The 57,671-nt window shown below is 52.9% G+C and carries 49 protein-coding genes and 1 tRNA gene (1 of these 50 only partly in view); 26 read left to right on the forward strand and 24 right to left on the reverse strand.

Annotation, left to right across the window (positions count from 1 at the left end):
- Positions 1–310: IS3 family transposase (locus ACFSX3_RS30700; RefSeq protein WP_379313690.1), on the forward strand; the 310-nt coding region annotated here is incomplete at its 5' end.
- A 181-nt stretch (positions 311–491) separates the two neighbouring features.
- On the opposite strand, the gene ACFSX3_RS30705 is transcribed toward ACFSX3_RS30700, so the two are convergent.
- From ACFSX3_RS30705 to ACFSX3_RS30725, 5 genes are all read right to left on the reverse strand, one after another.
- Positions 492–1,139 (reverse strand): transcriptional regulator, encoded by a 648-nt coding sequence (locus ACFSX3_RS30705; RefSeq protein ID WP_209874685.1) that lies wholly within the window; start codon positions 1,137–1,139, stop codon positions 492–494.
- Positions 1,140–1,326: 187 nt separating this feature from the next.
- Positions 1,327–2,124 carry a GNAT family N-acetyltransferase gene (locus ACFSX3_RS30710; RefSeq protein WP_209994292.1) on the reverse strand — a complete coding sequence of 266 codons (798 nt, stop codon included), beginning with the start codon at positions 2,122–2,124 and terminating at the stop codon, positions 1,327–1,329.
- A gap of 69 nt (positions 2,125–2,193) precedes the next feature.
- Positions 2,194–2,973 (reverse strand): MurR/RpiR family transcriptional regulator, encoded by a 780-nt coding sequence (locus tag ACFSX3_RS30715; protein ID WP_209994291.1) that lies wholly within the window; start codon positions 2,971–2,973, stop codon positions 2,194–2,196.
- 129 nt (positions 2,974–3,102) lie between these two features.
- The gene (locus ACFSX3_RS30720) at positions 3,103–5,142 is read right to left on the reverse strand and encodes an FAD-dependent oxidoreductase (RefSeq protein WP_209994290.1); all 2,040 of its coding nucleotides are present in this window, start codon (positions 5,140–5,142) and stop codon (positions 3,103–3,105) included.
- Positions 5,143–5,297: 155 nt separating this feature from the next.
- Positions 5,298–6,179 carry a LysR family transcriptional regulator gene (locus tag ACFSX3_RS30725; RefSeq protein ID WP_209994289.1) on the reverse strand — a complete coding sequence of 294 codons (882 nt, stop codon included), beginning with the start codon at positions 6,177–6,179 and terminating at the stop codon, positions 5,298–5,300.
- A gap of 109 nt (positions 6,180–6,288) precedes the next feature.
- On the opposite strand from ACFSX3_RS30725, the gene ACFSX3_RS30730 reads away from it, so the two are divergent.
- The 3 genes from ACFSX3_RS30730 to ACFSX3_RS30740 all read left to right on the forward strand — a co-directional run bounded on the left by ACFSX3_RS30730 (position 6,289) and on the right by ACFSX3_RS30740 (position 12,058).
- A complete protein-coding gene (locus tag ACFSX3_RS30730; protein WP_209994288.1) occupies positions 6,289–6,675 on the forward strand; it encodes a tautomerase family protein in 387 nt (128 codons plus the stop codon).
- Positions 6,676–6,705: 30 nt separating this feature from the next.
- Positions 6,706–7,032 (forward strand): carboxymuconolactone decarboxylase family protein, encoded by a 327-nt coding sequence (locus ACFSX3_RS30735; RefSeq protein ID WP_209994287.1) that lies wholly within the window; start codon positions 6,706–6,708, stop codon positions 7,030–7,032.
- 253 nt (positions 7,033–7,285) lie between these two features.
- Positions 7,286–12,058 (forward strand): Ig-like domain-containing protein, encoded by a 4,773-nt coding sequence (locus tag ACFSX3_RS30740; RefSeq protein WP_209994286.1) that lies wholly within the window; start codon positions 7,286–7,288, stop codon positions 12,056–12,058.
- Between the two features lie 420 nt (positions 12,059–12,478).
- Here ACFSX3_RS30740 and ACFSX3_RS30745 read toward each other — a convergent pair whose 3' ends face one another.
- The 4 genes from ACFSX3_RS30745 to ACFSX3_RS30760 all read right to left on the reverse strand — a co-directional run bounded on the left by ACFSX3_RS30745 (position 12,479) and on the right by ACFSX3_RS30760 (position 16,631).
- A complete protein-coding gene (locus ACFSX3_RS30745; RefSeq protein WP_209994285.1) occupies positions 12,479–13,786 on the reverse strand; it encodes a TerD family protein in 1,308 nt (435 codons plus the stop codon).
- A 55-nt stretch (positions 13,787–13,841) separates the two neighbouring features.
- Complete coding sequence (locus tag ACFSX3_RS30750; protein ID WP_209994284.1) at positions 13,842–14,405, reverse strand: hypothetical protein; 564 nt, start codon at positions 14,403–14,405, stop codon at positions 13,842–13,844.
- A gap of 139 nt (positions 14,406–14,544) precedes the next feature.
- The gene (locus ACFSX3_RS30755; protein WP_209994283.1) at positions 14,545–15,927 is read right to left on the reverse strand and encodes a sensor histidine kinase; all 1,383 of its coding nucleotides are present in this window, start codon (positions 15,925–15,927) and stop codon (positions 14,545–14,547) included.
- Positions 15,927–16,631, reverse strand: coding sequence for a response regulator transcription factor (locus ACFSX3_RS30760; protein ID WP_379258869.1), 705 nt, complete (start codon positions 16,629–16,631; stop codon positions 15,927–15,929). The genes ACFSX3_RS30755 and ACFSX3_RS30760 overlap by 1 nt, the downstream gene beginning before the upstream one ends.
- A gap of 172 nt (positions 16,632–16,803) precedes the next feature.
- Here ACFSX3_RS30760 and ACFSX3_RS30765 point away from each other — a divergent pair, with 172 nt between their 5' ends.
- From ACFSX3_RS30765 to ACFSX3_RS30775, 3 genes are read left to right on the forward strand one after another with little or no spacing between them, the layout of a single operon-like run.
- Positions 16,804–17,721, forward strand: a complete 918-nt coding sequence (locus ACFSX3_RS30765; RefSeq protein WP_209994281.1) for an ABC transporter ATP-binding protein — start codon at positions 16,804–16,806, stop codon at positions 17,719–17,721.
- Positions 17,718–18,470 carry an ABC transporter permease gene (locus ACFSX3_RS30770; RefSeq protein ID WP_209994280.1) on the forward strand — a complete coding sequence of 251 codons (753 nt, stop codon included), beginning with the start codon at positions 17,718–17,720 and terminating at the stop codon, positions 18,468–18,470. Before ACFSX3_RS30765 ends, ACFSX3_RS30770 begins: the two co-directional genes overlap by 4 nt.
- Positions 18,471–18,482: 12 nt before the next feature.
- Positions 18,483–19,208, forward strand: coding sequence for an ABC transporter permease (locus ACFSX3_RS30775; protein ID WP_209994279.1), 726 nt, complete (start codon positions 18,483–18,485; stop codon positions 19,206–19,208).
- A 142-nt stretch (positions 19,209–19,350) separates the two neighbouring features.
- Here the strand turns inward: ACFSX3_RS30775 and ACFSX3_RS30780 are convergent, their stop codons facing one another.
- The 3 genes from ACFSX3_RS30780 to ACFSX3_RS30790 form a co-directional block, all read right to left on the reverse strand.
- The gene (locus ACFSX3_RS30780; RefSeq protein ID WP_209994278.1) at positions 19,351–20,493 is read right to left on the reverse strand and encodes an asparaginase; all 1,143 of its coding nucleotides are present in this window, start codon (positions 20,491–20,493) and stop codon (positions 19,351–19,353) included.
- A 288-nt stretch (positions 20,494–20,781) separates the two neighbouring features.
- Positions 20,782–21,549: an ABC transporter ATP-binding protein gene (locus ACFSX3_RS30785; protein WP_209994277.1), complete on the reverse strand. Its 768-nt coding sequence runs from the start codon at positions 21,547–21,549 to the stop codon at positions 20,782–20,784.
- Entirely contained in the window at positions 21,549–22,655 is a 1,107-nt protein-coding gene (locus ACFSX3_RS30790) for a FecCD family ABC transporter permease (RefSeq protein ID WP_209994276.1), read from the reverse strand. The genes ACFSX3_RS30785 and ACFSX3_RS30790 overlap by 1 nt, the downstream gene beginning before the upstream one ends.
- A gap of 248 nt (positions 22,656–22,903) precedes the next feature.
- Here ACFSX3_RS30790 and ACFSX3_RS30795 point away from each other — a divergent pair, with 248 nt between their 5' ends.
- Positions 22,904–23,971, forward strand: a complete 1,068-nt coding sequence (locus tag ACFSX3_RS30795) for an ABC transporter substrate-binding protein (RefSeq protein ID WP_209994275.1) — start codon at positions 22,904–22,906, stop codon at positions 23,969–23,971.
- Positions 23,972–24,008: 37 nt separating this feature from the next.
- Here the strand turns inward: ACFSX3_RS30795 and ACFSX3_RS30800 are convergent, their stop codons facing one another.
- From ACFSX3_RS30800 to ACFSX3_RS30815, 4 genes are read right to left on the reverse strand one after another with little or no spacing between them, the layout of a single operon-like run.
- Positions 24,009–25,025: an ABC transporter ATP-binding protein gene (locus ACFSX3_RS30800; protein ID WP_379313695.1), complete on the reverse strand. Its 1,017-nt coding sequence runs from the start codon at positions 25,023–25,025 to the stop codon at positions 24,009–24,011.
- Positions 25,025–25,807, reverse strand: a complete 783-nt coding sequence (locus ACFSX3_RS30805) for an ABC transporter permease (RefSeq protein WP_209994274.1) — start codon at positions 25,805–25,807, stop codon at positions 25,025–25,027. The genes ACFSX3_RS30800 and ACFSX3_RS30805 overlap by 1 nt, the downstream gene beginning before the upstream one ends.
- A gap of 29 nt (positions 25,808–25,836) precedes the next feature.
- Positions 25,837–26,655, reverse strand: coding sequence for an ABC transporter permease (locus ACFSX3_RS30810; protein WP_209994273.1), 819 nt, complete (start codon positions 26,653–26,655; stop codon positions 25,837–25,839).
- Positions 26,655–27,848 carry a serine hydrolase domain-containing protein gene (locus ACFSX3_RS30815; RefSeq protein ID WP_209994296.1) on the reverse strand — a complete coding sequence of 398 codons (1,194 nt, stop codon included), beginning with the start codon at positions 27,846–27,848 and terminating at the stop codon, positions 26,655–26,657. The genes ACFSX3_RS30810 and ACFSX3_RS30815 overlap by 1 nt, the downstream gene beginning before the upstream one ends.
- A gap of 219 nt (positions 27,849–28,067) precedes the next feature.
- On the opposite strand from ACFSX3_RS30815, the gene ACFSX3_RS30820 reads away from it, so the two are divergent.
- Complete coding sequence (locus ACFSX3_RS30820; RefSeq protein WP_339223771.1) at positions 28,068–29,375, forward strand: APC family permease; 1,308 nt, start codon at positions 28,068–28,070, stop codon at positions 29,373–29,375.
- A gap of 145 nt (positions 29,376–29,520) precedes the next feature.
- Positions 29,521–29,593: transfer RNA gene (locus tag ACFSX3_RS30825), tRNA-Lys, on the forward strand.
- Between the two features lie 206 nt (positions 29,594–29,799).
- Here ACFSX3_RS30825 and ACFSX3_RS30830 read toward each other — a convergent pair.
- A complete protein-coding gene (locus tag ACFSX3_RS30830) occupies positions 29,800–30,165 on the reverse strand; it encodes a VOC family protein (protein WP_209994271.1) in 366 nt (121 codons plus the stop codon).
- 87 nt (positions 30,166–30,252) lie between these two features.
- Between ACFSX3_RS30830 and ACFSX3_RS30835 the strand changes: the two genes are divergently transcribed.
- From ACFSX3_RS30835 to ACFSX3_RS30845, 3 genes are all read left to right on the forward strand, one after another.
- A complete protein-coding gene (locus ACFSX3_RS30835; protein WP_209994270.1) occupies positions 30,253–30,618 on the forward strand; it encodes a DUF4180 domain-containing protein in 366 nt (121 codons plus the stop codon).
- A 132-nt stretch (positions 30,619–30,750) separates the two neighbouring features.
- Positions 30,751–33,681, forward strand: coding sequence for an insulinase family protein (locus ACFSX3_RS30840; protein WP_209994269.1), 2,931 nt, complete (start codon positions 30,751–30,753; stop codon positions 33,679–33,681).
- Between the two features lie 161 nt (positions 33,682–33,842).
- Positions 33,843–34,892, forward strand: coding sequence for an Atu2307/SP_0267 family LLM class monooxygenase (locus tag ACFSX3_RS30845; protein WP_209994268.1), 1,050 nt, complete (start codon positions 33,843–33,845; stop codon positions 34,890–34,892).
- Between the two features lie 543 nt (positions 34,893–35,435).
- Here ACFSX3_RS30845 and ACFSX3_RS30850 read toward each other — a convergent pair.
- Positions 35,436–36,323, reverse strand: coding sequence for a fructose bisphosphate aldolase (locus ACFSX3_RS30850; protein WP_209994267.1), 888 nt, complete (start codon positions 36,321–36,323; stop codon positions 35,436–35,438).
- A gap of 174 nt (positions 36,324–36,497) precedes the next feature.
- Here ACFSX3_RS30850 and ACFSX3_RS30855 point away from each other — a divergent pair, with 174 nt between their 5' ends.
- Both ACFSX3_RS30855 and ACFSX3_RS30860 read left to right on the forward strand, forming a co-directional pair.
- Positions 36,498–37,145, forward strand: coding sequence for a hypothetical protein (locus ACFSX3_RS30855; protein ID WP_209994266.1), 648 nt, complete (start codon positions 36,498–36,500; stop codon positions 37,143–37,145).
- Between the two features lie 314 nt (positions 37,146–37,459).
- Positions 37,460–38,701, forward strand: coding sequence for an RICIN domain-containing protein (locus ACFSX3_RS30860; protein ID WP_209994265.1), 1,242 nt, complete (start codon positions 37,460–37,462; stop codon positions 38,699–38,701).
- Positions 38,702–38,803: 102 nt separating this feature from the next.
- Here the strand turns inward: ACFSX3_RS30860 and ACFSX3_RS30865 are convergent, their stop codons facing one another.
- Together ACFSX3_RS30865 and ACFSX3_RS30870 are read right to left on the reverse strand one after the other, a co-directional pair.
- Positions 38,804–40,324 (reverse strand): DUF4179 domain-containing protein, encoded by a 1,521-nt coding sequence (locus ACFSX3_RS30865; RefSeq protein WP_209994264.1) that lies wholly within the window; start codon positions 40,322–40,324, stop codon positions 38,804–38,806.
- Positions 40,325–40,344: 20 nt separating this feature from the next.
- Positions 40,345–40,839, reverse strand: coding sequence for a sigma-70 family RNA polymerase sigma factor (locus ACFSX3_RS30870; protein WP_209994263.1), 495 nt, complete (start codon positions 40,837–40,839; stop codon positions 40,345–40,347).
- 227 nt (positions 40,840–41,066) lie between these two features.
- Between ACFSX3_RS30870 and ACFSX3_RS30875 the strand changes: the two genes are divergently transcribed.
- The 3 genes from ACFSX3_RS30875 to ACFSX3_RS30885 are packed head-to-tail and all read left to right on the forward strand — an operon-like array spanning position 41,067 to position 43,431.
- Positions 41,067–41,999 (forward strand): alpha/beta hydrolase, encoded by a 933-nt coding sequence (locus ACFSX3_RS30875; RefSeq protein WP_209994262.1) that lies wholly within the window; start codon positions 41,067–41,069, stop codon positions 41,997–41,999.
- Complete coding sequence (locus ACFSX3_RS30880) at positions 41,996–43,018, forward strand: aminoglycoside phosphotransferase family protein (RefSeq protein ID WP_209994261.1); 1,023 nt, start codon at positions 41,996–41,998, stop codon at positions 43,016–43,018. The genes ACFSX3_RS30875 and ACFSX3_RS30880 overlap by 4 nt, the downstream gene beginning before the upstream one ends.
- 26 nt (positions 43,019–43,044) lie before the next feature.
- Positions 43,045–43,431 (forward strand): iron chaperone, encoded by a 387-nt coding sequence (locus ACFSX3_RS30885; protein ID WP_209994260.1) that lies wholly within the window; start codon positions 43,045–43,047, stop codon positions 43,429–43,431.
- A gap of 143 nt (positions 43,432–43,574) precedes the next feature.
- Here the strand turns inward: ACFSX3_RS30885 and ACFSX3_RS30890 are convergent, their stop codons facing one another.
- Positions 43,575–45,266, reverse strand: coding sequence for a M3 family oligoendopeptidase (locus tag ACFSX3_RS30890; protein ID WP_209994259.1), 1,692 nt, complete (start codon positions 45,264–45,266; stop codon positions 43,575–43,577).
- 356 nt (positions 45,267–45,622) lie between these two features.
- Between ACFSX3_RS30890 and ACFSX3_RS30895 the strand changes: the two genes are divergently transcribed.
- A complete protein-coding gene (locus tag ACFSX3_RS30895) occupies positions 45,623–45,898 on the forward strand; it encodes a CD3324 family protein (protein ID WP_209994258.1) in 276 nt (91 codons plus the stop codon).
- Positions 45,899–46,635: 737 nt separating this feature from the next.
- On the opposite strand, the gene ACFSX3_RS30900 is transcribed toward ACFSX3_RS30895, so the two are convergent.
- Positions 46,636–47,283 carry a transcriptional regulator gene (locus ACFSX3_RS30900; protein WP_209994257.1) on the reverse strand — a complete coding sequence of 216 codons (648 nt, stop codon included), beginning with the start codon at positions 47,281–47,283 and terminating at the stop codon, positions 46,636–46,638.
- 281 nt (positions 47,284–47,564) lie between these two features.
- Here ACFSX3_RS30900 and ACFSX3_RS30905 point away from each other — a divergent pair, with 281 nt between their 5' ends.
- The 3 genes from ACFSX3_RS30905 (at position 47,565) to ACFSX3_RS30915 (ending at position 49,974) form a co-directional block, all read left to right on the forward strand.
- Complete coding sequence (locus ACFSX3_RS30905) at positions 47,565–48,002, forward strand: LytTR family DNA-binding domain-containing protein (RefSeq protein WP_379313700.1); 438 nt, start codon at positions 47,565–47,567, stop codon at positions 48,000–48,002.
- A gap of 34 nt (positions 48,003–48,036) precedes the next feature.
- A complete protein-coding gene (locus tag ACFSX3_RS30910) occupies positions 48,037–48,492 on the forward strand; it encodes a hypothetical protein (protein WP_209994255.1) in 456 nt (151 codons plus the stop codon).
- A 156-nt stretch (positions 48,493–48,648) separates the two neighbouring features.
- The gene (locus tag ACFSX3_RS30915) at positions 48,649–49,974 is read left to right on the forward strand and encodes an amidase (protein WP_209994254.1); all 1,326 of its coding nucleotides are present in this window, start codon (positions 48,649–48,651) and stop codon (positions 49,972–49,974) included.
- A gap of 66 nt (positions 49,975–50,040) precedes the next feature.
- Here ACFSX3_RS30915 and ACFSX3_RS30920 read toward each other — a convergent pair whose 3' ends face one another.
- A complete protein-coding gene (locus tag ACFSX3_RS30920; protein WP_209994253.1) occupies positions 50,041–51,330 on the reverse strand; it encodes a S8 family peptidase in 1,290 nt (429 codons plus the stop codon).
- A 165-nt stretch (positions 51,331–51,495) separates the two neighbouring features.
- On the opposite strand from ACFSX3_RS30920, the gene ACFSX3_RS30925 reads away from it, so the two are divergent.
- The 3 genes from ACFSX3_RS30925 (at position 51,496) to ACFSX3_RS30935 (ending at position 55,094) form a co-directional block, all read left to right on the forward strand.
- Positions 51,496–51,858 carry a hypothetical protein gene (locus tag ACFSX3_RS30925; RefSeq protein WP_209994252.1) on the forward strand — a complete coding sequence of 121 codons (363 nt, stop codon included), beginning with the start codon at positions 51,496–51,498 and terminating at the stop codon, positions 51,856–51,858.
- Between the two features lie 198 nt (positions 51,859–52,056).
- Positions 52,057–53,058, forward strand: a complete 1,002-nt coding sequence (locus tag ACFSX3_RS30930; RefSeq protein ID WP_209994251.1) for a hypothetical protein — start codon at positions 52,057–52,059, stop codon at positions 53,056–53,058.
- 632 nt (positions 53,059–53,690) lie between these two features.
- Positions 53,691–55,094 (forward strand): NAD(P)-binding domain-containing protein, encoded by a 1,404-nt coding sequence (locus ACFSX3_RS30935; protein ID WP_209994295.1) that lies wholly within the window; start codon positions 53,691–53,693, stop codon positions 55,092–55,094.
- Positions 55,095–55,201: 107 nt separating this feature from the next.
- Here the strand turns inward: ACFSX3_RS30935 and ACFSX3_RS30940 are convergent, their stop codons facing one another.
- Positions 55,202–56,290, reverse strand: coding sequence for a low temperature requirement protein A (locus tag ACFSX3_RS30940; protein ID WP_209994250.1), 1,089 nt, complete (start codon positions 56,288–56,290; stop codon positions 55,202–55,204).
- Positions 56,291–56,482: 192 nt separating this feature from the next.
- Between ACFSX3_RS30940 and ACFSX3_RS30945 the strand changes: the two genes are divergently transcribed.
- A protein-coding gene (locus ACFSX3_RS30945) for a UbiD family decarboxylase (RefSeq protein ID WP_209994248.1) crosses the window boundary here: on the forward strand, positions 56,483–57,671 show its 5' portion. It continues 653 nt past the right edge of the window; only the first 1,189 of its 1,842 coding nucleotides appear in the window; its start codon is at positions 56,483–56,485; its stop codon lies off the right edge, out of view.

Below are 57,671 nucleotides of genomic sequence, written 5' to 3' on the forward strand. Positions count from 1 at the left end.
TCACCACTCGGATCGGGGATCGCAGTATACCTCCAAGGAATATACTGAGCAGTTGAAGACGTACCAGATGGAATCAAGTATGAGCCGCAAAGGAAACTGTTACGATAACGCTTGTATTGAATCCTGGCACAGTATCTTGAAGAAGGAGCTCATTTACTGTAACCCGCGTTTTAAAACTCCAGGGCAGGCGTACCAGGACATCTACCAATACATTGAGTTTTACTACAACCGCAAGCGAATGCATGGCACGCTGGGGTATCTTTCCCCCGCCCGATTCGCTAAGCAGTTTACAACGGCATCCGTTGCGTGAGTATCTACTTTCTTGACAGAGGTCCACTGAGTCCGTAAGCTTGGTAAAATTGTGCTTTTTGTAGAAATAGGTGCGCCTCGGTCCGTTACAGCTGATTGATACCTCTACTTCTCACGCTCACAGCCACGGAATTCAGTGTTTTTACCATATCAGCTTTATAATTCATGCTCCTAAACATACGTTAAACTCTAAGCTGATATGTCCGATAACGCTGCTGTCCTCCGGCCACATCCAGTAACTGTTGTTCGACCAAATGATGCAGAATTCGTCTGGAGTGCCTATCCGTTACTCTGAGATGCTTAGCAAGCTCCAAAGGTGTGAATGCCCTGAGCAGACGTCTTGCGTAACGAAGGGTCTCCGCTTCCAGCCAAGTTAATGTGGAAGAAACATCCGTCGCAATGAATTTTCCGATAAAAGACAACACCAACTGTTGACATTGCTTGGGTTCTTCGATAATCGAAGGATAAGCAATAGGAAGAAAAGTCCAACTATCAAGTGCCAGTAAGCAATGCCGTCGGCATAGATCCTTGAAGCGTCTGACATCCAGATCTCTGGCGTGAGGTCCATAGCCTTGAATCTCAATCCCGCCTTTTGCACCTCCAGGCATATAAGCCAAGTCCAGATAGCGGTACCCGTTATTGAAATCACGCACTTCCCATTCTGGAAACAAATGATCGAAATTGCCGATTGCCGGAAACCATACCTTGCGGAGAAATTCAACTGTTCCGTGGCCTAATCCTTTGCCAAGTAACTCCTTGCGCCTGTGGTTGCTCTCATTCTTAAGATTGCTAACTAACCATTCCTCGTACTGCTGCTCAAATCGCGGCATCCGTACTCCTCCTCGAACGCTCAACTTAGTGTTTATTTTTCCCGCAAAAAAGCCGCCTCAATACTCAACCCTCTCCAAGAATCTAACTCGGAAGGGGCAGAGCATTAAAAGCGGCGTGTGCTTCACAACCTATGTTTCTTATTATAGCGCTACAAATCCAGGAATCAATAGATTCCACACCTGCTGTTTAATGTTCACCAGGGTCCTCAAAGGACATAACTACGGTTTGAAAATAGGGCTTGAATCCAAGCTTTGTATAAAGCGCATTGGCTTCGTGGCTTGCTCTCAAGGTTGCTGTATGTACACCTTTATTATGTAAATCATGGAGGGTTTTTAGGCACAGAGCGCTTGCAGCACCTTGATTTCGATACTGCTGCAGGGTTGATACGAACTCAATGGATGCCTGATTGCCGGTCTGAATGGCAGCGGAGGTAGCAATGGGAACGCCATCCAGGTAAGCAAGATAAAAAGACAACTCGCTGCGCGAAAGCCAAAATTCGTGATATGTTTGATCCAACATAGGCCAGCCGTGCAGCGCCTCATTCACCACATCAATCCATAATGCAAATTCAGACGAAGATGTAACCCTGTGTATATTTATTCGCGGATTAGACAGTGGCAAGTTATGAATTTTTGCTAAATCTAGCGCCATACCCCATTCAGGATTTTCGGGATCGGATAAATCCCTGAATCCTTTAGAGGCTAGAATAGTGGTTAGGTTTGCAGGCTTGGAGCTTGGCGGGATAAACCAAATTTTTGGAAGTACTCCTGATTTTAAGTCAGGCAGCAGCTTGTCAATATGCTCGATTGCTGTATCCTCCTCAAGCGATACTTTAAAGACTAGTGAGGGGCCGTCGAAACCAGGCAAAGGAGAAATCCATTCCACATCCCCCTGATGATATTGCATATGTTCTGCCAACGCCAGGGTATGCAGATATTTTTCCATTCCATCAGTGATGCAATCCACGTAATAATCGTGATTCATAAATCTCATCTCCAAATGGAATTTGAGGTAGGCGTCATCCAAGAATATTGCTGAGAAACTCTATAGCGCTTATCTCTTCCCTAAGAGCAGCTTGTTCCGTAAGCGGAGTCCAATGTAATTAAGCAGTACCTGCATCAGCAGGCTGTCTACTTGTGTGCCGGTGCCTTCGTATTGCAGCGACAGGTCAACGATGTTCTCTATACCTTGTAGCCTTACGTGAGCTATGCAGGCAGTCCGAGCGCCTTTTTCCTTGGCTCTCTTCAACTGCTGCACCTGATGAAGATTATACTGCGGCATATAAATCAAGCTGATGACGGCCGACTTTTCGTTCACAGCGTCAATGGCTTTGACTTGATAATTGGGATCGATGAACGCATTGGTCTTCTTGCCCAGGAGCACCAGTTCCACCTGCAACCGCCATATCTCGGAATGCAAGGGAATGCCGATGAAGACGATCTCGTCACTGGATTCGATCATGGACAGCAGTGAAGTGATCGCCTGTTCATCCAGTCGGCTGGTGGTTTCCTTAATCTTCTCGGCCAGCATCTCGCCATAGGCTACCGGGTCAATGTCCTCATCCTTGAGTGCAGGATAGTATTTGCCGTCATATTGATATTGCAGAGGAGACTGATCATAGATCATCCGGAAGTTTGAGAAGTTGTCATAATACATCTGCCGCATGAAGCGGCTGACCGTAGAGACAGAGATATGGTTGGACTCAGCGAATTGCTGTATGCTTGAAGTCTGAAGCTGGTTATAGTTCTCCAGCATAGCTTTGGCGACATCAAAATAAATATCATCCTGGTCATAGGTGTTATAGCACTCCAGCAGCGCGAGAATATCTAGCATGATGTACAGACTTCCTTTATAGTTTTACTTCATTATAATCGGATTCGGGTGGAGAACATTCAGCACAAAATCGCCCATACCGGGTAAAGGTAGGGCGATTTTTTGACAATTGTGCGATTCGTTGTCTAATTACTTATGCGAGTACCCCGCAGCATGGATACCGGCCAGCCGACCGGAAGTATAGGCAAAGCCCAGCGTACCGCCTTCAAAATCAACATAAGCCTGTCCGTACATCCCGCCCGCATCAGCTCCGGCGACGTAAAGTCCAGGGATGGCCCGGCCGTCCGAGTCGGTGGCTTCGATCTTCTCATTGATGCGTACGCCGCCCAGCGTTCCGAGGTTGCGTCCGACATACTTAATGGCATAATAAGGACCTTGCTTGAGCGGAACCAGCCGCTTCGTATCGGAGAAGAACATAGGGTCATTGCCCTGGGCAATAGCCGTATTGTACTGCTTGGCGGAAGCGAGGAAGGTATCCTTGTCCACGCCGATCTCCTGAGCCAGCGCTTCCAGTGTACCTGCTCTGTGGACAACACCGGTGCCTTTCATTGAATCCAGCAGCGGAGTATAGTCCGTAGGTGTATTCTCAGCCGCAAGAATCGTATCTGTATCATTCGGTTCATTGAATTCCATGTAGAACTGGCGCTTGCCCTTCCATTTGGAGAAGTGGGGTTCGATGGCTGCCAGGCCCTTCTTCTTGATGGTGTTCAGCATGGCGGAGTCCAGAATCAGGAATTCCGTCTCTTTGGGCTGCATGTGAATCTCAGCGCCGTGTACAGCGAAGAGGGTAACCTTGGTCTCATCGGAGAAGCGCTGGCCCAGCGTGTTCACTCTCAGGTTCGGGTACTCGCTGAACTTGGTCAGGCTGTACCAATCCTTGTTGATCGGGGCCATCTTAACGATCTCTTCAGGCGTAAAGATTTGCGCAAAATACTGAGTAGAGGTCATTCCGTATGGATCTGCACCAGCCTTCCAGGCCATCTGAATGCCGTCACCTGTATTTGTAGCAATCTGTCCCGGAGTGAATTTCTTGCCGAAATATTTCTCCATCATCTCGTTATTGCCTCCGAAGCCGCCTGTTGCAATGACGACAGCCTTGGCATTCACCTTCAGATGAGAGCCATCCTCTTTTTTGGCCATTACACCGGTTACCGCACCGTTAGAGTCTGTAAGCAGCTCAGTCACCGGAGTACTGAAGCGAACCTGTCCCGATTTGGCTTCAAAAGACTTGATCAGCTTGGTGATCGCCACCGTGCCGCCTTCCTGGTATCCGTGCAGCGTGGCAGGCATTCCGATATGCTCAAAGGCAAAGCCGGTGCCGGCATCCACCAGGGTCATTTTGGCGCCGTTCGCATTCAGCCAGTCAACTGTTGTCCCTGCTTCATCTATGATGTTGCGGACCAGCAACGAGTTCATGTAGCCATCGGAGGCTGCCATGTACTGGTCATAGAGCCATTGCTTGCTGACTGTAGCCTTCTTGTCCTTCTGCTGCTGAGAATCGGCGGCAAACATCCCTCCGGCCATGGTGCCTGCGCCCATAGGAGTAGCTGTTTTCTCTAGCAGCACAACACTCGCTCCGCTGTCTTCTGCGGCAAGTGCCGCAGCTGTACCTGCTGCACCGGCGCCCACTACGGCCACATCAACCGTGATCTCTTCCACTTCCTTGTTCTCAGCAGTGGCTTTGGCCTGCTTCAAGACCGTCAGATCCCCGCCTGCCTGCTTGGCGCAATCCTCTACAGCCTCCAGAATCCCCTTGGTGGTCATAGACGCGCCGGAGACGGCATCAATTGCCAGGGTTTGTTCGCTGACGATTTTTTCGGGAACAATCTTGAGCGGCCCTTGAGCGATGCCTTCTGTTTCACTCTGGCTTAACACCTTTACGTCTTTAATAGCGGTATCAGTGAATTCTGTCTCAACCTCGATCGGGCCGTTCTTCCCGTTCCCCTTGGCTGTGTATTTCCCCGGCTTGAAGGAGAGTGCAGCGCTTTTATCGGAAGTGCCTGCCCCCGTGGGCTGGCTTGGGCTTGCCGCCGCTGGCTTCTGATCGTTCTCCACCGCTCCTTCGTCTGCCTTGTTTGACGCGCTGTTACAGCCTACCATCGAGATCAACAGAATCGTGATCACAACCAGCAGAATCCCTTTGTACCCCCAGTGTTTTTTTTGCATCATGCAGTTACCTCCCTAATGATCTACGAGGAAAAAGTCCTCTATCTGAAGGTACCATGTAACACATTTCACATGGAGGTCTGACTCAGACCGATTTCAGTCTGATTTAGAATTGTCGGAGAACACATCCGTCCTTGCTCGAATCTCCCGGACTCTTTTTATTGGAAATGGGACTCCAGCTCCTCTGTTACATATTGCATTAAAAGCTTCTTGGATGAGGATTGATACTCAACGTTGCGTGATTGCAGCAGACCTACCGGAATGGCGGCGTCCTTCAGCGTGACCTGGAGTCTCACCACATTTGGTGGTAATGGTGTAGATTCGAGGACGGCTCCTATACAAGGAATTTGCCGGACGAAGCCCGCAATGGCTGAGATTTGACTTACGGTATGCAGAAAAGGAGTATCGGTGTACCGGGAGAAATGCTTCGATAATTGGGAATGATATAGACAGGTAGCTCCCCCGGCCATGATTGGATAATCAAGCAATTCCTCGAAAGCGATCTCATCTTTTGCAGCCAAAGGGTGGTTGTTCCCTGCGATAAAAGATATCCGCTCCTGATACAAGGGTTCGAAGTGATACGAAGCTGGATCAGCAGGCTCTCCGCAGATGGCAAAATCCAATTGATTCTGAAGCAGTGCATGCGAGAGCGAAGCGGTATTTCCGATTACAAAATGGCAGGATACATTAGGTTTATGCTCCATGAACCGCAGAAGCGACCTTGGCAGTACCTCTTTCGTTAACGATTCCAGCCCGCCGATCCTAAGCGTACCGATCTCTTCTTTTTGCAGAGCTTTGGCCTGATCCGCAACATAGGTCCAATGTCGGATCAGACTATCGATCTCAGCAGCAAATATTCGCCCCGAAGCTGTAAGCTCAGAGTCCCAGCCCCGTTTGAACAGCTTGATGCCCAGTTCCTTCTCCAGACGTTGAACCTGATTGGTGATTGTGGACTGCGCGTAGTTCAGTTTGGCGGCTGCTTTAGAGAAGTTTCCTTCTTGCAGGATGGTTTGAAATGTAGTTAGTTCTTTTAGGTCCATAGCAGATATCTCCATCGGATAATTTGAATTTGTGTATCATTTAATTCAATTATACAGAATGAGAAGCGGGGAGTACAATGAAGTTACACCAGTGAAGGAGTGAAGTGACATGCCTTTTGTCAGAGTCAGTTACTTGGAGAACAAATACGATGACCAACAGCTGCCTATCATTAGCCGCGAAATTATGAATGCTCTAAGGGAGCATTTTAACGTGCCGCAAGATGATTTCTTTCAAGTCTTCCATGCCCATAAAGCAAGCGAATTTTATTACAGTCCGAATTATTTAAACATAGAGCGAACGGATGGGCTGCTCTATATTCAGATTACGCTCAAATCCGGGAGAAGCCAGGAGCAGAAAAGGAGCTTTTACAGCAAGCTGGCCGAAACGTTGTCGAGCACACTGGGCATCAGGAAAGAGGACGTTTTCGTCGTGCTGGTCGATACAGAATTCGAGGATTGGACGTTTGGGAATGGCATCGCTCAGATGATTGAATGACTGTTCATTGAAGGAAGAGAGGTACTTGGAATGAAGCATCGGAAAATTGCATCGAATGCCCTTGAAGCTTTTGGAGACATTGCTCCTTCGTTCGCGCGTTATTCGGAGGAAGTGCTCTTTGGGGAGGTGTGGAGAAGGGCAGAATTATCGCTTCGGGAACGCAGTCTCCTGACGATATCGGCCCTGGTTGCCGGAGGGCTTACTGAGCAGCTACCCTTTCATATCCGTCTGGCCCTGGAGAACGGTCTATCCGAAGAAGAAATGATCGAGGCAATGACTCACCTCGCCTTCTATGCAGGCTGGCCGCGTGCTGCATCGGCGATACTGGTTGCCAAGGAAATTTTCGAGGAAATATGAACACAATTGCGCATGTGAGCGAAAGCTCCGTGCGCTTTTTTGTTTTAGACAATTTTTATTGAAAAGAGGTTAGAAAATCGCGATTATTTCATTTTTTTAAGAGCTATACCCTGATTAGGTCCTGATGAATCGGTTTTTGTCGAGAATTGTTAAGAGTTTGTTTAGAGCTGTCTGCTAAAATGGGCGCAGATATGAAATTTCTACTGCTATGCAGCGGATGAAAAGTGATGATTGAATAAGGGGGAGCGATACATTGTTTATAGGTAAGGGATTGAAAAAATATTTCTCGTTGTTACTCGTGATCAGCTTGGTATGGACCGGAGCCTTTCCGGTATATGCGGGTTCAACGGACAACGGTGAGGCAAGCTGGGAGAATGTCGGTCCGCTGCCAGGCGGCGAAAAAGTAAACGGAGTTGCTATAGGCTCCGAAATATTAGTTGCAGTGGGGGAAGGAGGTAGTATTGTTACGGCAAGCGGCCCTGCATCATGGGCTGTTCGTACTTCTGGGGTAACCGGGGATTTGAACGGCATTGTTTATACAGGGACAGGCGGCAGATTTGCTGCGGTTGGGAACAATGGAGCTGTTTTAACGTCTACAGATAGCGTGAGCTGGTTGCCCGCGCTTTTTACGTCCTCCACTGGTAACTTGAATGCCGTTACCTATGGCAATAGCAGACTGGTGGCAGTCGGCGATGCTGGAAAGATAGTAACGTCTACCGACGGCGGTATCATGTGGACTGCATCATACGTCCCAGACGTTAATGTGAATCTGAACGCTGTTGCCTTTGGCAACAACAAGTTTGTTGCAGTAGGTGATAACGGTATAGTATTAACCTCCGTAAATGGAACGGTATGGGAGAAGGTAACACGTAAAACAACCGATAACTCCAACCTGAACTTGAACGGAATCACCTTTGGCGGCGGGATGTTTGTGGCTGTCGGTGCGTCCGGAATCGTTGTTACCTCTCCGGATAGTTCAAAGGCCGCAGAGAAGATCATTGGATCGAATGTGATCCTGAACGGTGTGGCTTTCGGCAACAGCGTATTTATGGCCGCAGGAGATGGCGGGAAAGTGTTTTCCACTAGTGATTTGGGTAAGACTTGGAAACTTGAGACTACAGGAGCGACCGCTAAACTTAATGGTATCGTATTCAATCCGGGTCAGAACCGCTTTATTGCTGCGGGTGAATCCGGTGAGATCATTATGTCTTATGCCGTTCCCAACATTCCACGAGTTCTTGGTCTGACTCCAGGGAATGATGAGACGGATGTTGGAATAACTGATAATCTGGTTCTGACCTTCAATCAGCCGGTGATTGCAGCCAGTGGAGCCATTACAATTTTTAAGGCCGCGGATCTAGCAACTCCGGTTGAGCTCATTCCGGTGGATGATAGTAGTGTAAAGGTAGATCCAGATACTAATACCGTAACCATTAGTCCGAGTCTGGATTTTGTTGAAAGCACTAAATATGTCGTTACAATTGACGAGAATGCCTTCATCAATGAGAGTGAATATGGAAATTCCGCGATCGCAGCGGGTGAGTGGAGCTTCACGACAATTGCTGGACCAGCAGATGAGACAGCTCCAACCGTAAGCGAGTATTCTCCTGACCAGGGAGAGGCGGGAGTCGCAACTAATGCCAAACTTACGCTCACGTTCAGTGAAGGTGTAACAACAGATAGCGGCAACATTCTGATTTATGACAGTGCGGACGAAGGTAACCTAATGGTAATTCCGGTTAATTCAGAGAATGTTACAGTTAAGGATAACGTGGTAACCATTGTTCCGTATGAAGATTTTAAGTACAGTACTACGTACTTTGTAAACATCGATGACGGAGCTTTCAAAGATCTGGCAGAAAATTCTAACTCTTATACAGGTATCTCGGACAAGGAGACCTGGCAGTTCACAACAGCCGAAGCGCCTGATACTGCACCGCCGGTTGTGAGTGATTTTTCTCCTAAAGATGGAGCAGCGGCTGTAGAGATTGGCACCAACCTGACCCTTACCTTCAATGAGGAGGTAATGAAGAGTGAAGGTGAAATTAAGATATACAACAGCACAACCATCGAAGTTCCGCCTGTGACGATCCCTGTCGATTCTGATGATGTAACCATTGACGGCAATGTGGTAACGATTAATCCGCAGGCTAACCTGGATTACAGTGCAAGCTATTATGTACAGATTGATAATGGTACATTTACGGATATGGCGGGTAACAGCTATGCCGGTATCACGAACAATACAACCTGGCGCTTTAGTACCACCAGTGAACCGGATACAACAGCGCCAATCGTAAGCACATTCTCACCTGAGAATGGGGCAACAGAAGTAGCTATCGGAGCGAACCTGGAGCTTGCTTTTAGCGAGAATGTGTTAGCAGGGGAAGGCAGTATTGAGATTTACAACAGCACAACTGACAAATTGGAAGCTACGATTGCTGTCCAGGATGTAAGCATCCTGAATCATGTAGTAACGATTAATCCGGCCCACAATCTGGAGTATGGTTCAAGTTACTATGTGTTAATTACTGAAGATGCATTTGCAGATGCATCCGGCAATTTCTTTGCGGGAATCTCGGATAGCAGCACCTGGCAGTTCACCACCCCGGCTGCGCCAGATACAACTGCACCTGTGTTGAACACGTACTCACCTGAGAATGGAGCAACAGGAGTAGCTATTGGAGCGAATCTGGAGCTTACCTTCAGCGAGAATGTTAAAGCTGGAGAGGGCAATATCATCATTTACAATAGTGTGAATCATGCACCGGCAGCGACGATTCCTGCGGCTTCCGGGAATGTAACTATCCATAGCAATGTAGTAACGATTAATCCTACGGATGATCTGAAGTATGGCGCGAGCTACTATGTACAGATTGGAGCAGGGGCATTTACTGATCTCGCAGGCAACAGCTACGTCGGTAATGCTGAGAGCACAGTCTGGCAGTTCACAACCACAGATGCACCGGATCGGATCTCGCCAACGGTGATTACGTATTCGCCGGAGCCATGGGCCACCGAAGTGGCAGTGAATGCGAATCTGGTCCTTACCTTCAGCGAAAATGTACGGGCGGCGGCGGGTACCATTGAGATTTTCCGCAGCACCGATGATACGCATCCTGTCTTGACGATTCCAGCCCTTTCAGACAGGGTAACGATCCTGAACAATGTCGTAACCATCAATCCGGCGGCTGACCTGGAGCATGGGACGAGTTACTTTGTACAGGTTACAGAGGGAGCATTCACAGATAACGCTGGCAACGGCAATGCCGGTATTGCAGGCATTAACGCCTGGCGGTTTGTGACCACCAGTGCGCCAGATACAGCAGCGCCTGTAGCGACATCTTACAGTCCGGCAGGCAATGCAACGCACGTACCTGTATCTACTGCGCTCACATTGACCTTCAACGAGAATGTGCTTGCTGGAGAAGGCAATATTGAAATTGTAAATGCAGCGGATAACGAGGTTGTAACGACAATTCAAGCTGGAGATAAGGCACTTGTCGCTATTAAGGACGCAACCGTGAGTATTAATACAAGCGGTCTCCTCAAGCAGGGCGGCAGCTATTATGTGCTGATTCAACCGGGTGCTTTTACAGATGAATCAGGTAACGGTTATGCAGGACTTGCGGATAGTAAGGTCTGGAGCTTCTCTACAGTTCCTGTTCCGGTCATGCCAACTGATCCTCCTACACCGGCACCGGGTGGCGGTTCAGGATCAGGAGGGGGAGCCCCGGCTCCGGTACCAACACCAACCCCGCAGACGGAGAGCATTAATGCAAACGTTGAGAACGGGGCTGCTCAAGGCTCCATGGTATCCTCCGTTGTTATTAACCGCACCAAGGATGCGAACGGAGTGAAGAGTGATACCCTTACGTTCACATTGGAGCAGGCTATCCGGGCGGTTAATGAGCTGAAGGCTGCCGGGTCCAGTATTGCCAGAATCATCGTGCCGGATCAGAAGGATGAGGTGGCTGGAACCAGATTGACGATTCCGGCAGCTTCCAGCAAGCAATTTGCTGACAATCAGATCATGCTGGATCTATTCACAGTGAATGCTGAGGTGAAGGTGCCGGGCAGCTCGATGGCTGGATTCGGTACAGATATTTATTTCAATCTCGTTCCACTGAAGACATCGCAGCAGAGCGCAGAGGCTGAAGCCCTTGCCAAAGCACAGGTGCAGAGTGTATCCCGCGGTGCAACAGTTACGCTGGTAAGCCGTCCGGTAACGATTGAGACCAATCTGCAGAGCCGTCCGGTTACGCTGGTATTGCCGCTTAACAACTCTTCGTTAACGGCGGAGCAGCTGAAGGCACTGGCGGTCTTTATCCAGCACAGCGACGGCACCAAAGAATTGGTCAAGGGTGAGATCGTACCTTTCGGCCAGACCGGGAAGTCAGGGATTCAATTTAGTATCAGCAAATTCAGTACCTTTACCGTTGTTCTTGCGCAAGATCCTGCAGTACAGGTGAAGGCGTATATGACGGGTTATGCTGACGGCACCTTCAAGCCAGGGAACAGCATCACACGGGCAGAAGCGGCCAGCATCATTGTCCGCACCTTCAGCCAGTCCGCAGTTACTGCTGGTGTAGCGTATTCCGATGTTCCTGCCAGCCACTGGGCGGCAGACGCAATCGGTCAAGTGACGCGAAGCGGCATCATGAAAGGTTATACGGGCGGTAGCTTCAAGCCTAACCAGACGATTACAAGAGCTGAAATGGCGACCATTCTGTCACGCTTGCTTACAAGCGCTCAAGACCAAGCGGCCGGCTTCAGTGATATTTCCGGACACTGGGCTCAGGCAGCTGTTGAGCGGATGTCCCAGGCTGGCATCATCACCGGCTACGAAGACGGCACATTCCGTCCAGACCAGACGTTAACGCGTGCGGAAGCTGTAACCATCGTTAACCGTGCTCTTGGTATCGCTCCGTTGACCAGCGCAGCCCAGAAATGGACGGATGTCCCGGCGAGCTACTGGGCATTCGGCAGCATCCAGGCAGCATCTGTAGATCATACTGCAGAATAAAATAAATAGAGCACAAACAGCCCTTCCATCCGTCTTTGACGGGGAAGGGCTGTTTTGTGCTGTGGGCTGAATGCTAAAAGCGGCTACGAGAGTACGTGGATCCAATGTAATCGAAAAACCGACCACATTTGGCCGGCGTGGAGCGAGTAGGCCCAATGTAATCGAAAAACCGACCACATTGGGCCGGCGTGGAGCGAGTGGGCCCAATGTGGTCGAAAAACCGACCACATTGGGCCGGTGTGGAGCGAGTGAGCCCAATGTGGTCGAAAAACCGACCACATTGGCCAGCGTGAGGCGAGTGAGTCAAATGTGGTCGAAAAACCGACCACATTGGGCCGGCAAAGGTGGCTCAGCGCTATCGGCGGTATCACCCGCCGCCAGGGGACGTTGTTCCTGATCATGCTGGCCGCTACTTGCTGCCTACTTACTCCCCGCCTCCCACCGCAGATTCCAGTGGTAACGCTGGTCCAGCTCCTCGTGTCCGCTGAAATACTCTACCAGCCGTTCCACGCTGAAGCTTCCGTCCGGCTGGCTGCGAAGCATGGCGATGGCGCACATCCCCTTATCGTTGTTATGCTCGTCCAGCTGCACCTTGATATTCGGCCCGCCCTGCTGGCTGATGGTTATAACGGCGCCGGCTTGTGACCAGTTCGTAACGCCTTCATAGATAAAAGCAAAGATGACGATCCGGCTGATCTCGGAGAGGTGGTGGCCGTTAATCCGCAGATTCTCACCTGTGGCGATGGAGCCGGTGCGATCATCCCCGTCTAGGAGGATGTAAGGCGGCCGGTTCAAGCTGCCGAATGATTCGCCGAGCGCCTGGACCGTACCCTTAAGGCCGTTCTTCAGCTCGAACAGACAGCCGAGGTCCAGGTCAATGCCTCTGCTTCCGAACCACCCGGAGGATGGAGTCTGAAGCCAGTTAAGATTGATAAGAATCTCTCCTGCAGCTCCTGCTCCCTGCTGGAGACGGAGGGTCTCCCCGTGCCGCTTGAGTACGATGGTGTCCGGGTTCAAGGGCGAAGCGGAAGGAGCGGCTGGTGCTGCGGGAGGCAATGAATCGACCGTCTTAGGCCGTGACCGCAGCTCCGGGAGAACAAAGGGGGAGTTTCGGGCAGGTTCGGCTGCCCTGGAAGCTTGAACAACGGGCAATATATCCTTGACCTGTATTCCGTAGCTCTGGCAAAGAGCGGCTAAACCTCCGGCATAACCGGAGCCGACCGCGCTGAATTTCCATTCGTTCTGATATCTGTAGATCTCCCCTGCCACAATGGCAGTCTCCACGGAATAACCGCCCCCCAGGCGGTACCGGAGGAGCTCCGTGCCATCCGCAGCGTTCATAATGCGCAGATAGGGATCGGAGAGCTGCGAGAAGCTCTGCTGTCTTGATTCCGCCTCATAGATCGTCAGGGCAAAGGCAATCCGCTCAACCTCCGCAGGAATTAGACTAAGCTCTACAGCAATTTGTGTATCGTCAGCGGGTCCGCTATGGATTCGTTGCGCGGGAGGCAATATCACTACAGACTGGTCCGGGGCCGCAGGATTGCCATAGAAAATAAGATCCTTCTCTGTTGCAACCTTCTGCGACGCGGGAAGTAAAAAAACGGAGAAATCAATCTCGACCCCAGCCCTTGCTTCATTCCAGCCCATGCCTACGATGATGCGGCCGAGGAGAGGATTGTCTTGGGTTAAGCTGCATTTTTGCCCCTTGATAAGCTCAAGTGTCATGAGAACCAGCCTTTCCTATGAGTAGTTCAAGCTTGTATAAGTGCGGGTGGCAGACTCAGAATCTGTCCCGGCTTCCGGCATCCAGATTGGGACCATTCAGATCTGTCAGGCGCTCCAGGGATTGCTCGTAGATCCGTACAATATCCTGTATCTTCTGGAACTCGGGGTCCGAGGGGCCTAGGTTGTCCATGAACATGCGCTGTAGAATTTCTTGGTAAAAGGAGATACGGCTCCCCACCAGTTTGCATTCGTAGTCAATGACCTCTTCAATCGAGTGCTGCTGAACGAATTCCATCAGGTCGTCTGCAAGATTACCACGTGGCTCGCGTTCATTGCGTGCGGCAACCGGCGCGTTGACATTATCCAGATTGACGGTGGAGCGTATGTCGGTGAACAGAATCCCTTCCTTGGCCAGCATCACCTGAAAAGGCTTGTGCTTGAACAGCTCCTGCGCAACCAGTGTACACATTGCCTGATTCCTCAGCAGCATCCCGTCAAACGGATGTAGCACCCACCCGCTGTCATCCCGGAACAGGTTGAATGTAAAATATTCACCCCCATACTCATATCTCAAGTTGATCGCTGTCTCAGAAGTAAGCTCGTATTGAAATGCATCCATTCTATTGCATGCCTCCTGCTTCTACTTTGGATTTCTATTAGCATAGCAGAAAATGGGGAATCTTGGAGAGAGGATTTCAGTCTAAATGGAAGAACCTCTTGCGCCGCAAGAGGTTCTTCCATTCGCTGTCAATCCGTCTTCACGCCAAAGGGGGAAACTGCAGGGTGGCCCGCAGTCCGTGACCGGTGTTGCTCTCCAGAACAAGCTTGCCCTTATGGGCTTCGGCAATGCGGGCGACCATCGGAAGGCCAAGCCCGTGGCCCTGCCGGACGGGGCGGGTCCGCTTCCCGGAGTAAGGCAGGAGGAGCAGCTCCGGCAAGTGCTCCGCCGGAACACCCTGACCATTGTCCGATACGGACAAGGCGAAACAGGAGTCTTCCCCGCTGCGGAGGATGCTAATCTCAATCCGGCACCCATCCGGGTTATGCCGGATGCTGTTCTGGACCAGATTGCTTATTGCACGGTAGAGCAGCTTCTCATCGCCCATCACCTGCAGGCGCTCGTCCATAATGCACAGGTCCAGTGAATAACGCTCCTCCAGGCCGTTATTAATGAAGTCGGATACTACGGTCCGGCCCAGAGCGGATAAGCGGATAGGCTTAAGCTGCAAGGGCTGCATGTCATACTCCAGCATAGAGACGAGGTTCAAGTCGCTGACCAGCGACCTTAGCTGCTCGCCTTGGCGGCGGATGATGGCAGCCTGCTGGCGTTGCTCTCCGGTCAGGTTGTCCTGCTCCTCCAGATTGCTCGCGTAGCCCAGGATCATCGAGAGCGGGGTGCGGATGTCATGGGAGATCCCGGCGATCCAGTTGGAGCGGGCTTCATCCCGTGATTTCAGCTGCGAGCTCCTGGTTTGCAGGGTAGCGGAAGCCGAATTAATGCTCTCGGACAAATCACTGAAGAGTCCGGCAGTCTCCAGTTTAACCGGCTTGTCTTTGGCCAGGGCATGAATGCTGTTGATCAGGGGCCGGATACTCCGGATCAGCCGGGTGCCGATGAACAAGGAGAGGGCCACGGCCAGGGCCACATTGCAGATCAGGAGCAGCAGCACTCTTAAGGGAAGGGAGCGCAGCCAGTCCGTCATGTATCCGAGCTGATATTTTTCATATGAATATTTAGGATAGCCTACGACAATAAGTCCTTCTGGATGCTCCCAGATATACACAGGATATTCCAGCAAGTAGTAGCGTGAGAACTTCGCCACCTCTACGATGTTGTAAGCGTGCGGAATCTCCGGAGGCAGCTGCTCACTCCATGTCACCTTGCCTTCCGCGTTCAGCAGCATTGCCCAGGCCCGGTTCTGCTGAAGCAGGGCATCCCCCTTGGGATTAAGGGAATACTTGCCGTCAGACCCTTGCAGAGCTGAGGATATCTCCCGCACAACCTTTTTCGGTGAAGCCTCCTGATGGGTCTCCTTGAAGATCAGCGAACCGAGCAGAATCAGATTGAACAGGAGCAGCAGCGTAGAGACCAGCAGGGTAGAACCTACGAATTTGCGTAAAATACGGACCGCGCTGTCCATTAGAGCGCCTCCTGCACAACAAGCTTATAACCCAGCCCCCGGACGGTCAGCAGATGCACCGGCTTCGAGGGATCGGCTTCGATCTTCTCGCGGATACGCCGCATATGCACCATTAAGGTATTCTCATACCCGTAGCTGTCATCTCCCCATACCGCCAGGCACAGAGCATCACTGGTCACAATCCGGCCGCGGTTCTCATAGAGCTTGACCAGAATGGCGTGCTCTTTAGCCGTCAGAGGCAGCTCATGGCCTTCTCTTCGTACCACAGCGCTGTCCAGATCCACCACCTGTTCACCTGCTCTGAAGACAGGCAGCCGTTCTGGAATCGGCGAGGCATATACCCGCTTCAGCACAGCGCTCAGGCGCAGCAATAACTCCCTCGGCAGAAATGGCTTAACGATATAATCATCGGCCCCAAGGCCCAGACCCAGCAGCCTGTCCTCATCTTCACCGCGCGCCGACAGGAAGAGTACCGGCATATCAGAGAAGGTTCGTATGGCGGAGAGAAGCGAGAACCCGTCCCCGTCCGGCAGCATCACATCGAGAATGGCGATATCCGGCTTTTCCTGGCGGCACATGGCGAGAGCACTGCTATAATCTCCAGCCGCATAGATGCGGTAATAGCCTTCTTTTCGTAAAAAAAGCTCGATCATCTCGCGTATCTTCGGTTCGTCCTCAACGATCATTATTTTGCGGTTCTTCATCGTATTCAATCGTCATCACCCATGAATTAGTATACACGATCAGGCGGTGAAGAATGGGAGGGGCCGGTGTATTTAAGGTAGGCGTAAGGTTATCTTCAGCCTGGAGCAAGGGAAGGCCTCTATGCTTGGAAGCAAGAGCCGACATGAGAGAAATGGAGCTGAACTGGAACCTATGAACACTCAACCAATTATCGAGACACAGCAATTGACCAAGACCTATGGGGGAACGCCCCGGGTGGATCAGGTAAATCTGAAGGTGCAGCAGGGAGAGATTTTTGGCTTCCTGGGTCCGAATGGAGCAGGGAAGACGACTACGCTCAAGATGCTGCTGGGACTGGTGCAACCCACCCAAGGAACAGTTAAGCTGTTCGGCCAAGAGCTGCGGAACCACCGGCTGGAGATTCTGAACCGGACGGGTTCGCTGATTGAGTCGCCTTCCTATTACGGACATCTGACGGGCCTTGAGAATCTGAGAGTCATGCAGCGGCTGCGCAGCCTGCCTGCCAAAAATATCGATAAGGTGCTGCAGATTGTCCGGCTGGACAATCACCGGCACAAGCCTGCCGGGCAGTATTCACTCGGAATGAAGCAGCGCCTGGGTCTGGCTATGGCCTTGCTGGCTTTCCCGAGTCTGCTCATACTGGACGAGCCTACGAATGGGCTTGATCCTGCGGGGATCGGAGAGATCCGGGAGCTGATTAAATCCTTGCCTGCCCAGTATGACATGACGATTGTGGTATCCAGCCACCTGTTGTCGGAGATTGAGCAGACTGCTACATCGGTTGGCATCATCAGTGACGGCAAGCTGCTGTTCCAGGGGGGGGTGGCTGCGCTTCAGGCGCAGAACCGGGCGGCGGTTCACTTTCGGATCAATGATCCCGCCCAGGCAGTCCGGATACTGTCGGAGCACGGGTATAGGCCCACAATGCAGGAGCAGCAGCTGGTGTTCAGCGCCATGCCGGACTCTGAGGTGGCCCGGGTCAATGAGATTCTGGTGTCCGGCCAGATTGCTGTGAGCCGGATCGTGGATTCGAGGAAGAGTCTGGAGGATATCTTCCTGGATCTTACCGGAAAGGAGCGGAGCCTGTGATGAAAGCTTTGTTCCTGGAATATTACAAAATCCGGCGGAGAAAAGTATGGGCGATGCTGACGCTTTTTCTGGCTGCCGAGCTGGGGTGGGCGTCGATGTCCATGAGCATCTCGATCTCGCGGAGTGCGGACAATGCCACCTGGGAAGCGCTGATTTTCAGCCTCTCGTCCATGAACGGGCTGTTCCTGCCGATTCTGTCGGCGATTGTGGTGTCAAGAATTTGCGACATGGAGCATAAAGGGGATACCTGGAAAATGCTGATGACCACTTCTGTCGGACGCCAGACGGTCTATGCCGCCAAATTCGTCTGTGCCGGAAGTCTGCTCCTCTACGGCATTCTGGCCCAAGTTGTTTTTATTGCCGGCTTCGGCATGTTCCATAGACTCGCAGAACCGCTCCCGGCAGGTCTGCTGCTGCAGTTCACTGCGGGTACTCTGATTGCCAGTCTGCTGATTATTGCGATGCAGCAATGGATATCGCTGGCGGTGAAGAATCAGGCATTTGCCCTGTGTCTTGGCATGCTGGGCGGGTTCCTGGGGACGACCGCCAGCTTGTTCCCTGCCGCTGTCCGGCAGTTAGTCGTCTGGTCTTATTATTTGGATCTCAGTCCGGTGACTTATGTGTATAAGGCTTCTTCAGGAACTTATGTTACCGGAAGCATGCCTCTGATTCAGTTAAGTGCAGCTCTGATACTGACACTGGTTCTGTATGTTGCCGGGAATACCCATGTCTCCAAACAATCGGTCTAAGGAGGAGAACTTATGCTTAGAAGTGTTGCGGCCGAATGGCCCAAGCTGCGCCGTTCGCGGATGGGGCTGGTGCTGGTCAGTCTGCCTGTGGTCAGCCTGATGATCGGCTGTGCTAATTTTGTGATGAACCGGGAGGCCTTGCAGGGAGAGTGGTATAGTCTATGGACTCAGGTAAGTTTATTTTATGGAGAGTTCTTCCTGCCGATTCTGATTGCCATCTGCTGCGCCTTTGTCTGCAGGCTGGAGCATGTGAACCGGAACTGGAACATGATCCTGGCTGCTCCAGTATCCGTAACCAGTCTCTTTATAGCCAAGCTTGTTATTGTGGGCATGCTGATTGCCGGAGCGCAGGCGCTATTCCTTCTAATGTATTGGGCGGCAGGACAGATGCTGTCTATGACGGGGGATTTTCCAAAGGACATCATCCTGTGGACCCTGCGCGGCTGGGTGGCTTCGCTGAGTATTGCTGCCCTCCAGCTCGGCTTGTCCATCCGTATCCGCAGCTTTGCCACACCGATCGGCATCAGCTTGTGTGCCGTTTTTGTGGGCCTGGGCCTGTATGTGCTGAAGCTGGGGCTGCTGTTCCCATATTCGCTGCTGACCATTGGCATGGGCGTGCTTACCCAGCGCGGACTGACGGCTATGGAGAATCTGCTATTCTTCCTTATGAATGGAGTTTACCTCGTAGTTCTGTCAGTCTGGTCGGTCCGCAGATTGAGATATAAGGATGTAGGCTGATGCGTGGCGGGCGGACATAAGCAGCTTTAAGCAGCTTTAAGTAGCATTAAGCAGCAGTAAGCGGAGGCCGGGGGCCTCCGCTTGTCTTTCGCATCCTATTAGGGGATGATGCGGGGAACCCGCTCAAGAAACGAGAGTCTTCCTATTTGCTCATATCGTAATCCGGCATTCCAATAGTAGAGAACCACTGGCGGATCTGCTCCTGGTCCTTGGAGAAGGTAAGGCCCAACTGCAGCAGGATTCTTGCCTTCTGCGGAAGCAAATCGCCTGCGCCGATGATACCTTTGGCTCCGGTGTCGTATACTGCCCCTGAGCCTGCGCGCGTAGCGCTTACGAATAGAACGCCCTTCTCGATAGCTGCTGTGCGGGCTGCTTGCTGAGCGGTAGAGATCCCGCCGGCACCATGGCCCGCCGTTACAATCCCTCTAACCCCTTCATTAGCCAATGCCGTAATGGGCGTAGCGGAGGCTTCTGTATAACTATACACAACATCGACTTTGGCCAAATCTTCCGGCTGGATGGTGCTGAGATCGAAAGGAGTCTTCCACTTCTCCGTACCGGCATCCTTGACACGTGCTGGAGCACGAACGGCACGAATCCGGTTCTCATCTACCGTCCCCAGAGCGCCGTAGCGGCCCCCGTCGAAGGTATCCAGACGCAGTGCATCCGTCTTGGTGACTTCCCTGGCTGCAAAGAACTCATCATTCATCATCAAAACCGTGCCATAGTAAGTGGTTTTCTGGCTTGCAGCCAGCCGGATCGCATTCAGGAGATTAGCTTCCCCGTCGAATGAGATCGTATTGGATTGTCTCATGGAGCCGGTGAAGACAACGGGCTTCGGACTGCGGACGGTGAGGTCGGTCCAGTAGGCCAGCTCTTCCATGATGTTAGTGCCGGTGGTAACCACTACGGCATCGACAGCAGGATTGCTCAGTTCCTTATCAACAGCAATCGTAAGATTGTATAAGTCCTTGGAGGTGGTTTGCGCCGAGCTGATATTGCTTAGCTCTGTACTGGTGACATTGGCTATTTTGGATAGCTCGGGTTGTAGTCTTTGAATAATATCATTAATAGGTACCTTTGGCGTGCCATACGTCTGAAACAGCTCTCTGGAAGGAGAAGTGGAGGTGATGGTTCCTCCGACACCGACTACTACGACATTCGGAATGATTCTCCCGGGTGTGGTGACTTCGGCGGCCTTCGTGATCGAAGGGAAGGATAACATGGTGAAGAGAACCAGCAGAGCGGTAAAAAGACTTAGACTTCTTTTGTGAACAAGATTCATAAGTGACCTCCTCTTATTTTGATTTCTATGTAATCATATATGACATAAATCACAATTGTCAAAATGATATTTTAACTTTTATGTAAAATTAATCAATAAATATGCATTAATCATGTATAAATATAAAAAAATATTTTTTGTTGTGTTATTTTTTATAACATATATATCGGGGGAGAGACGAAGGGGGCGGCGGCAGCGTGGCCTGGAGAGGAAATATTTGACCGGAGAAAAGAAAAAAAGCCGGTGGGCACAGAGCCGCCGGCTGAAAGGAGAGTAACCCGTGAAAAGCTACCGCGTCTCCAGATATGCAATTCCCAGCGCCCCGGTGACCGGATTGCGGTAGGTTTCGCATTCCACATCGAAGACCTCGCCGATTAATTCCTTGGTCAGGATATCCTCAGGCACTCCGCTGGCCGCGACCCGGCCTTCCTTCATGACATACAGATAGTCGCAGTATTCGGCGGCCAGGGTGAGATCATGGAGGGCGGCGAGAATGCCGATATCCAGCTTTTTGACAATATTCAGAATCTGCAGTTGGTATTTAATATCCAGATGATTGGTCGGTTCATCCAGGATCATGAATTCCGGCTGCTGAGCCAGTACACGCGCTAGTATGACCCGCTGCTTCTCGCCGCCGGATAAGGAGTTATAGCTGCGGCTTGAATGCCCCTCCAGATTTACCTTGCGGAGTGCGGCCGAGACAATGTCAGCGTCCTGCTGGCTGTCGGTTTCCAGCATGCCTTTGTGAGGCGTCCGGCCCATCGCCACCATCTCACGAACGGTGAAGTCGAAGCTCAGCTCGTTGAACTGGCCGACTACGCCCAGCTTCCGGGCGACAAGCTTCGGGCTGGCCTTGATCACATTAAGCTCAGAGAGGAAGACCTCTCCCTGACGGGGCTTGATGACCTTGTAGATGCTTTTGAGCAGCGTCGATTTGCCGCAGCCGTTCGGGCCGATCAGGCCGACGAATTGCTTGTTTTGCACCCTCAGCGAGACCTCCTGCACAATCTTCGCCTCACCGAAAGAGACACTTAGCCGTTCAACATTCAGATTCATCAGCTTTTCCCTCCGAAGGCATAGCCTTTTCTAATCAGCATGTACATGAACATCGGCGCTCCAATCAGGGCGGTAATGATCCCGATCGGCAGCTCCACATTCGGTACGATGGTCCGGGCAATGACGTCCGTCCAGATCAGGAAGATCGCCCCGAACAGAATGGACGCCGGCAGCAGCCTGCGGTGGTCCGAGCCCACGAGTCCCCGCACCAGATGGGGGATAATCAGTCCCACGAAGCCGATCATGCCGCAGCTTGCTACCATAACTCCGGTAATCAGCGCTGTGAGAATCATGTAGACTCTGCGGTAGGCACCCAAATGAATGCCCAGCGTAACCGCCGCCTCATCGCCAAGCAGCATGGCATTCAGCACACGGAACTGCGAGAGGAACAGGATAACGGCGAGCAGGACGGTGACCGAGATCAGCGGCAGCTTGTCCCAGCTTGCGGCGGCCAGGCTGCCCATCGTCCAGAAGGTAACCGTCTTGATGCCTTCGGCATTGTTCGCGAAGTAGACAATGAAGTTGGCAAAAGCGGTACATAAAGCGTTAATGACCATCCCGGCCAGCACCAGCTTGACGGAGGTCATTTTGCCGCCCGCACTGGCAAGTGTAAGGACCAGCAGAGAAGCGCCAACCGCCCCTGCAAAAGCCCAAAAGGCGACTCCCGACTGCCCAAGCAGCCCCATCGAGCCGAAGCCGATCAGGATGGCGAAGGTTGCGCCCAGCGAAGCGCCGGAGGAAATACCGAGTATGTATGGATCAGCCAGGGGATTCTGTACCGCCGCCTGCATGATCGTCCCGCACAGCGTAAGTCCGGCGCCGATGAACATCGCCATCAGGACACGCGGGAAGCGGATTTTCCAGATAATATCCACGAAAGAACCGTTCGTCAGCTCCTGTATATCTCCAATCTGGATGCCTGTGATGTGATGCAGCAGAATCCGGTAGGATTGGGAGACAGGAATGTCCACCTGGCCGAAGGAGACCGCAGCTCCGGCAGACAGCAGGGTGATAATGAAAAGGATGCCTATAACAGCCATGAAGCCGTAACGGGAATGAATGAGAGATTGCTTAGGCTGTGAGGGTACGGCTATATCGGTATGCATGACAATGGGAAGGCTCCTTTACATTAGAAGATTAGTATGGACTGACTCATCAGACGGGACTGTGAGCAGGATATCGTAACTTGTCCTTAAATATAAGGCACATTGAGAATGATTGTCAATGATAATAATTCTCATTGACATGCTGTCCAACTTTCTATATTCTACGGAGGTATCCCCTGCAAGGCTATAGGCTTAATGCCCTTCCCGGAGGATAAATAACGTACATACAGAAAAGGGGACCTAAGAGAATGAAGAAAATATTCAAAAGATATGTACCGCTGCTGGCGGTTCTGGTGATGGCAGTTATGCTGGCGGCTTGTTCTTCTGCTGCAGGCAATGAGAAGGACGCGGCAGCAACGGCTGCACCTGCATCAGCCAGTCCCGCACCGGCGGAGCCTGCACAGGCGGCCAAGACGGTATATCCGCTTACCATCCAGAACCACACGAACAACGGGGAAGGCACCGAATGGAAGGCGAATTCGCAGACCTTCGATAAGGCGCCTGAGAAGGTAGTAGCGAATACGCAAGGTGCGGCTGAGCTGCTGATTAAGCTGGGGCTTACCGACAAAATGGTTGGGGTTGCGGCTCTCTATGGTGCAGGCGATCCGGCAGTTCAGGAAGAATTCAAGAAGATTCCTGTGATCTCACAGGACTATGCCAGCAAAGAACTGGTTGTGGGCAGGGGCCCGGATCTGGTGATGGGGCGCGGCGGCCTGTTCGCAGATGCGGATTGGGGAGTAGGGACGGTAGGCGGACTCAATGAGCTGGGCATCAAGACCTTCGTGCAGAGCACGAGTCTGCAAGGGGCAACGCTTGACAGCCTGTACAAGGATATTGAACAGCTCGGCCAGATCTTCGATGTGCAGGAGAAGGCTGCTGCATACATTGCAGAGCTGAAGGAGCGTGCTGCGAAGCTGAAGGAGGGAGCGGCGGCCACAGGCGCCAAGACCTTCGCTTATGTATCTGACGGAGGCAATGGCGCAATTGCTGTCTATAGCGGGAACGTGGATACTTTTGCGGGAGATGTGCTGGGGCTGCTTGGACTGACCAACAGCTACGCGGATGTGACCGGTGAGATCAGCAAGGAGCAATTGATCGCGACCAACCCGGATGTCATGCTGATCTCGGTGTACACAGGCGGTATTGATGCTGACCAGTCGATAAAAGCGTTCTATGCCGATCCGTCACTACAGAGTCTGAAGGCGATCCAGAACAAAGCGATCTATAAGATTGACTTCAACCAGTTCTGGGGCTACAGCTATTCCATCTTTGACGGGGCGGAGAAGCTTGCGTCTGAGCTGGCTGCTGCGAAGTAAGCCGATTTTATTTTGACAAAAAAAGCAGCCTGAGCTGTCACTCCAACGGGTGACGGTTCAGGCTGCTTTTGGCATTCTCATAGATATTCATAACCACCTGCTGGATCGGCAGCTCCTTGACGGAAATATCCGAGAAGGCATGCCTCCGGGAGATATTCTCCAGGAAATCGCTGATTGAGATCCGGGCGGTGTCTACCTCAAGCGTAATCTGTAAGTCGGAGGGGCGTTCCATAACCTTGGTCCAGTCGTTGTCGAAAAGGGTGTCCCGTACAGACTCGTTAAACGTAAAGCTCACGTGCTTCTTCTCTCCGAGGAACAGCTTCAGCCGCTGCAGCGAGTCATCAAACACCTTCTCGCCATGGTTAATGACAATCACCCGGTGGGCTAACTCCTCCACATCCTCCAGATCATGGGTGGTGAGAATACAGGTCATGTTCTGCTGCTTGTTCATCTGGTGGATGAATTCACGGATTTTGAGCTTGGCGATCACATCCAGCCCGATGGTCGGCTCATCCAGGAACAGGATGTCCGGCCGGTGCAGCATCGCCATGACGAATTCGCATTTCATGCGTTCGCCAAGCGACAGCACCCGGGTGGGCTTCTCCATCACTCCGGCGATATCCAGCAGCGATGCCAGCTCGTCCAGACGGTTGCTGAAATCCGTGGCCGAGATACCATAGATCGCTTTGTTCATCTTGAAGCTGTCAATGGGCGGGATATCCCAGATGAGCTGGGATTTCTGGCCGAAGACGGCCCCGATGGTGCGGACATAATGCTTCCGGTCCCGGGCCGGGGAATAACCGAGTACTTCGATCTCCCCGCTGGTCGGGTAGAGTGCGCCGCAGAGCATTTTGATCGCAGTGGATTTGCCTGCCCCGTTCGGACCCAGCATTCCGCAGATTTCGCCCTGCTCAATGGCGAAGCTGATATCGTTCACGGCCTGGACAGAGACTGCTTCACGCCGGAAAAAGCTCGTGAAGGTCTGTTTCATGCCTGCGCCCCGCTTATAGGTGGTATAGGACTTCGTTAAATGCTTGACATCGATCACCGGCATCAGCCGCCAACCCCCTCATATAATCTGATCATGTGCCGGTATACCCAAATGCCTGCCCAGAGAAAGACAAAGCAAGGCAGAATAGCGATAAAATCAGCGGCCTGTACCCGGCCAAGCAGTGCGGAGGCCGGGAGGTAGCCAACCATCCCCACGGGAATGATCAGCGTAGCTGCCGCCTGCACCGCCTTCGGGAAGATCGGCAGCGGATATTTGCCGACATGCAGCACACTGTCCGCCAGCTCGGATATCCGCGAATTGCCGACCCATTTGAAGGACATCGCCGCCATCATCAGCGATAATCCGGCCAATACAGCCGTCCCGGCCAGGAACATTCCGGTGAATTGCAGCCAGGCGAGGGCGGAGATAGCGCCGATATGCATAGCGGAGAAGATGAATAATGCAGCCCCGCCAAGGAATAATCCGACACTCTCTACAGAGAAGGTAGTGGCTACAATGTAGAACAGCGGATTCAGCGGCTTGAGCAGAATGACCTCGAAGCTCCCCTCCCGCACATGCGACATCGTTGTCCACAACAATCCTCCGAAGACCAGACTGGAGAGACCGCTGGACATGGTGAATATAGACTGGATCAACAGCACCTCGTATAAGCTCCAGCCGGGAAAGCTGGTGCCCGCCCGGTAGATTAACAGCGTCACCAGCGGAAACAGAATGTTGCCGATGAGTGTAATCAGACTGCTGACGATGAAGTTCATCCGGTAGGCCGAAGCGGTCTGGATAGCAGAGTACATGCACTGCTTGTATACATCTACATATTTTTTCATAACAGGAACGTTCCTTTCCCTCCGGGTATTCATGCGCCAACCGCCGTGAACTGCTTCATGGCCCGGCGGCGGACCAGCTCATTGCAGCCGAACATCACCAATACAGCTGCCGCCTGCATGCCTACGGCTTCGGGAAGGGATAGCTCAAGGCCGCCAAGTGAATAATGCCCGGTGAACACCATGGCAGGCATATAAGCAATGTACTGGAAAGGCAGGAACAGCTGGGTAACCTGAAGCCAGTGCGGGAAGAAATCAAGCGGAATCAGCGCTCCCGAGAAAATACCCGACACCAGCAGGAAGGCGCTGCGAATCCCGCCGGATTGCACCAGCCAGAAGGAGGTCAGGCCAATCGTATAATTGACATAGAAATTCATGAGAAAGGCAAGCAGCACAGACACCAGTGTCCACGGGAGGCTTGCCGGCCGCATATCGATCCCGAAGATGAAGATAAAGATCAGCAGGCAGGGCAGGAACTCAAATACGAACCCGAGTGAGCGGTGCCCGAGCTTCTGGAACAAGGCGAAGGAACGGTGATGCACCGGGCGCAGATGGAAGGTAAGGAATTTACCGGTGCGTACCAGCATCGACAGATTCCAGTCAGCAAAATCCATAATCAGATACCCGATCAGCGCCGTGGCCCCGAAATAGCGGATCATCTGCTGGAGATCAAGCCCGCCGAGCGTAGTCTGTCCGCCATAGACTGCGGTCCAGATGAAATATTGCACCATGAAATACACCGGGCCGACAATAACAGAGACCAAGGAATGGGTGCGGTAGGCACTCCATTCCTTGTAGGTAACCTCTGCAACGGCCCGGCAGATGAGCCAGTTATGCTTGAGACGGTTCATTACATCAGTCCTGACCAGATTACATTCGTTACATTGAACAGGGCTTCCGCATACCAGTTATCGTCCGTGAAAGGCACGAACCATACCGCAGTGAGCTGCTCCACCGGATCGATTACCATACAGCAGGCGCCGGCGCCTTCATGAAAATAAGTGCCCTCGGAATAGAGGAATGCTGGGCCTCTCCGCATATCCAGCCCAATGCCGTAGCTCCGGTCTTTGACATTGTTGCCCCAGCAGTAATCAGGCGTGCCATAGAGCGTGCGGGTGGTGAGCTTCTCTACGGCTTTCCGGCCGACAATCCGCGTATCCCCCAAGGTTCCCATGCCCAGGAGCATATTGGCGAAGCGGGTGAGGTCCGCAGTAGTAGAGACCAGCCCCCCGCCTGTATGGGATACATTCTCCCACAGCTTCTCTGCTGGAGGTTCTTCCGGCTGTATGGCATGGATCAGGTCATGGAGCTGCTTTTCCTTGCGTTCATTTCTTATAATGAAGCGCCTAGCCAATTCGGGAGTCGGCTCCCACATCGTGTCCTTCATGCCGAGCGGCTGCAGAATCTGCTCCTCTATGTACTGTTCAGCGGAAATACCTGTGACCTTCTTAATGATTTCACCAAGAATACAGAAGCCGAAGGAGCAGTATTGCCATTCCTCACCGACCGGTTTGTCGATCCCGCAGCTCAGTGCAGCTGTGATCCAGTCTAACTCGCCGTCCTCCGGCTTATACTTGTCGAAATATTCGCCAATCAGCTGCCAGTAAGACTTGTGATAAGGAATCATGCTGCCCGCACAGTCAGGGAACAGACCGGAGGTATGCGTGAGCAGGCTGTAGATGTCGATTTTATTGAACGGTTCTACGTTAAACGGTTCCAGAAAGGCACCAACGGGAAGGTCCAACCGGAGAAGACCATCCTCCACCAGCTTGGCTATAGCAACAGAGGTAACCGCCTTGGTGATGGATGCGATGTGATGAACGGTTGTCGGCAACAGCGGGTCCGTCCGGTCTTCGCGGTAGGAGAGGGGGCCGATGGCACCATTCATGAACGTCTTGCCGTACCGGGAGACGCTGTAAGCGGCTGCCTGGATTTTGTTCTCGTCGATCAGTTTCTGAAAGAGGGTATGGAGTACCCCGATTCTTGAAGCGTCATAATGAACCTCTGCCGGTGAGCAGTCGGTAATGCCGGGAGTGTGCAGCATAAAAGTATATGCCTCCTCGAAGGTTGTGGCGCTGAGCGAACCAGCTATGCCCAGGGAAATGCGCCCAGGCTTCAGTATATCTTCCATATAGTGTTAGTTACAATGGAAAGTTTGGTTTATAACCAATTTCTCCGGCTCTAAAAGAGGGGTGAACAGGATAAATAGAGAAATAAAAGTATGATAAATATTTCACAGAACGGAAGGACAATGAATCACATCATGAAAACAAAGCCGTTAACGAAAAGCATTACGTTCATGCAAGCGCTGGCCCTGGTGGTCGGGATGATTATCGGATCGGGGATTTTTTTGAAGCCCGGAATTGTATTGAATAATGCGGGTAGCCCGTGGATGAGTATTCTGGCCTGGGGTGTTGGGGGGATCATTACCCTGGCTTCGGCGCTGAGTGTGGCGGAGATTGCGGCCGCCATTCCGAAGTCGGGAGGTCTATATACTTATTTAAGTGAATTGTACGGCGGAGTGTTCGGTTATCTGCTCGGCTGGGTTCAGGCGGTAATCTCCTATCCGGCTTCTGTAGCGGCGCTGGCTATTGCTTTTGCTACCTATTCCGGTTACTTCCTGCCGCTGAGTGCATGGCAGCAGAAGCTGCTTGCGGTGGGCATTCTGGCCTTCATACTGCTGATGAATGTCATCGCGACGAAGTTCGGCGGGATCATTCAGACGGTGGCCACGGTAGGCAAGCTGATTCCGGTAGCAGGCATTGTGGGCGTCGGGCTGTTCTCGGATCTGGCTCCCGGATTCGGCGGCATCGGTACAGCGGCTGCGGGTGCAGGCTTTGGGGCTGCGGTGCTCGGCACACTCTGGGCCTATGACGGCTGGATCAGCGTCACCAATATGGCGGGAGAGATCAAGGACCCGGCCAGGACGCTGCCGAAAGTCATTTCGATCGGTGTTATTTTTGTTATCGCTGTGTATGTGTTGTTCAATATTGCGGTGTTTCAGGCGCTGCCCTATGACCAGATTGTGTCGTCCCCGACTCCGGGAGCCGATGCGGCTGAGGCTTTGTTCGGTAGCGGCGGCGGAGCCTTTATTACGGCAGGCATTATCGTCTCTGTACTGGGTGCGCTGAACGGTTATCTCATGACCGCAGCACGGGTGCCGCAGGCGATGGGGGAGCGGGGACAAATTCCGTTCTCCCGGGTGCTAAGCAGCATTCATCCGAAGTTTCAGACACCGGCGAATGCGCTTGTTTTTCAGAGTGTGCTGGCGGTAGTCTACATCTTCTCGGGCACCTTCAATACGCTGACGGATCTGCTGGTGTTCGTGCTCTGGATCTTCTTCACTATGGGCGTGTTCGGTGTGTTCCTCCTGCGCAGGAAGTTGCCGCCCGTACAAGGCCGCTATCGCGTGCCGCTCTATCCGTTCACCCCGATCCTTGGCGTAGCAGGGGGGCTCTATATTCTAGCCAGTACAATTATCAGTGATCCGCTGCGCTCACTTATAGGGATTGGCATCACGCTTGCCGGACTCCCGGTGTATGTGGTGATGATGCGGAAGAATCGCGTGTAGACAGCAGTTTATAGCCGGGTGTGAGAAAGTTTCAATAAAACAGTTGACAGCGCCCGTTCAAAAAAGTATACTATGAAAGTACTTTTGAGCGGACGCAGTCAGCTTAGAGATCATCGTCTAGAAGAAACATACATAGACACCATACGGACTCTTAGCTCAGTTGGTAGAGCAGTAGACTCTTAATCTATTTGTCCAGGGTTCGAGCCCCTGAGAGTCCATCCCTTAAGAAACGGCAGAAATGCCGTTTTTTTGCTGTTTTGAGAGATGTGTGCGGTAAACCGAATACATTGGGACCGGGGATGGCGCGTGGGCCGAATGTAATCGGAAAACCGATTATATTGGGTCGTGTGTAGGCGCATGGGCCAAATGTAATCGAAAAAGCGGATACATTATGCATCCGCAAATTCCGGAAGTAGTTTTACCCCTACATATGCTCTGCAAGCTGTACCTCGAAGCCATCAGGGTCCAGGATATAGAAGAAACGCAGGCTGGTATTCGGCGCTATGGGGCCGCGTGCTACCGGGATTCCTTCCTTACCAAGCTCCGCCATAGCCTCGTCCAGCGATGCGACCTCGAACCCTACAGACACTCCGCACTCCGGCTTCAATGGCGGGTCGCTACCCTCTATCAACTCAAGCTTCGGCTGCCCCTCTATCCCCAGCATGACGATCTGCTTCCCTCTGCTCTCGAATCTGCGCTCCACAGGAAGCCCTAGAATTCGGTGATAGAAGTCAAGGGAAGCCTCCAGATTACGTACCCTGAGTGTCATCCAATTCATACTAAGCTTCATCAATATCCATCCTTTGCTGTACAATTCAGTTGCTGCTGTTATAAGCTATCCGCATATTCTACCATATTCGATCAGGAGGTTGTAACCATGAACATAACAACTATAGAAGCAGGCGGCAGAGTTATCGCTATAGTGAGCGGCAACGAGGCCGTGGTCGGGAATGTCCAGAGCGCGCTCGATCTAATGGCAACGGTACGCTATGAGACAGATTGCGACCGGATCGTGATCCATAAGGCGCTGCTGAGCGAGGAGTTCTTCGACCTCAAGACTCGGCTGGCCGGTGAGATTCTGCAGAAGTTCATTAACTATCAGGTGAAGGCAGCCGTGGTGGGTGATTTCAGCAGCTATACCAGCCGCAGTCTGCGTGATTTCATCTATGAATGCAACCAGGGGAAGGATGTATTTTTCGTAGCGGATGAGCAGCAGGCAGTTGAGCGGTTGAGCCGGGTCTAGAATTTCGTAGCGTCAGAGCAGTAGACTGCAATTCGTTAGTCCGGCCTCTATGCAGCCGGTAGTGGAACCGGAAACCCCAGATATGATAAGCTCATGGAATCAGGGCAGCCCTGAACTAAGGAGGGGAAAGATATGAGCAGCTTAATAGCAGGTGAGGTCTATTCCGGGTTTCAAGTGATACGCAAGGAGTACATACGGGAAATCGAATCCTCCGTATACACGCTGGAGCATCAGCAGAGCGGAGCACGGCTGCTCTATGTACAGAATCAGGATGACAATAAGGTGTTCAGTGTTACGTTCCGGACTCCGCCTGCGGACAGCACGGGAGTGTTTCACATTCTGGAGCATTCGGTCCTCTGCGGCTCCGACAAATTCCCGGTAAAGGAACCGTTCGTGGAGCTGCTGAAGGGCTCGATGAAGACGTTCCTGAACGCTTTTACCTTTGGCGACAAAACGATGTATCCGGTAGCCAGCCAGAATGACCAGGATTTCGCCAATCTGATGGAGGTCTATCTGGACAGCGTCTTTCAGCCGAATATTTACAGTCAGCCGGAGATCTTCGAGCAGGAGGGCTGGCATTATGAGCTGCCGCATTCCGGGGATGAGCTGATCTACAAGGGCGTCGTCTACAATGAGATGAAGGGTTCGTATTCCTCGCCAGTGACGGTGCTGATTGACCGGATCAAAAAATCGCTCTACCCGGGTACGCTCTACCGTCACTCTTCCGGCGGTGACCCGCAGCATATTCCTGCCCTGACCTATGAGCAGTTTCTGGAGGCGCACCGGAATTATTATCACCCGTCGAACAGTTATTTTTATCTCTATGGCGATTTGAATATCGAAGCACGGCTGCAGTTTATCCATGAGGAATACCTCAGCCGCTATACCCGCAAGGCTATAGATACTTCGATTGCACTACAGGCACCGGCCGGCATGACCCAGCTTACGGCGGAGTATCCCATTCTGGAGACGGAAACGGCTGCCGACAAGACATACTTGAGCTTGAATTATGTAATTGGGACCTCTCTGGACCGGGAGCTGAATCTGGCCTTTGCCATTCTGAAAAGCATGCTGATGGACAGCAATGCGGCCCCGCTGAAGCAAGCGCTGCTGGAGAGCAGCCTGGGCAAGGATGTGGTTGCTTTTTATTCAGATAGTATGGTTCAGCCTATGCTGGGTATTGCCTTGACACATTCTAATCCTGAAGCCAAGGAGGAGTTCGTGAATCTGGTCAGAGCGACTCTGAGCCGCCTTGCTGCGGACGGTCTGGATGAGAAGCTGGTGCTCGCTGCGGTGAACAGCAAGGAATTTGAACTGCGTGAAGCCGATTTCAGCCAATATCCGAAGGGTCTCACCTACAACATGGAAGTGATGAAGGCCTGGCTGTATGACGGCTTGCCGTCCACGTATCTGGAATATGAAGCGGCGCTTGCGGCGATCCGTGAACAAAGTGCCAACCGTTATTTCGAGCGCCTGATAGAGACCTACCTGCTGAACAGTAACCACTGTAGTGTCGTTGTCCTCCAGCCCTCTCAGACCCTGGCGGGGGAAAAGGATGCGGCGGTCCGCAGCCGTCTGGCGTCATACAAAGCGTCTTTGGCCCCGGCCCAGCTGGATGAACTGGTGCTTAGCACGCAGAAGCTGCTGGCCCGGCAGAACACTCCTGACCCCTCAGAGGAGCTGGAGAAGCTGCCGAAGCTGACTCTCCAGGACATTAACCCTATTGCCCCGGCCGGAGTACCTACAGTGGAGTACGCGCTGGATGGGATTAAGGTGCTGCATCATGAAGTGGCTGCCGGTACAATTGCCTATATTAAGCTGTACTGGGACACCAGCGTGCTTGCTGCGCAGCAGATTCCTTATCTGGAGCTGCTGGCGAGAGTGCTTGGACAACTGGAGACGGAAGCCTACAGTATTGAGGAGCTGACCAGTGAAATCGGAATTTCGACCGGGGGCATCCGTTTTCAGAATGAAGTGTTCGGAGCCGGGAAATCTGCGGAAGGCAGCTATCAGGCCAAATTCAGCGCGCGCATCAAGGTTATGCGGGGCAACATCGGCGGTTCCCTGAAGCTGCTGCATGAGCTGCTCTACGGCAGCAATCTGGATAACCTGTCCAAGCTGCAGGAGATTGTCCGCCGGGAAGCCTCCGGGATGGAGGCGATGCTGACGCAGAAAGGCAATGAGATTGCAGCCAGCCGGGTGCTGTCCTACTTCTCGGACCGGGGGATGTACGAGGAGCAGCTTGGCGGCGTGGCGTATTACCGCTTCATCAAGGAGCTTGCCCGCACCATTGACCAGCAGGCGGAGGGGCTTGCGGATACCTTGAAGGAAATCTGCGGGTTGTTGTTCAATACGCAGAATCTGACGCTCTCCCTCACCGGTACGGCGGATTCGTATGCGGAATTCGCTGCACATGTGCAGGAGCTTGACCTTAGCAGCCGGGCGGTGGATTCTCAGCCTCTCTTGTCTGCACAGGGCCAGGGGGTAAACGAAGGCTTCATGTCCGCGAGCCAGGTACAGTATGTAGTCAAAGGCTATGATTACAAAAAGCTGGGCTTCGTCTATTCCGGCAAGCTGCAGGTGCTCAAGAAGATCCTCAGCCTGACCTACCTGTGGAATACGGTCCGGGTCAAGGGCGGTGCGTATGGCGGCAATATGCTCCTGCGCCGCGACGGGGTACTTCTATTCACTTCCTATCGTGATCCGAACCTGCTGGAGACGCTGGAGGTCTATGACCGGGCCTCTCAGTTTGCCGGAGAATATACGGCAGATGAAGCGGAGATGGAGCAGGCCATTATCGGAACCCTGGCGATGCTGGACCAGCCGCTGAGTCCCGGCGCTACAGGCCGTCAGGCGGACCGGCATTATTTCGAGCAGATTACTGCGGAAGATCTTCAGCAGGAGCGTAATGAAATTCTGTCGGCCACAGCCGGGGATATCAGGAGCTATGCCAGTCTGCTTGAGGCGGTAACGCAGCAGAATTACTTCTGTGTGGTCGGAGGCGAATCCAAGCTGAAGTCGGCTTCCGGTGCCTTTGGCAGTCTGGAGGAGCTGGTGAAATAAGCGGGAGCGGCTACGATTAGCCAGCTAACACAAATCAGGGTGCCTCGAGAGCTGTTGACACAGCCGGGGCGCCCTGTTTGCAGCGGGTTAAAGTTTTCTTTGAATATTTGACTATTTAGTTTTAGAATATAAAGATTACTGACTTCTAGGAGGAACAATGCGTGGAACTTGGAATAAGCACCTTTGTCGAGACAACGCCTGATGTGAATACCGGAGTGACTCTAAGCCATGCGGAGCGGCTGCGCGAAGTGGTGGAGGAGATCGTGCTTGCGGATCAGGTGGGACTGGATGTGTACGGCGTGGGTGAGCATCACCGGCCTGATTTTGCAGCTTCATCGCCTGCTGTGCTGATGGCGGCGGCTGTACCGCTGACGACCCGAATCCGCCTGACCAGTGCGGTCATGATTCTGTCCTCAGCCGATCCGGTGCGGGTATTTCAGGATTTCGCAACACTGGACGGAATATCAGGCGGCCGTGCCGAGATTATGGTGGGCCGGGGCTCGTTCGTCGAGTCGTTTCCTCTATTCGGATATGATCTGAAGGACTACGAAGAGCTGTTTGACGAGAAGCTCGACCTGCTGCTCAAGCTGCGGGAGCCCGGCAAGGTGAGCTGGAGCGGCAAACACCGTCCGGCTATTCCGAATCTGGAGATCTATCCGCGCCCGGAGCAGAATCCGCTGCCGGTATGGATTGCGAGTGCGGGAACTCCGGAGTCTGCGGTCCGTGCGGGTACCCTGGGCCTGCCCTTTGCTCTGGCGATTATCGGCAATGTGAACCCTTCCGATTATGCCATGCATGTACGGCTCTACAAGGAGGCAGCAGCCAAGGCTGGTCATGATGTGTCCAAGCTTCCGATTGCAACGCACTCTCACGGTTATGTTGCGGAGACGGACGAACTTGCGGTAGAGGGCTTCTTCCCGTCTACACATGCACGGACGAATGTCCGGGCGGTGGAGAAAGGGCTGCCGTCGTATCACCGAGCGGATTACGATGCTGCCCGCAGCTTTGACGGTGCTCTATACGTGGGCGACCCGGACACAGTTGCCCGCAAAATCATCCACCTCCACGAGCATGTAGGGATCACCCGGTTCCTGCTGCATGTCCCGCACGGCTCCATGCCGCATGCTCAGGTGATGCAGGCCATCCGCCTCTTCGGGACAGAGGTAGCGCCTAGGGTGCGTGAGGGAATTAAGCGGTTGAAGCAGGCCTGACTGCTGTTGCCGCAGGATATTTCTCGTTAATCCTGGAATCCTGCCTGCAATACAACATCTTCCTGAGTAGCCTGGACTTAACCGGACATTGTTGTCTAAAATGCAGCATTTTTCCTCTTCCAGGCAGTTTAGAAGAAGAATTCCTGTATTTCATGCAACATTCCCCCTGTACAGCCCGGTATTCAGGGGATGAAGTTGCAGAACTTGCAATATTTCCGATACTTTGCGTTGCGTTCAACCCGTAGAACGTAAGAACCTTGGCGGACCAGCCGGTCACTTGGGGAAATTTGGAACTGTAGGCGCGGTAGCGACCGCTTTGTCACCGGATTTCCACCGCGAAGAGCGGTATTAATCAAGAAATCTGGGGATGGTCAGCGGCTGGAAGTCCAAATGTTCGCCGCAGTGACGATGAAGCTTCAAGTTCAAATCTTAAGTGCGTCTTATATAGTTGTAGGTTTTTGAGGTTGGTTTATACAACGAAGAGACCCCTGGCCATTAGGCCCGGGGTCTTGGTCTACCAGTGAAGAGATAGAAGGGGAAAAGTTAAGTAATCGAAGCCTCATAGATAGCTTGGATCGACGCAGCGAGGGTGCGGCCGAATTCCTCCTCCGTCTGCTGATCGCTGAGACCCTGTGACAAGGCGCGGGAGAAGCTGGCAATCACTCCATGCTGCCGGGCGAGCTTCTCGTTGGCTTCAGCCTGGGTATACCCTCCTGAGAGTGCTACGATCCGAACCACATGGGGATCTGCGGCGAGCTCGCTGTATAAATTATCCTCTGTCGGGATCGACAGCTTGAGCATGACCTTCACGCCATCTGCCAGCTCAGACAAGCGTGCGGCCAGTTCACCTTTCAGCAATTGCTCTGACTTCTGCTTGTCCTTGCTGAGGATATCTACTTCCGGTTCAATAATCGGAACGAGTCCGAAGGCGGCGATCTGCCGGGCCAGCTCGAACTGCTGCTGAACGACCTGCCGGATACCCTCCGGGTTCGCCTCATGGATCACGGAGCGCATTTTGGTGCCGAAGATATGCTTGCTGACTGCCCGCTTCAGCAGGTCATCAAGGGCGGGAATAGGCTTCATGAGCTGGACTCCTTGCTGAGGAGCGGCCAGTCCCTGGTCTATTTTGAGAAAAGGCACGACGCCCTTCTGCTCCCACAGGTAATCGGCGGTATATTGCCCGTCTATGAGGCGGTCCATCGTGTTCTCGAACAGAATTGCACCGAGAATATGCTCGCTTGTAAAGGCGGGGCTCTGAATAATGCGTGTTCTCATGCTGTGAACCATGGTGTACATCTCTTCGTCCCCTGAATAACGGTCTTCCTTAATACCGTATTGCAGCAACGCCTTGGGGGTGCTTCCCCCGCTCTGGTCCAGAGCAGCTATAAAGCCTTGGCCAGTGTGAATCCGGTCTAATTGTTCAGTATTCATGGTTAGGTTCATTCCCTTCTGCAAAATGAGATGGTTACTGTACCCTGTCTAGTATAGCACTTGCGCATAAGGACATACATCCGGGTCCGGCAGAGCTTTCCATTTGAGTTGAGAGATATGGTATGTTACCTTGTTCAATAGGATGGTATGATAGAAAGTGGGGTGAATTTAATTATGACAAACGAAACAACCAATGAGACCACCAATGAGCCGGTGAACGGGGAAGCGGAAGCTGCCGAGAAGGCCATGACTGAAGAGAACTGGAATGAGCTGCTCAAGGCTGTTTTTCATAACGGCATTGTAGCTCTCAAAATGAGCTTCAGCGATGTGGAAGGACAGGTGCTGAACCTGGACAACTACGGCCCGGTATTTGTATTCCGTGTGAAGGATAAAGATAACGCTGATTATTACTGCGGCTTCTTCCTTCGTGAGCTGGCTGGCCGCTTCCAGTCCGGTAACAGTCCGGAGATCTGGATGGCTTCCTTCTTCCACGAGCTGATGAAGACCAAGGGAGGCAACTCCATGCCTAAGCCGCTCGCCAGTGAAGAGGAAGCTAAGGCTGCTGTCGACAATGTGCTGGTTCCGATGTGTATCGCTGCTGTAACGGAGGAGTTCGCACCGGAGCAAGTACATGCCGGTCTGGCCTGGAACGAGGAGCATGGACCGGTCTTTGAAGCAGGCTTCCCTGCCATCACGGATGGAAATAACGTATGCGCAATCCCGCTCCATCTGTTACTGACGCATATGCAGCTTAACCGTGATCCTTCGGAGCTGCTCGTGCAAGGGATGTATAAGATCCGCGAAGAGCACGGACTCGAGTAGTACGGCACGGCAATAACGGCATAACCTTTGCAAAAGCATGAACCGCCTCCGTTGGAGAGCGGTTTTTTGCTGTGGTTGGGCTTGATGAGGCCGTCTCTTCCGAAAGGACGGCCCCTCCTTTTCCACCGGGGTTCGCTGAATTGTCAAATTTCTGGTTCTTCCGGGAAGCAAAAGCGATATATATGGGATGTAGCAGAAGAAGGCGCTGCCAATGATCATGTCCGAAACCGGTTGGGTAAGGTTTCAACTGCACGAACGTACGCGTGCATTGAAATAAGGCGGGCAACTTTGAAACGCAAAAGAGGAGGACGAAGATGTTTAGAAGAGGTAAAGTCTTAAGTTTGTTCATGCTGTTCACATTATTAATCGCGCTGATCCCAGCGGGGAGCGCAAGCGCAGCAAGCTGGAATCTGGCCTGGAGCGATGAGTTCGACGGCTCCTCCCTGAACACCGCTAACTGGACGGCTGAGATCGGCACAGGAACCGGCGGTTGGGGCAACAATGAATTGCAATACTATACGAACCGTTCACAGAACCTGAAGGTAACCGGCGGCAACCTGGTCATCACGGCGCAGAAAGAATCCTATGAAGGCATGAATTATACCTCGGCACGGATTAAGACACAGGGACTCAAGAATTTCACCTATGGCAAAATCGAGGCCAGAATCAAGCTGCCCTCCGGCCAGGGATTATGGCCTGCGTTCTGGATGCTCGGCTCCAATATCAACACCCCGCCCGGCTGGCCTGCCTGCGGCGAGATCGATATTATGGAGCGGGTGAATAATAATGCCTCCGTCAACGGTACGGTGCACTGGGATGCAGGCGGCCATGCCGAATTCGGAAGGGTATCCGGTAATCTGGACTTCTCTCAATATCATGTGTACAGCGTAGAGTGGGATTCGAAGTACATCAGATGGTTCGTGGACGGCAACCAGTTCAATGAATTCTATATTGAGAACGGAACCGGCAATACGGAGGAATTCCAGAAACCGTTCTTCCTGCTGCTGAACCTCGCGGTGGGCGGCAACTGGCCGGGCGCTCCTAATGGGGCAACCCCCTTCCCGGCACAGATGCTCGTGGATTATGTGCGGGTGTATCAGGCGGGTGCTCCTTCGAGCGGCATTGTCAGCGGCGGAGTCTACACCTTGATGAACAAGGTGAGCGGCAAGGTACTGGATGTGACGGATGTCTCTACGGCAGACGGAGCCAAAATGCATCAGTGGACTAATTACACCGCGGCCAATCAGCAATTCAGAGTGGAGAGTACGGGGGACGGCTTTTACAAGCTCACAGCGATGCATAGCGGCAAACTGCTGGATGTGCCGAATGCCTCCACGGCAAGCGGAGTCCAGCTTCAGCAGGCGAATGATAACGGAAGCAACGCCCAGCGGTGGAGCATCGTCGATGTGGGCGGCGGATATTACAAGCTGATCTCCAAAGCCAGCGGGCTGGCCATGGATGTCTCGAACTCCTCCACCGCAGACGGAGCGGTCGTGCAGCAATGGACCGACAACGGAACCGATGCCCAGAAATGGCAGCTTACCAAAATTAATTAGGGAACGGACGAAGCAGCGGAATGCTTATACTGCAGCTATAGGGATTAAGTAAGGGAGAAGCCCCGCCAGCCTGTCGGCTTGGGCGGGGCTTCTTACTGTATTCTATTTCTTCGCGAACAGCTCGATACTGTGCGTCTCCACAATTGGATTCCAGATACGCTCTACCGATAGGGTAAGCGGCTGCGGATAATCTGCAGCTTGACTGTCAAAAGATAAACTTATCTCACTGGTTCCCGTACCATCTCTAGAGATCATGGTGCCGCCGAAGTCGATTAGTGGCGTTTCCCGATTCGTTCTATTATGCACCTGGCCGTTCGCATCGGTGAATTTGTCAGCCAGTTGTGCGCCGATGTTCTCCGCCTGTACCGCCCCTTGCGAATCGGTGAAATAAGACAGATGGGTCACCTTACGCCGGAGCAGAATCTCTGCCGCTGTTGCATGATGTTCTTCCTTGGATGTGACCATTTCCCAATCGTTTGCCGGTGCTTCAATCACTTGCTGCTTGTTCAGATCGACCACAAATTTCATACGGTCCGGCTCCAGCGCCGAGATACCGGCAATCTTTAGCGTGGTGGAGTCCGGCTGGTTAAGCTCGGTATACCTGAACACCAGTGTTGCCTGCGAGGTGTCTTTGTACACCTCGGAATTATCGGCCGTGATTCTGCCCGGATAAACTAATTTCTCGGTTTGACTCCCGGTTGTTGCGGTCAGAACAGGATTCAGCAGGCTGAAAATCTGTTTGGTGTTCGCCTTGTCATACTCCAGATCGACATAAGTATTGAACGGAGTATACTGTACTTGGCGCACTTTGATCTTTTGCCCGTCCACGGTAAGCGTGCGATTCACAGGCAGCGTGTGCTCCTGGTCTTTGAACCTGCCCGGATCAAGCTGAAACGATACCTCCAGGCCGGTCCGATACTTGCTGCTGCTGGAAGCGAGAGCCTGGTCGGACGTTCCGGTGAGAATTACAGTGAACTTCACCTCCTTGGAATCAGTGAAGGAAGCCGGATAGTTAGTGGAATAAATAAAATCCTTGCTCTCGCCGGGCTGAATCCGGGAGTCGCTGGCGTACGCCATTTCCAGGGCTGCGCCCCGATGTGGATCTGGAACCTCGAAATCACCGAATTGAAATTTCGTATGCCCAGGATTAACTTCTTTATCCGTATCGTTGTGCACGCTGAACAGGATATACACTTTACGGCCATCCGTGACGGCGCCATCCACATCCATACGGTACCCATTGTTTGTTGCGCTTTGACGGACCGGCTTTACCAGATTTCGTTCCAGGATGTCGCCAACCAGCGCGTTATTTAAGCGATGCTTACGATAGTCCGCAAAATTATTCCAGCTTTTGGTGCTGGCCGCCTGCACTGAACCGCTGAGGCCGGAATCGTCTATACCTCCAGATGGCAAGCCGATGGATGAGACAATCACAAAAATGGCTGCGGCAGCGGCTAATACGGCGCCGGCCCCATAGGAATAGAAACGCCGTTTGCTGCGTTTTTTCCCTTGCGTCATTCCACTGCGCATAGCATTATAAATTTTCAATTCCTGAATCTCCTCTGCATGAAGATGGACCTCCTGGGCATCCTGTTTCAGGACACGCTCTTCTTTTTCCAACATTTCTGTCACCTCCCATATGCTCACAAATAGTTCCGTAACAGCCTAAGTCCTTCACGCAACCAGGTTTTGATCGTGCCTTCGGGCTTATTCAGTACCTTGGCAATTTCAGTGATCGTCATATCCTGGTAATACTTGAGCATCACGGCATGCCGGTATTTCGGCTTGATCCGGCTCATCGCCCGCTCCAGATCGAGACGGTCGCTGCTCCTCATCTCCTGGGTCTCCTTCTCGGCCAGCTTCTCCGCCGGCACGACGCGTTTTTTACGCCTTAACTCATCCATGCAGCAGTTGATGGTAATCCGGAGTAGCCACGGTGTGAAGGCCTGCTCGTTCTTAAGCTGTTTGCGCTTCATCCAGGCCCGGCACGAGGCTTCCTGCACCGCTTCCAGGGCATCTGCTTCTGAGCGCAGATAGCTGTACGCGAGCGCATACAGTTTACGGTGCTCACTAGCAAGCCGCTCAAAGAACACCTCTTCATCCATCAGCGCCGGATCTGCTGTATTGGCTTTTTTCATTGTCTTCCCCCCATTCACCATCCCCTCTTCCTTATTGTGTTGGTCTATGGAAGAAGTCGTCCTTAAAATATGTTTTTCATAAGTAAGACGGAGCTGACCGGAAAAACGATTGATTTTTATTAAAACACATATATGATAGGCCAACCAGTCCTACTATAAATATCCAGATTTGTGGTACTGTTAATTGTAAGCGCTGCGATTGTGGCGGAGAACGGGAGGCGGTCGATATGAAAGGTTCTCGAAGCTCCAGGCTGTATCTGTTTCTGATCATACTGAGTATAGTGTTGGGAGGTTGTTCACGGAACTCAGGCGAAGACTCTCAAGGAGCGGCAAACAAGGTTGAGACGGCACTGCTGCAAAGCCCTGGCGTTCAGAATCTGGTTTTTCACAGTGAGGCCCTGGACCGGGAAATGCGGCTTAGTGTCTATCTTCCCACAGGGTACAATGCCTCTCAGCGTTATCCGGTCCTCTATTTCATCCATGGCTACGGCAGCCGGGAGACGGATATGTGGGGTGGGCTGGAGCTTCAGAAGAATGCAGACCGACTGATTGAGGCCGGTCAAATAGAGCCGCTCATTATCGTCTCTCCCCAGATGGACAACAGCTATGGGCTGAATGCTGTAGCTAATCCTGGTGATCCCGCGTCGCTGGGCAGTGAAAGGTATGAGGATTATCTGGTCAAGGATGTGGTGGAGTATACAGATACGCATTTCAATACTCTGGCTGAGCGCGGTTCCCGCTATATTGGCGGCATATCGATGGGTGGTTTTATCAGCCTGCATTCGGCGTTTTTGCATAGCGATGTCTATAGCAGGGTTGGCGGGCATAGCCCGGCGCTGTTCCTGGATGACTGGTCTCTTGCTGGAGGCGAGAACGGTCTGGTCAAATTCCTCTATCCGACGGAGGCGCTGAGGCAGGAGCGTGACCCGCTTCTTTTGGCGCAGAACAGGGACTTATCGAAAATGAGTGTCTACCTGGACTGCGGGGAGGGGGACAGCTACCGGTTCTATGAAGGCACAGAGCAGCTGTACACTTTGCTTAAGGAGAAGGGCGTGCCGGTGGAATATCACCTCAGAGCAGGCCAGCATGACGGGGACTATTGGAAGAGCCATATGGACGAATATTTGAAGTTCTATGCCGGGAGGACGAATGGATCATGACGCTTACGAATTACAATTTGAATTTTGAAAAGCTGTGTGCTACATATAAGTTGGGTTTGCTAAGTGGGGTGCCGGAGCAAATCTTCGGCGGTTTCCTCCACCGGATGTATCATGTGACCACGAATCTGGCAGAGTATGCAGTGAAGGCGCTGAGCCCGCAGCTTATGCGGAAGGAAGCAGTGATGAACAACATGATAGCAGCCGAGAAGGTAGCCGTGCTGGCCCGCAGGCAGCGAGTGAATGCACTTCCTGCACTGCTCCATGAGGGAAGCTGTATACATGAAGCGGACGGGCAATATTATCTGCTGTTCCCTTGGATAGAAGGCCGTTCCGTCTCTGCGGCTGAAGCGGGACTGGAGCACTGCATTCTGATCGGACAAGCTCTGGCTGACATCCATGCGGCGGACTTCGCTCCCCTTCACAACGAGCTTCAAAGGGATAGCACAGCGGAGGAATTGCGGACAGATTGGCAAGCGTATGCCTTACAGGGCGAAGCTATGGGCCTACCGTGGGCTGCACCCCTTAAGGCTAATCTGGACAACCTAAGCTGCTATGGCAAGCAGGTCAATGCCGCTATGGCGGTCCTTGGCGGGAACAGAGTCATCAGCCACCGGGATCTGGACCCGAAAAATGTACTGTGGAGCTCTGACGGCCAGCCCGTGATCATTGACTGGGAGGCCGCAGGCTGGGTTAACCCGGCGCAGGAGCTGATGGAAGTGGCGCTCTACTGGTCAGACTTTGAGAGTGGCCACATCCGCAAGGCAGATTTCTGTGCAGTGATTCATGCTTACCGTAGTCAAGGGGGAGAGATTACTAATCCCTTGCCCGAGGTGCTAAGCAGCGGCTTCCACGGTAAAATGGGCTGGCTGGAGTATAGCATTCGTCGGTCTCTGGGGCTGGAAGGGCCGGATATTTCCGAGCGGGAGATTGGCACGAGCCAGGTGCTGCCTACCCTGCAAGCGCTGAATGATTATGCCGGATTCATTCCGGTATGCCTGCAATGGATTGAAGATCTATGAACTAACCCAAGGGAGATGAAGCCTGAGTGGAAAAGAACAAAGTTACCTATGAATCGGTTGACCAGTATATTGCCGCCTTTGCACCGGAGATCCAGGAGCTTCTGCAGAGCTTGCGTAAGGTCATTTCGGAAGCTGCGCCGGAGGCAGTGGAGAAGATCAGCTACCAGATGCCGACCTGGTTCCTGCATAAGAATCTGGTGCATTTTGCCGCCTTCAACACGCACATTGGGTTCTACCCGGCACCCAGTGGAATCGAAGCCTTCAAGGAGGAGCTGGCGCAGTACAAAGGAGCCAAGGGTTCGGTGCAGTTCCCGATCAAGGAGCCGCTCCCCTATGATCTGATTGCCAGAATCGTCAAATTTAGAGTAGAGGAGAATCAGCAGCAGGCCGCAGAGAAGCGAAAGAAGAAATAAGAGAGCGTGCTCATGTCGATCCAACTTAAAATAAGGGGCTGTCCCGAAGCCATGAAGTGGCTACTTGGGACAGCCCCTAATAGTTGACGCTGTGCTTGATGGTAAATATAACTTAATTGTATTTGGTGTATCAATCCCAGTCTTTACAGCGCCTTATCGTCTATGCTGTTCAGCCAGCCCTCAATCTCACCGATGACGGAGCCGATGCAGCCATCCTCGAACGGGGAGGTTAATCCGGCAAGCTTCACAAGCTCCGTGAAGGAGCGGCTGCCTCCGGCCTGGCAGAGCTTCAGATAATCCGGCCAGGCCGAGGTGAAGTCCTCGTTCGAGCGTTTCCAGAACTGGAAGGCGCAGAGCTGAGCCAGGGTATAGTCGATATAGTAGAACGGGGAACGGAAGATATGAGCCTGCTTGTGCCAGAAGCCGCCTTGTTCCAGATAAGTATTACCGTCATAATCACGGTGCGGCAGGTATTTTCGTTCAATGTCCCGCCAAGCCTGTTTGCGTTCCTGCGGCGTAGCTTCCGGATGCTCGTACACAAAATGCTGGAATTCATCGACAGATACGCCATAAGGAATGAACTCCAGACTGTCCGCCAGGTGGTTAAAGCGGTACTTGTCCGCCTCCTCCTTGAAGAACAGGTCCATCCATGGCCAGGCGAAGAACTCCATACTCATCGAATGAATCTCAGCGGCTTCGGAGGTCGGGAACGTATATTCAGGAACCTTCATATTCCGGCTGGAATAGGCTTGGAACGCGTGCCCGACCTCATGGGTCAGCACATCGATATCCCCGGAGGTTCCATTGAAGTTGGAGAAAATAAACGGAGCACGGTAGTCGCTGAAGAAGGTACAGTAGCCGCCGAATTCCTTACCTTTTTTGCTGACCAAATCCATCAGCCCGTTCTCCTGCATGAACCTGAAGAATTCACCGGTCTCGGGGGACATCTCCTGGTACATCTTCGCACCATTCGCCACGATCCAGTCCGGGTCTCCCTTAGGGGTAGCGTTGCCGGAATTGAACTTAATGCCCTCATCGTAAAATTTCAGTCCGTCCAGCTGAAGGCGTTCGCGCTGGCGCTGCTTCAGCTTCCCCGCAACCGGCACGATATGCTCATGCACCTGCTTGCGGAAACCCGCCACCATCTCAGCATTATAATCGGTACGTCCCATCCGGTCATACCCGAGCTCCACGAAGCTCTTATATCCCAGCTTGGCTGCGATTCCTGCCCGGACCTTCACCAGCTCGTCATAGATCCGGTCGAATTCGGGTTCATGCTCTGCCATGAAGGCATTACGGGCCTCGAATACGGCTTTGCGAACTTCACGGTCCGTGGAAGAATCGAACGGAATCAGCTGTGCCAGCGTGCGTTCTTCGCCCTGGAACATGATTTTGGCGGACGCGATCAATTGGGAGTATTCGGAGGACAGCTTATTCTCCAGTTGCAGATCCTCAATTACTTCAGGACTGAAGGTGCGCAGTGAGATCTCGGCCAGGCTTAACAGCTGTGTTCCCCATTCCTGCTCGAACTCGGCTCTGTACTTGGAGTTGACGAGCGCTCTGTAATAATCTGTGATGTACTCCTGGATCACGGGTCCGGTCTCGTCCATATAATCCTGCTCCGCCTTGTAGAATGCATCCTCCGTATCGATGGAGTGGCGGACACTCACGAGGGTCTCCATCGTATCGAAGCGGCTGCGCAGCTTATTGATTGCTGCCACGGCAGCCTTTTGCTCCTCCAGATTGCCTGTCTCCAGGTCCTTCAGTAGAGCGGTGAACTCCTGCTTGAATTGCTCCACATCCGGGCGTTCGTATACATATTCTGTGAATTTCATTTGCTGCATCGCATCCTTTCTTTACCATATAAATTCTATTATATAATCGGCGCCCGCAAAAAACTAATGTTCAGGCAGTAAAGTTTGATTATAGCTAAACGTTGTTGAACCCATATGGAAATTACTCTAGAATAGAGTTAATCTGCACCAATTCCAGAATCCCGGGAGGTGATGACCCATGTTTCGAATGAGTCAGTATGTGAACGGCACGCTCCATGCAAAGCCTGTGAAATAACTAAGGCGAAAGCTTGGCATGGAGCGGATTTATTCGCCTGAAGTATGTTTTAAGAAATACAGTTATTTATACACAGGCTTTGCCCTTAAAAGATTAATATATTTTAAGGAGCGAGCCAGAGATGCAATGTATAAATGCAGCAAAGCTATTGCCAGACCACCTGCTGAAGGAGATTCAGCAATATATTCAAGGGGAAGCCCTGTATATCCCAACCTGCAAGAGCAAACGCAGAAAATGGGGCGAAAGCTCAGGGGCAGCCGATTACTATAAAGTCCGCAATGCTGAGATCCGTAGCCGCTTCCAAGAAGGTGCAGAGATGGACCAATTGTGCGAGCAATACGGGTTATCGATCGACAGCATCCGTAAAATTGTATATTCCAAAAACCCGCAGAGCTGATCTGCGGGTTTTTGCGGTGTACGCCCAGCATGGGCGTTATCTTTAGGGTGAAAGTCCCGAACGGGGGCTGGCGAGCGCCTACCGTTAGCCAAGGGCTAGGGTGTCCATCGTGAGGTGGAATCTGAAGGAAGCCGGAGGCAAAAGCACGGGCCAAGTTACGCAAACTGGGTTCGAGGCTGTGCCAGCCGGATGAGTCACCACACCATGACGAAATCCAAAGCCGCCAAGGGCTGGCGGGGTAAACTCCAGTGGTCGCGGGCGGAAAGATGACGTTCTTATCTGGGGAGGCCTGCCGGATACGGTGGTGTGAGAGGACGGGGGCTTGCCGCCCCCTCCTACTCGATTAGTGGTGGGGTGTGCGGACTGAGATTCCGCTATTGTGGAATTTCAGGGCCATATGGACCTTTGGCGGACTGACAATCCGTTATTGCTGCTCAAACAGGCCGTGTGGGCGATTTCAAAGGCGGATAGCGGAAACTCAGTCCGCGGACAAGCGAATAAGTAGCAATTTCGGCAAAATAGCGGAATCTCAGTCCGCGCCATCAGGCTCGTGCACATCCGCGCCATCAGGCTCGTGCACATCCGCGCTATCAGGCTCGTGCACATCCGTGCTATCAGGCTCGTGCACATCCGCGCCATTAGACTCGTATCCCCCCGCCACATCAGGCTCACACACTTCCGAGTCAGCCCCCCGGCTACACAGGCTTACTTCTCCCGCCCGCAAGGCTCAGCGCCTACTAGACCCGGAGTTTATACGTGCGAACCCGTTCAGAACCACTGGCAACCTCCAGAATCTGCAACTCAACGAGATGATGAAGAATGCGCCTCGCTTGACGGTCACATACCCTTAGGTGCGCGGCAAGCTCCAGCGGAGTCAGCGGACGCAGAACGCGCCGGGCCAGGCGTACGGTTTCTGCTTCCAGCCAGGATAAGGATGCAGCTACATCAGTAGCAGCGAATCTGCCAATAAAGGCAAGCACAAGCTGCTGACAGAGCTGAGGTTCTTCAGTAATAGATGGATAGGCAATGGGCAAAAAGGTCCAGCCGTCCAACGCCAAAAGACAATGCCGTCTGCATAAGTCTTTGAACCGCCTGACATCAAGGTCCCGTGCATGCGGACCAAAGCCTTGAATCTCAATGCCGCCCTTGGCACCGCCTGGCATATACGCCAGATCTAAATAACGGTAACCGTTGTTGAAGTCACGGACCTCCCACTCCGCATACAGAGACTTGAAATTGCCGACTGCGGGAAACCAGACGGAGCGCAGAAATTCAATGGTCCCGTGCCCCAACCCCTTATTAAGAAACTCCAACCGTATTGAACCTTTCTCCGCATGAATCTGTTCCTGTAGCCATTCCTCAACATGCTGCTCGAATCTTGACAATAGAGCTTCCCCTTTACAGTAAATTGGCCATGAATTCAGAGTGAACCCGAACATAAGAAAAGCCGCCTCCATAGAGACGTATCCAGAGTCAGCTCCAGATAAACGTTCTATTGAGACGGCGTGTTCTTCACGACCTATACCGTTTATTATACTATATTTCATTTTCCTGCCAAACCTGCAGCTTGAACCCGCTGGAGCGCAGCTTGCGCAAAGGCCATTGTATAAGTCATTTTACAAAAATATACTGTAGCTGTAGGGAGAGAAGGCAGGAGGCGGTGGCAGTGAAAATCACGATTGAGCAGGTTCCGGAGGGCGGGGAGTCCGAAATTATTCTCAGGTGCAACGACCCGGATGAAGCCTTGCTGGCGCTGATCTACTCGGTGAATGTTGGCTCCAGGAAGCTGATAGGTATGACCGGGCTACAGATGCACATCATCCATCCGCGTGACGTCTATTACTTTGAGGCGGTGGATCATAAGGTGTTCATCTACTGCCAGGAGAAGGTGTATGAGTCGAGGCTGAAGCTGTATGAGCTGGAGACGGAGTATGAGTCTGGCGATTTTTTCAGGGCCTCCAAATCCAGCATCCTGAATGTGGCCAAGATCGAGTCGCTCCGCCCGGTGCTCTACGGAAGATACGAGGCGCTGCTGCACAATGGTGAAAAGGTCTACATCTCCAGACAATATGTCCCGGTGCTCAAACGGAAATTAGGGTTATAGCTATGCTATCAAGACTCAAATAGGAGGGAAACCCATGATTACAACCAGAAAGTATGTGTCTTTGTTCGTGAAGGATCTGCTGGTGGCTTGCGGGGGGCTGATGGTGCTCGCGGCAGTTGTGCTGGCTCTGAACGCTACGGAGATGATCCGGGGCTCGCTGCTGGTGCAGCTGTTCCTGGGGGCGGCGGCCTTTACCTGCTTCCGGTATGCGCTGGTGAATATGTATGAGGTAGATCCCAAAGTGCAGACGATCAGCTTCTATCTCTGCTTCATCCTCGCTGATGTACTGGTGATTCTCTGGCTGTGGCTGTTCGCGGACGGCCCGCTGATGGATAAGGGAGTGCTGGTGCCGTTCGTCATTGTCATTCTGGTGATCAAAAGTATGGTGTACGCGATGATGCACATCGACGGGAAACGGGAAGCCAAGCAGCTTAATCAGAAGCTGAATGAGTATAAGCAGGGCGGGGATCAAACAAACGAAGAGCTTTAGGAAGCTCTTGTGATAGGGAGCATGCAAGCCATCTTGGAGTGGGCGGCCCGGGTGGCTTTTTTTGGTGCTAAATGAGGTTGGGGAATTCTGTTACCTTTTGCAGGATGAAACGTAACAAGCCAGGTGTTATACATAATCTTCCATGGAGATGATCTTATGCTGCTTCACAAGGTATCCCTGACAGAAATGATGAGCCGGATTCATGAACCCGGATATTCACCCGAAACTGTGCTTGACCCGTACTTGGAGCGTTACAGACAGCTTGAGCCGCATATCCATGCGTTTGTCCCTGAGGGTGAGGTTGAAGGGCGTCTGGATTCGGAAAAAGCTTTGCTGCAAAGTATTTACAGCGCAGAAGAACGAAAACCGGCCCTATACGGCATTCCTGTAGCGATTAAGGATCTGCTGCATGTGGACGGCTTGCCGACCCGGGCGGGGTCGCAGCTATCCGCTGAGCTGTTAGCCGGTGCACAGGGATCTTTGGTCACTAAGCTGCGTGCCCTCGGGGCCGTGATTGCAGGTAAGACGGTGACCGAGGAATTTGCTTACAACGGACCCATTGCTACGCGTAATCCGCATAACCTTGCGCATACTCCCGGCGGTTCCAGTGCAGGCTCCGCAGCAGCGGTGGCTGCGGGGCTCTGTCCGCTGGCCGTGGGTACACAGACGCTGCGATCGGTGATCGCTCCGGCATCCTTTTGCGGAGTGGTCGGGTTCAAGCCCAGCTATGGCCGGGTTCCGCTGGATGGAGTGCTCCTGTTCTCGCCTTCTTTTGACACGATTGGCTTCTTCACACAGAACTTGCCTGATATGGAGGCTGCGGCAGCCTTGCTTGTCCCGGACTGGGAAGCTCCTGCTGCCACAATTCCCCGTAAGCCGGTTCTGGGTATCCCCAAGGGAGTCTATATGGAGCTGATGAGCGCGGAAGTCAAAGGGGTGTTCGAGGCTAATATCACAGGGCTTAAGCAGCTTGGATATGAAATCCGTGATGTCCAAATGCCGTGGGAAGATGAACTCATCTACGGAAATGCCATGCTGCGCTTCATTGAGGGTGAGCTGGCACGGGAGCATGAAGATAGATTCGCGGAGCATAGAGTAGAATACGGCCTTCCCGTGCAGGAAGCGATCCTTAGAGGACAGCAGATTCCGGAGGAGGAGCTGGAGCAGTACCGCACCCGGCAACGGGAGCTGCGGCGTGATCTGATGGAGCTTATGGACCAAGAGGGACTCGACCTGTGGGTCTCTCCGGCCCAAGGGGGGACTGCGCCGAAGATCGAGGAGCGGAATACGGGCTGGGCAGGGATGCCTGCGGTCTGGGGCTTCGCGGGAGTGCCCACGGTTACTCTGCCTGCGGCAACGCTTGAAGGCCTGCCGCTTGGTTTTCAGTGCATAGGAAGATATGGAGAAGACGAGACGCTGTTAGCCTGGGCGCGCCAGCTATGGCCGCATCTGGCTGATAAGCAACCGCTCCCTGCCAAATAAGGAGCGGTTACGTTGCCGGTTATTTTGTTTTGGGGTCCCCGCAAAGTACCTGAATATCCATCGAGGCTAAAGTCTCACTTTGCGGGGTTTCTTGGCGGAGCAGCGCCGCTTCAGGAACCGTACGTCGATCTCCCCGCTGCCGCCGGTATTCGGCTTCAGGCGGAGAGGGAAAGCATTCCGTTTCAGCAAGAGCTTCACCTGGCGCGGTGTGAGACAAGGCGCAAGCTGGAGCAGCTGCGCGGCGGCACCGGACACGATGGGTGTGGAGATGCTGGTGCCGGACAGCTTGAAATACCGCTTGCCGACCTTATTGTGCGGCAATTCACGAACCAGCTGGGAGCCGGGAGCACGCAGCGAGATCACTGAATCGCCGGGTGCGACCAGATCCGGCTTCACCTTGCCGCCGGGAGCGGGCCCGCGGCTGGAATAGACGGCGATCCGGTCATCCTTCTGCGTCAGCGTCCGGCGGTCATTGACGGCTCCGACGGTGATCGCGGAGGGACTGATCCCGGGGGACTCGACGGTCCGGCGCCTAGGGCCGGCATTTCCGGCGGCGATGACTACGGTGAGGCCGGCTTTGACGGCTTTTTCCACCGCCTGGACAAGCAGATCATCCTCGGCTAACGGGCTTACCGGTCCGCCGAAGGACATGGAGAGGATGCGCAGCTTTAGCTTTTTGCGGTGAGTGATGCAGTATTCAATCGCCTTGATAATGGTAGAGTCATAGCCGTCCCCATACTTATCGAGCACCTTGATTCCGACAATCCCCGCTTCCGGCGCGGGTCCCCGGTACTTGCCCCGGCTGGACCAGCCGTTACCGGCGGCATCTCCGGTGATATGCGTGCCGTGTCCGTTGTCATCATACGGGCATTTCCGGTGATTGATATAATCCTTGAACGCCAGGATACGGTTCACCGGCCGGGTCAGGTCGGGATGCGGATAGACTCCGGTATCGAGCACAGCGATGTTGATGCCTTTGCCGGTAAGCCCTCTAGAGCGTCTAACCGCTGTAGCGCCTATGGATGGAGTTGCAATGTTGAGTGTAGCCTTCTTGATTCCATCCAGATAGACTTTATGGACTCCGTTCCAGCGGCATACGTGCTCCAGACATTTCAGGGACACCTGTGAAGCCACGGCCTGATGGAGCCGCAGATGATGCTTGACCGGGAGGACATGCCGTCCCAGATGCTTCCTTAATTCGCGGAGCCGCGCCAGAGTAAGCGGTTGTCTGAACTGTATGATCACCGGTATAGCAGCTTTTGTAGCAGCAGTGGAACAGGCTCTGCGGATCTTATGCTTCAGGGGCCGGTTGAGCTTGGCGGCGTGACGCCTGGCCCATGATGGTACACTCTTCATAATGTAATCACCTCTATGAAGCAGTGTATGCGGCCAGCTGCCTCGTGGGTACGAAACCAAGAATGAGTATAGCGATACATTTATGTGAATAACAGGCAATAGCGCGTTTCGGCTGATTCTTCTTTTGCATTTACTACTGTATTCCAATAGAAAGTGGTGAAGCAAATGAAAGAATCAGAGAAGAAGGCATTGCTGGCAAAACGTCAACTGATGGCTAAAAAAGCAAGAGCAGCGGCGGTAGTAAGACCCAAGAGACGGCGGATCAGACAGGTGCTTAATAATTTCATCGTGCTTGCCGTGAACAATAACAATGTACCTTACGAAACACAGGGCTGGACGGCTACACTGACCCGGAGCTCCGGTACTGTGATCACGGCACAGTTCGATGAATTCGGAGTAGCCCAATTCAATACCATCAGCACTCTGACCAGTGTGAGCTATACGCTTAGAATTATTGATGCGGATAACAACCAGCGTACGCAGAAATTTGTGCCTTCCAACCGTGAGTTTTTTGTAGCACGCTTCTAAACTAGCAGGGCAGCGCGTTCTTTATCATCCGGGGCGCGCTGCGTCATTACATATATCTATTGGAAAGTATCTATTAGAAAGTACCTATTAGATTAGAAAGTAGAAAGGTTGCCTTGTCCACCTGGAAGAAGTGTGAAATTATAGAATAAATGAGATTGGACTATCCGGATAATAGGTCCGCTGAATGGAGGCAACTCGATGTATAACTGGATTCAGAATTATACGAAGCTGGAATACCTTACGGAGGAAGAACCCTATGACTTCGGCTTCGCGGCGGAGAACCGGCCGCGAATTCACAGGCTGGAGCCACAGCCGCAGCCTGCTATAATGTCAGCGCTGGCCCAATATTTCATTGCTGCCAGCGCTTTGCTGTCAGAGAATACGTATACTTCGATCCCTATGCGCAATAGGAAAGCCGCGGAGCGGGTGCTGGAAGAAGTAAGTCCGCATTTCGCCGAAGCCCGGCAGCATACCGGTGCCGGAGGGGAAAGTGAGCTGGTTCTGCAGAAGCTGAAGCCAAGCTCGGGTGAACTGTTCCGGGTCACAACTACCTGTGTGATGCCGTTGATCGACGATTTGTACCGGCATCAGGATACAGGCGGATGGCAGAATGCCAGGAAGCGTACAGTGGTGAAGTATCCGGTTAACGTTCAGGCGTTAGCTCCCTATGAGGCTGAGGGGATAGCGGAGTTGCAGGCGTTGCTGCGGAAGCTGTATTTTGAACCGCCGGGTGATGACTTTGGACTGATGCCTCTAGGGTGGCAGTTCGATGATCAGCTTCAGCATTCCGTTGTGCTGCGCTTCCTGGCTGGATTCGCCCCGTACCTGACGCTAGGAGTAAATGAAGAGACTCTGGAAGTGATTAGCATAGACCTCTCCACGCAGGAATTCACGCATCCGGTTCTGCTATACGATGAAGAGCCGCTGCCGCCGCGGAGAAATGGCAATGTTCTCTATCTGGACCTGGGCAGCAAGCTCGTTTATGTGATCGATCTGAGCAAGCAGGGCAGACTTGAGCGCTGGGCAGATCTGCATGAAGAGGCACAGGTGTACCTGATGCCGCCAGAAGGGGCGTTCGCGGACTTTGATCATCTTACCGCCAGGCCGATACCAGCCGGGGTGAGCTTATTCTATGATACCGATACACTCACAAGGATGCTGGAGACCGTCAATAGGGAGCTGGAGACCTTTAAAGAGTAAATATGAGCGATACTGTTCCAGGGACATACGGGGAAATCGGAGGGATAAATCCCACTAATATTACAGGAAGCGGCCAAATGAGCGCATGAGGAGCATAAGTGCACTTGAATTCCTCGGACACGGGCCGTATGAGGGAATGAGGAGCATAAGTGCACCTGAATTCACCGGACATGGGCCGTATGAGGGAATGAGGAGCATAAGTACACCTGAATTCACCGGACACGGGCCATATGAGCGAATGAGGAGCAGAAGTGCACCTGAATTCATCGGACACGGGCCAAATGAGTGAATGAGGAGCATTAGTGCACCTGAATACCACCACCACCCGATGAGGCCCATCTATCAGGATGATTACATCTCTCGTGACAGATAACCTTCCACAATTGAGCTATCTTAGACTGATCCCCTCATCATCAACCCTTCATTAGTCAACAGTTTAGGCTGGATTTAGATGAAATGTAGGTGGAATGTACAATATAATCCGCAGATTTTAGCGATAATGACAATAAACCTTCCATGGATATTCAAAAGCAGGCACATCCCAGATATAATATGGCTATATATATGGAATGGACTGTGGAACAGAATGTGTGCTGCAGCCTTAAGACGCCATCCGAAAGGTCTGAGGAATGATGAGCCTGGAAGCCTTGAACGAACGTGTGAAGACGGATCTGTCCTATCTTGCTTACGGCGGCGCGGATTGGGTACGCCCTTGGGAGCATTCCGAAGGTCATGTCTATGATGTGATTATTGTGGGCGGGGGGCAAAGTGGCCTTGGAGCGGCCTTCGGCTTATTGCGCGAGCGGATCTCGAATCTCCTGGTTATTGATGAGAACCGTGACGGGCTGGAGGGGCCTTGGGAGACCTACGCCCGGATGGTGACTCTGCGCACGCCCAAGCATCTGACGTCCATCGACTTGGGTATCCCGTCGCTTACCTTCCGTTCCTGGTGGGAGGCCCGGAATGGGGCAGCTGCCTGGAGTGAGGTGGATAAAATCCCGCGTGGGCAGTGGATGGAGTATCTGCGCTGGTACCGGCAGATTCTGAAGCTGCCGGTACGTAACGAAGTGCGGCTAATGCTGGTTGAACCTGGTGACGATGGAATCTACCGTCTGCGGGTTACAGGAGCGGGTGCGCAGGCCGGAACACTGCTGGCCCGTAAGGTGGTGCTGGCTACCGGCATTCAAGGCGGAGGACAGTGGCATGTTCCGCCGATGATTGCAGAGCATCTGCCGGAGCGGCTGTACGCGCATACCTCCCGGCAGATTGACTTCGCTGCCCTTCGCGGTAAGCGGGTGGGGATTCTCGGCGGCGGGGCGTCGGCCTTCGACAATGCGAATTACGCGCTTCAGGAGGGCGCTGCTGAGGCTCAGGTCTTCGTCCGCCGGACGCAGCTTCCGGGGGTGAACCCGATCCGCCAGATGGAGGGCTCGGGAATGATTGAGCGGTTCCATACCTTGGCGGATGCGGACAAATACGCGGTCATCTCGCATTTCTTCCAATATAATCAGCCGCCCACGAGCGATACTTTCCGCCGCGCAGCGGCATGGCCCGGCTTCCGGCTGCACCTCGGCTCGCCGTGGCTGAAGGTGGAGGCTTCGGGGGAGCAGGCGGTGGTGACTACGCCCGCCGGAGAGTTCAGCTTCGACTATCTGATCGTCAGCACGGGCCTGCTCAGCGATCCTGCCCTGCGGCCAGAGCTGCGGCAGGTGGAGGCTCATATTGCCCGCTGGAGCGACCGGTACACGGCGCCTGCGGGATCGGCGAATCCGCTGCTGGATGCGCACCCTTACCTTAGCCCCGGCTTTGCGCTTCAGAGCCGGGATGAAGCAGGCCGCAAGTTGTTGCATGGCTTATTCGTGTTCAACTATTCCGCTCTGGCCAGCTGCGGGTTATCGGCATCGGCCATCTCGGGCCTGCGGAATGCGATTCCGAGACTGGTCAGTGGTGTGGCCGACCAGCTGTTCCTGGATGACCGGCAGCAGATCCTGCAGGCTTATTATGACTACGATGAGATTGAATTTACAGGCCAGTAAGACGGCCGGAAGAGGCTGTACCTGAGGCGGGCAATGACCTCTGGTGCAGCCTCTTAGCGTGCAGGGAGAATAATTGGCCAGTGCCTGAGAGCAGACTGGCAGCCGGGTCAGGCAGTAATCCTGGCGTACAGCGCGAAGAACAACGCCAGCTCACCCATGATCAGGACATTCGGTACATGGACTACAAGATTCAGTACATAGAAGCAGGCCAGAATGGCGGTAAGCAGCACCAGAGTCTTCATTCCCAGCCGGTGCTGCTTCTGTCTGTAAACATGGAAGACAAGTGTAGTAGAAGCGAAGTAGAGCAGCGCCGAGCCGAACAGCAGATTCAGCATCAGGTCATAATGAAGGGTATTCAGGAAGAGCAGCTGGATCGACGCAGCAAGCATACATAGCGACAGATAGATGAACAGATGCCCGTAGATAATCGTCTGTCCGGCTGTCTGGATATGCATATCGACCTTCTTCTCCAGGTTGTCATAATACTGCCACCATATAGCAATGATCAGCACAAAGGTGAGCGCAGCGAAGCCGACAGATGTTCCGGTCCAGCTGCTGGATTGCAGCACGGCGAGAATGCTGACCACGGATTCGCCGAGCAGGATCAACGCGAACAAGGAGAACCGCTCCAGCAGATGATGTGTATTGGCGGGCGTCTTCACCAGAATCCTCCGTCCCGTCAGCGGGAGAATGATGTCAAGGATAATCCCGGCGTATAGTACCGCATAACGGAGCCAAGAATCGAAGAACAGGGAGCAGGCCGAAATCGTAAGCCCGATCCAGAAGCGTGATCCCAAATAACGGGCGGTGCTCCGCAGATGACCGCTTTCTCTGGCGTGGCTGTAATGGTACTGGACAGCGGTCATGATCCGTAGTCCGAGGTAGCCAATCAGAAACGGCAGATAGTTGGCATCGAAATCTACAGACAGGCTGGCGGTCATAATTAAGACGAAGAACAACTGGATAATCAGAAAAATCCGGTGCATCACCGTATCCTGACCATAGCGGTTAACGAAGAGGGTCTGGCCGACCCAGGCCCACCAGATCGGAATGAAAATCAGTACGAATTTGCCCAGTGTCTCAAGAGACAGGGTCTCGTGTTCTACATGCAGCAGCACATGGCTGGCTTTGGAGACCGCAGCGACAAATAGCAGATCGTAGAAGAGCTCCAGCCAGGTTACCTTTTTGATGATCATTGCGTTAGTCTCCTTTGCTTGCCGAATGTTTGCCCGGAGCCGTCCGGTTTACAAGTATAATAATGGCTCCCCACAGAAGAAGGCAAGAATATCTGTGAAAACTGAAGAGGTTGCCCTGGCGGCAATTGACCTGACGGACACACTCATTGATAATAAAGAGGTTCATATTCTTGAGAGAATGGGAGTAGAAGCATGTCATATCGTAATATGGAAGAATGTATAATTGACCTGGAGAAGCATGGGCATTTAATTCGCATACATGAAGAGGTGGACCCGCATCTGGAGATGGCGGCGATACATATGAAGGTCTATGAGGCAGGCGGTCCCGCTCTGCTGTTCGAGAAGGTCCGGGGCTCGAAGTACCGTGCGGTCTCGAATCTGTTCGGAACGATCGAGCGCAGCAAGTTCATCTTCCGCGACACGTGGGAATCGTCGCAGGCGGTCATCGCCCTGCGCAGCAATCCCATGAAGGCGCTCAAGCAGCCTTTGCGGTATATCGGGACAGGCCTTGCCGCCCGCAAAGCGCTGCCGATCAAGAAGGGCAGCGGTGTACCGGCCGGGTTCGAGGAGATCCAAATCTCCGATCTTCCGCAGATAAAGCACTGGCAGGGCGACGGCGGGGCGTTCGTCACGCTTCCGCAGGTGTACTCCGAAGATCCTGATAAGCCGGGCATCATGAACTCCAATCTGGGGATGTACCGTATCCAGCTTAGCGGCAATGAATATGAGCTGAATAAGGAAGTGGGCGTCCATTACCAGATTCACCGCGGCATCGGCATTCATCAGGCCCACGCGAACCGGCGCGGCGAGCCGCTCAAGGTTAGCTGCTTCATCGGCGGCCCTCCTGCGCATACGCTCTCGGCGGTGATGCCGCTGCCGGAGGGCTTAAGTGAAATGACCTTTGCCGGGCTGCTCTCGGGGCGTCATTTCCGCTATAGCTATGCAGACGGCTTCTGCGTCAGCAGCGATGCCGACTTCGTGATTACCGGAGAGATTCATCCCGGGGAGACGAAGCCGGAGGGGCCGTTCGGCGATCATCTGGGCTATTATAGCCTGACTCACCCGTTTCCGGTGATGAGAGTGCATAAGGTCTACGCCAAAAAAGGGGCCATCTTCCCCTTCACGGTGGTCGGCCGTCCGCCGCAGGAGGACACTGCCTTCGGAGAGCTCATCCATGAGCTGACCGGCGGGGCGATCCGCTCGGAGATTCCCGGCGTGAAGGAGGTACATGCGATAGATGCTGCGGGAGTCCACCCGCTGCTGTTCGCGATCGGCAGTGAACGGTATACCCCGTATCAGCAGCTTAAGCAGCCCGCAGAGCTGCTGACCATCAGCAACCGGATTCTCGGAACCGGCCAGCTCAGTCTGGCGAAATATCTGT

Source organism: Paenibacillus rhizoplanae (assembly GCF_042684125.1).
Classification (GTDB): domain Bacteria; phylum Bacillota; class Bacilli; order Paenibacillales; family Paenibacillaceae; genus Paenibacillus_AQ; species Paenibacillus_AQ rhizoplanae.

Coding starts and splice junctions, on each gene's coding strand:
- ACFSX3_RS30800 (WP_379313695.1), bottom strand. CDS start 25,025: ATGCCGGTGATCGATGTCAAGCATTTAACGAAGTCCTATACCACCTAT.
- ACFSX3_RS30790 (WP_209994276.1), bottom strand. CDS start 22,655: ATGCATACCGATATAGCCGTACCCTCACAGCCTAAGCAATCTCTCATT.
- ACFSX3_RS30810 (WP_209994273.1), bottom strand. CDS start 26,655: ATGAACCGTCTCAAGCATAACTGGCTCATCTGCCGGGCCGTTGCAGAG.
- ACFSX3_RS30745 (WP_209994285.1), bottom strand. CDS start 13,786: ATGACACTTGAGCTTATCAAGGGGCAAAAATGCAGCTTAACCCAAGAC.
- ACFSX3_RS30915 (WP_209994254.1), top strand. CDS start 48,649: ATGCTGCTTCACAAGGTATCCCTGACAGAAATGATGAGCCGGATTCAT.
- ACFSX3_RS30835 (WP_209994270.1), top strand. CDS start 30,253: ATGAACATAACAACTATAGAAGCAGGCGGCAGAGTTATCGCTATAGTG.
- ACFSX3_RS30710 (WP_209994292.1), bottom strand. CDS start 2,124: ATGAATCACGATTATTACGTGGATTGCATCACTGATGGAATGGAAAAA.
- ACFSX3_RS30910 (WP_209994255.1), top strand. CDS start 48,037: ATGATTACAACCAGAAAGTATGTGTCTTTGTTCGTGAAGGATCTGCTG.
- ACFSX3_RS30755 (WP_209994283.1), bottom strand. CDS start 15,927: ATGGACAGCGCGGTCCGTATTTTACGCAAATTCGTAGGTTCTACCCTG.
- ACFSX3_RS30855 (WP_209994266.1), top strand. CDS start 36,498: ATGACAAACGAAACAACCAATGAGACCACCAATGAGCCGGTGAACGGG.
- ACFSX3_RS30935 (WP_209994295.1), top strand. CDS start 53,691: ATGAGCCTGGAAGCCTTGAACGAACGTGTGAAGACGGATCTGTCCTAT.
- ACFSX3_RS30895 (WP_209994258.1), top strand. CDS start 45,623: ATGCAATGTATAAATGCAGCAAAGCTATTGCCAGACCACCTGCTGAAG.
- ACFSX3_RS30860 (WP_209994265.1), top strand. CDS start 37,460: ATGTTTAGAAGAGGTAAAGTCTTAAGTTTGTTCATGCTGTTCACATTA.
- ACFSX3_RS30785 (WP_209994277.1), bottom strand. CDS start 21,549: ATGAATCTGAATGTTGAACGGCTAAGTGTCTCTTTCGGTGAGGCGAAG.
- ACFSX3_RS30830 (WP_209994271.1), bottom strand. CDS start 30,165: ATGAAGCTTAGTATGAATTGGATGACACTCAGGGTACGTAATCTGGAG.
- ACFSX3_RS30730 (WP_209994288.1), top strand. CDS start 6,289: ATGCCTTTTGTCAGAGTCAGTTACTTGGAGAACAAATACGATGACCAA.
- ACFSX3_RS30805 (WP_209994274.1), bottom strand. CDS start 25,807: ATGAAAAAATATGTAGATGTATACAAGCAGTGCATGTACTCTGCTATC.
- ACFSX3_RS30760 (WP_379258869.1), bottom strand. CDS start 16,631: ATGAAGAACCGCAAAATAATGATCGTTGAGGACGAACCGAAGATACGC.
- ACFSX3_RS30930 (WP_209994251.1), top strand. CDS start 52,057: ATGTATAACTGGATTCAGAATTATACGAAGCTGGAATACCTTACGGAG.
- ACFSX3_RS30890 (WP_209994259.1), bottom strand. CDS start 45,266: ATGAAATTCACAGAATATGTATACGAACGCCCGGATGTGGAGCAATTC.
- ACFSX3_RS30780 (WP_209994278.1), bottom strand. CDS start 20,493: ATGAATCTTGTTCACAAAAGAAGTCTAAGTCTTTTTACCGCTCTGCTG.
- ACFSX3_RS30765 (WP_209994281.1), top strand. CDS start 16,804: ATGAACACTCAACCAATTATCGAGACACAGCAATTGACCAAGACCTAT.
- ACFSX3_RS30725 (WP_209994289.1), bottom strand. CDS start 6,179: ATGGACCTAAAAGAACTAACTACATTTCAAACCATCCTGCAAGAAGGA.
- ACFSX3_RS30815 (WP_209994296.1), bottom strand. CDS start 27,848: ATGCTGCACACTCCCGGCATTACCGACTGCTCACCGGCAGAGGTTCAT.
- ACFSX3_RS30720 (WP_209994290.1), bottom strand. CDS start 5,142: ATGATGCAAAAAAAACACTGGGGGTACAAAGGGATTCTGCTGGTTGTG.
- ACFSX3_RS30925 (WP_209994252.1), top strand. CDS start 51,496: ATGAAAGAATCAGAGAAGAAGGCATTGCTGGCAAAACGTCAACTGATG.
- ACFSX3_RS30865 (WP_209994264.1), bottom strand. CDS start 40,324: ATGTTGGAAAAAGAAGAGCGTGTCCTGAAACAGGATGCCCAGGAGGTC.
- ACFSX3_RS30750 (WP_209994284.1), bottom strand. CDS start 14,405: ATGGATGCATTTCAATACGAGCTTACTTCTGAGACAGCGATCAACTTG.
- ACFSX3_RS30875 (WP_209994262.1), top strand. CDS start 41,067: ATGAAAGGTTCTCGAAGCTCCAGGCTGTATCTGTTTCTGATCATACTG.
- ACFSX3_RS30840 (WP_209994269.1), top strand. CDS start 30,751: ATGAGCAGCTTAATAGCAGGTGAGGTCTATTCCGGGTTTCAAGTGATA.
- ACFSX3_RS30715 (WP_209994291.1), bottom strand. CDS start 2,973: ATGCTAGATATTCTCGCGCTGCTGGAGTGCTATAACACCTATGACCAG.
- ACFSX3_RS30880 (WP_209994261.1), top strand. CDS start 41,996: ATGACGCTTACGAATTACAATTTGAATTTTGAAAAGCTGTGTGCTACA.
- ACFSX3_RS30735 (WP_209994287.1), top strand. CDS start 6,706: ATGAAGCATCGGAAAATTGCATCGAATGCCCTTGAAGCTTTTGGAGAC.
- ACFSX3_RS30705 (WP_209874685.1), bottom strand. CDS start 1,139: ATGCCGCGATTTGAGCAGCAGTACGAGGAATGGTTAGTTAGCAATCTT.
- ACFSX3_RS30920 (WP_209994253.1), bottom strand. CDS start 51,330: ATGAAGAGTGTACCATCATGGGCCAGGCGTCACGCCGCCAAGCTCAAC.
- ACFSX3_RS30870 (WP_209994263.1), bottom strand. CDS start 40,839: ATGAAAAAAGCCAATACAGCAGATCCGGCGCTGATGGATGAAGAGGTG.
- ACFSX3_RS30820 (WP_339223771.1), top strand. CDS start 28,068: ATGAAAACAAAGCCGTTAACGAAAAGCATTACGTTCATGCAAGCGCTG.
- ACFSX3_RS30795 (WP_209994275.1), top strand. CDS start 22,904: ATGAAGAAAATATTCAAAAGATATGTACCGCTGCTGGCGGTTCTGGTG.
- ACFSX3_RS30850 (WP_209994267.1), bottom strand. CDS start 36,323: ATGAATACTGAACAATTAGACCGGATTCACACTGGCCAAGGCTTTATA.
- ACFSX3_RS30940 (WP_209994250.1), bottom strand. CDS start 56,290: ATGATCATCAAAAAGGTAACCTGGCTGGAGCTCTTCTACGATCTGCTA.
- ACFSX3_RS30775 (WP_209994279.1), top strand. CDS start 18,483: ATGCTTAGAAGTGTTGCGGCCGAATGGCCCAAGCTGCGCCGTTCGCGG.